This is a genomic window from Streptomyces sp. NPDC050439 (assembly GCF_040655335.1).
Taxonomy (GTDB): domain Bacteria; phylum Actinomycetota; class Actinomycetes; order Streptomycetales; family Streptomycetaceae; genus Streptomyces.
Genome location: NZ_JBFAJT010000001.1, coordinates 55325 through 112193, shown reverse-complemented (window position 1 = coordinate 112193; position 56869 = coordinate 55325). Strand labels below are relative to the sequence as shown.

At 67.9% G+C, this 56869-nt stretch carries 48 protein-coding genes and 3 pseudogenes (2 of these 51 cut by a window edge); 20 read left to right on the top strand and 31 right to left on the bottom strand.

Going from position 1 to position 56869, the window contains the following annotated elements; genetic code table 11:
- A protein-coding gene (locus AB0I66_RS00555) for a hypothetical protein (protein ID WP_363205459.1) crosses the window boundary here: on the bottom strand, window positions 1-86 show its 5' end (the start). Its footprint begins 178 nt before the window's first position; only the first 86 of its 264 coding nucleotides appear in the window; its start codon is at window positions 84-86; its stop codon lies off the left edge, out of view.
- A gap of 237 nt (window positions 87-323) precedes the next feature.
- Window positions 324-939, bottom strand: a pseudogene (locus AB0I66_RS00550) (LLM class F420-dependent oxidoreductase); the annotation flags it as partial.
- A gap of 130 nt (window positions 940-1069) precedes the next feature.
- On the opposite strand from AB0I66_RS00550, the gene AB0I66_RS00545 reads away from it, so the two are divergent.
- Together AB0I66_RS00545 and AB0I66_RS00540 are read left to right on the top strand one after the other, a co-directional pair.
- Window positions 1070-1519 (top strand): hypothetical protein, encoded by a 450-nt coding sequence (locus AB0I66_RS00545; protein WP_363205458.1) that lies wholly within the window; start codon window positions 1070-1072, stop codon window positions 1517-1519.
- Between the two features lie 143 nt (window positions 1520-1662).
- The gene (locus tag AB0I66_RS00540) at window positions 1663-2277 is read left to right on the top strand and encodes an SH3 domain-containing protein (RefSeq protein ID WP_363205457.1); all 615 of its coding nucleotides are present in this window, start codon (window positions 1663-1665) and stop codon (window positions 2275-2277) included.
- 186 nt (window positions 2278-2463) lie between these two features.
- On the opposite strand, the pseudogene AB0I66_RS00535 reads toward AB0I66_RS00540, so the two are convergent.
- Window positions 2464-2591: pseudogene (locus AB0I66_RS00535) on the bottom strand (LuxR C-terminal-related transcriptional regulator); the annotation flags it as partial.
- A 33-nt stretch (window positions 2592-2624) separates the two neighbouring features.
- Between AB0I66_RS00535 and AB0I66_RS00530 the strand changes: the two are divergent.
- Window positions 2625-2783 (top strand): alpha/beta hydrolase, encoded by a 159-nt coding sequence (locus tag AB0I66_RS00530; protein ID WP_363205456.1) that lies wholly within the window; start codon window positions 2625-2627, stop codon window positions 2781-2783.
- Window positions 2784-2925: 142 nt separating this feature from the next.
- Here the strand turns inward: AB0I66_RS00530 and AB0I66_RS00525 are convergent, their stop codons facing one another.
- Together AB0I66_RS00525 and AB0I66_RS00520 are read right to left on the bottom strand one after the other, a co-directional pair.
- Entirely contained in the window at window positions 2926-3825 is a 900-nt protein-coding gene (locus tag AB0I66_RS00525; protein WP_363205455.1) for a GNAT family N-acetyltransferase, read from the bottom strand.
- 906 nt (window positions 3826-4731) lie between these two features.
- Window positions 4732-5607, bottom strand: a complete 876-nt coding sequence (locus AB0I66_RS00520) for an NAD(P)-binding domain-containing protein (protein ID WP_363205454.1) — start codon at window positions 5605-5607, stop codon at window positions 4732-4734.
- A gap of 104 nt (window positions 5608-5711) precedes the next feature.
- On the opposite strand from AB0I66_RS00520, the gene AB0I66_RS00515 reads away from it, so the two are divergent.
- Window positions 5712-6038, top strand: coding sequence for a helix-turn-helix domain-containing protein (locus AB0I66_RS00515; RefSeq protein ID WP_363205453.1), 327 nt, complete (start codon window positions 5712-5714; stop codon window positions 6036-6038).
- A gap of 217 nt (window positions 6039-6255) precedes the next feature.
- Here AB0I66_RS00515 and AB0I66_RS00510 read toward each other — a convergent pair whose 3' ends face one another.
- On the bottom strand, window positions 6256-7281 hold the full coding sequence (locus tag AB0I66_RS00510; RefSeq protein ID WP_363205452.1) for a LacI family DNA-binding transcriptional regulator: 1026 nt from the start codon (window positions 7279-7281) through the stop codon (window positions 6256-6258).
- 114 nt (window positions 7282-7395) lie between these two features.
- On the opposite strand from AB0I66_RS00510, the gene AB0I66_RS00505 reads away from it, so the two are divergent.
- From AB0I66_RS00505 to AB0I66_RS00495, 3 genes are read left to right on the top strand one after another with little or no spacing between them, the layout of a single operon-like run.
- On the top strand, window positions 7396-8247 hold the full coding sequence (locus tag AB0I66_RS00505; protein ID WP_363205451.1) for a phytanoyl-CoA dioxygenase family protein: 852 nt from the start codon (window positions 7396-7398) through the stop codon (window positions 8245-8247).
- The gene (locus tag AB0I66_RS00500; RefSeq protein WP_363205450.1) at window positions 8240-9229 is read left to right on the top strand and encodes a sugar porter family MFS transporter; all 990 of its coding nucleotides are present in this window, start codon (window positions 8240-8242) and stop codon (window positions 9227-9229) included. Before AB0I66_RS00505 ends, AB0I66_RS00500 begins: the two co-directional genes overlap by 8 nt.
- Window positions 9199-9621 carry an MFS transporter gene (locus AB0I66_RS00495; protein WP_363205449.1) on the top strand — a complete coding sequence of 141 codons (423 nt, stop codon included), beginning with the start codon at window positions 9199-9201 and terminating at the stop codon, window positions 9619-9621. Before AB0I66_RS00500 ends, AB0I66_RS00495 begins: the two co-directional genes overlap by 31 nt.
- A 274-nt stretch (window positions 9622-9895) precedes the next feature.
- Here the strand turns inward: AB0I66_RS00495 and AB0I66_RS00490 are convergent, their stop codons facing one another.
- The 3 genes from AB0I66_RS00490 to AB0I66_RS00480 all read right to left on the bottom strand — a co-directional run bounded on the left by AB0I66_RS00490 (window position 9896) and on the right by AB0I66_RS00480 (window position 11867).
- On the bottom strand, window positions 9896-10402 hold the full coding sequence (locus AB0I66_RS00490; RefSeq protein WP_363205448.1) for a hypothetical protein: 507 nt from the start codon (window positions 10400-10402) through the stop codon (window positions 9896-9898).
- A gap of 319 nt (window positions 10403-10721) precedes the next feature.
- The gene (locus tag AB0I66_RS00485) at window positions 10722-11075 is read right to left on the bottom strand and encodes a hypothetical protein (protein WP_363205447.1); all 354 of its coding nucleotides are present in this window, start codon (window positions 11073-11075) and stop codon (window positions 10722-10724) included.
- 174 nt (window positions 11076-11249) lie between these two features.
- Window positions 11250-11867 carry a TetR/AcrR family transcriptional regulator C-terminal domain-containing protein gene (locus AB0I66_RS00480; protein WP_363205446.1) on the bottom strand — a complete coding sequence of 206 codons (618 nt, stop codon included), beginning with the start codon at window positions 11865-11867 and terminating at the stop codon, window positions 11250-11252.
- 63 nt (window positions 11868-11930) lie between these two features.
- Between AB0I66_RS00480 and AB0I66_RS00475 the strand changes: the two genes are divergently transcribed.
- On the top strand, window positions 11931-13412 hold the full coding sequence (locus AB0I66_RS00475) for an FAD-dependent monooxygenase (protein ID WP_363205445.1): 1482 nt from the start codon (window positions 11931-11933) through the stop codon (window positions 13410-13412).
- Window positions 13413-14275: 863 nt separating this feature from the next.
- On the opposite strand, the gene AB0I66_RS00470 is transcribed toward AB0I66_RS00475, so the two are convergent.
- Window positions 14276-15166, bottom strand: a complete 891-nt coding sequence (locus AB0I66_RS00470) for a glycoside hydrolase family 19 protein (RefSeq protein ID WP_363205444.1) — start codon at window positions 15164-15166, stop codon at window positions 14276-14278.
- Between the two features lie 563 nt (window positions 15167-15729).
- Between AB0I66_RS00470 and AB0I66_RS00465 the strand changes: the two genes are divergently transcribed.
- Window positions 15730-16890: an alkaline phosphatase PhoX gene (locus AB0I66_RS00465; RefSeq protein WP_363205443.1), complete on the top strand. Its 1161-nt coding sequence runs from the start codon at window positions 15730-15732 to the stop codon at window positions 16888-16890.
- A gap of 521 nt (window positions 16891-17411) precedes the next feature.
- On the opposite strand, the gene AB0I66_RS00460 is transcribed toward AB0I66_RS00465, so the two are convergent.
- The gene (locus tag AB0I66_RS00460) at window positions 17412-18527 is read right to left on the bottom strand and encodes a PP2C family protein-serine/threonine phosphatase (RefSeq protein ID WP_363205442.1); all 1116 of its coding nucleotides are present in this window, start codon (window positions 18525-18527) and stop codon (window positions 17412-17414) included.
- Between the two features lie 148 nt (window positions 18528-18675).
- Here AB0I66_RS00460 and AB0I66_RS00455 point away from each other — a divergent pair, with 148 nt between their 5' ends.
- Entirely contained in the window at window positions 18676-18930 is a 255-nt protein-coding gene (locus tag AB0I66_RS00455) for a hypothetical protein (RefSeq protein ID WP_363205441.1), read from the top strand.
- Entirely contained in the window at window positions 18927-19301 is a 375-nt protein-coding gene (locus tag AB0I66_RS00450; RefSeq protein ID WP_363205440.1) for a fic family toxin-antitoxin system, toxin component, read from the top strand. The genes AB0I66_RS00455 and AB0I66_RS00450 overlap by 4 nt, the downstream gene beginning before the upstream one ends.
- Window positions 19302-19671: 370 nt before the next feature.
- Here AB0I66_RS00450 and AB0I66_RS00445 read toward each other — a convergent pair whose 3' ends face one another.
- Both AB0I66_RS00445 and AB0I66_RS00440 read right to left on the bottom strand, forming a co-directional pair.
- Complete coding sequence (locus AB0I66_RS00445; RefSeq protein WP_363205439.1) at window positions 19672-20235, bottom strand: hypothetical protein; 564 nt, start codon at window positions 20233-20235, stop codon at window positions 19672-19674.
- A gap of 259 nt (window positions 20236-20494) precedes the next feature.
- Complete coding sequence (locus tag AB0I66_RS00440; protein ID WP_363205438.1) at window positions 20495-20833, bottom strand: transposase; 339 nt, start codon at window positions 20831-20833, stop codon at window positions 20495-20497.
- A 1774-nt stretch (window positions 20834-22607) separates the two neighbouring features.
- On the opposite strand from AB0I66_RS00440, the gene AB0I66_RS00435 reads away from it, so the two are divergent.
- Both AB0I66_RS00435 and AB0I66_RS00430 read left to right on the top strand, forming a co-directional pair.
- The gene (locus AB0I66_RS00435) at window positions 22608-23753 is read left to right on the top strand and encodes a globin domain-containing protein (RefSeq protein WP_363205437.1); all 1146 of its coding nucleotides are present in this window, start codon (window positions 22608-22610) and stop codon (window positions 23751-23753) included.
- Window positions 23750-24364 carry a pyridoxamine 5'-phosphate oxidase family protein gene (locus AB0I66_RS00430; protein WP_363205436.1) on the top strand — a complete coding sequence of 205 codons (615 nt, stop codon included), beginning with the start codon at window positions 23750-23752 and terminating at the stop codon, window positions 24362-24364. The genes AB0I66_RS00435 and AB0I66_RS00430 overlap by 4 nt, the downstream gene beginning before the upstream one ends.
- Before the next feature lie 284 nt (window positions 24365-24648).
- Here AB0I66_RS00430 and AB0I66_RS00425 read toward each other — a convergent pair whose 3' ends face one another.
- Window positions 24649-25275 carry a hypothetical protein gene (locus AB0I66_RS00425; RefSeq protein ID WP_363205435.1) on the bottom strand — a complete coding sequence of 209 codons (627 nt, stop codon included), beginning with the start codon at window positions 25273-25275 and terminating at the stop codon, window positions 24649-24651.
- A 728-nt stretch (window positions 25276-26003) separates the two neighbouring features.
- Window positions 26004-26555 (bottom strand): DUF6585 family protein, encoded by a 552-nt coding sequence (locus AB0I66_RS00420; RefSeq protein WP_363205434.1) that lies wholly within the window; start codon window positions 26553-26555, stop codon window positions 26004-26006.
- Window positions 26556-27490: 935 nt separating this feature from the next.
- Here AB0I66_RS00420 and AB0I66_RS00415 point away from each other — a divergent pair.
- Window positions 27491-27967: a lamin tail domain-containing protein gene (locus AB0I66_RS00415; protein ID WP_363205433.1), complete on the top strand. Its 477-nt coding sequence runs from the start codon at window positions 27491-27493 to the stop codon at window positions 27965-27967.
- A gap of 931 nt (window positions 27968-28898) precedes the next feature.
- Here AB0I66_RS00415 and AB0I66_RS00410 read toward each other — a convergent pair.
- On the bottom strand, window positions 28899-29777 hold the full coding sequence (locus tag AB0I66_RS00410) for an MBL fold metallo-hydrolase (protein ID WP_363205432.1): 879 nt from the start codon (window positions 29775-29777) through the stop codon (window positions 28899-28901).
- 130 nt (window positions 29778-29907) lie between these two features.
- On the opposite strand from AB0I66_RS00410, the gene AB0I66_RS00405 reads away from it, so the two are divergent.
- Window positions 29908-30336, top strand: a complete 429-nt coding sequence (locus AB0I66_RS00405; RefSeq protein WP_363205431.1) for a MarR family transcriptional regulator — start codon at window positions 29908-29910, stop codon at window positions 30334-30336.
- Between the two features lie 207 nt (window positions 30337-30543).
- On the opposite strand, the gene AB0I66_RS00400 is transcribed toward AB0I66_RS00405, so the two are convergent.
- The 5 genes from AB0I66_RS00400 to AB0I66_RS00380 form a co-directional block, all read right to left on the bottom strand.
- On the bottom strand, window positions 30544-30870 hold the full coding sequence (locus AB0I66_RS00400; RefSeq protein WP_363205430.1) for a plasmid stabilization protein: 327 nt from the start codon (window positions 30868-30870) through the stop codon (window positions 30544-30546).
- Between the two features lie 172 nt (window positions 30871-31042).
- Window positions 31043-31540: a hypothetical protein gene (locus tag AB0I66_RS00395; RefSeq protein WP_363205429.1), complete on the bottom strand. Its 498-nt coding sequence runs from the start codon at window positions 31538-31540 to the stop codon at window positions 31043-31045.
- Window positions 31537-34059, bottom strand: a complete 2523-nt coding sequence (locus AB0I66_RS00390; protein ID WP_363205428.1) for a nitrate reductase — start codon at window positions 34057-34059, stop codon at window positions 31537-31539. Before AB0I66_RS00390 ends, AB0I66_RS00395 begins: the two co-directional genes overlap by 4 nt.
- A 1412-nt stretch (window positions 34060-35471) precedes the next feature.
- Window positions 35472-35639, bottom strand: coding sequence for an ATP-binding protein (locus AB0I66_RS00385; protein ID WP_363205427.1), 168 nt, complete (start codon window positions 35637-35639; stop codon window positions 35472-35474).
- Window positions 35640-36603: 964 nt separating this feature from the next.
- On the bottom strand, window positions 36604-36972 hold the full coding sequence (locus tag AB0I66_RS00380; protein ID WP_363205426.1) for a hypothetical protein: 369 nt from the start codon (window positions 36970-36972) through the stop codon (window positions 36604-36606).
- Window positions 36973-37810: 838 nt separating this feature from the next.
- Here AB0I66_RS00380 and AB0I66_RS00375 point away from each other — a divergent pair.
- A complete protein-coding gene (locus AB0I66_RS00375; RefSeq protein ID WP_363205425.1) occupies window positions 37811-38188 on the top strand; it encodes a hypothetical protein in 378 nt (125 codons plus the stop codon).
- A 710-nt stretch (window positions 38189-38898) separates the two neighbouring features.
- On the opposite strand, the gene AB0I66_RS00370 is transcribed toward AB0I66_RS00375, so the two are convergent.
- The 3 genes from AB0I66_RS00370 to AB0I66_RS00360 all read right to left on the bottom strand — a co-directional run bounded on the left by AB0I66_RS00370 (window position 38899) and on the right by AB0I66_RS00360 (window position 40909).
- Complete coding sequence (locus AB0I66_RS00370; protein WP_363205424.1) at window positions 38899-39714, bottom strand: SAM-dependent methyltransferase; 816 nt, start codon at window positions 39712-39714, stop codon at window positions 38899-38901.
- Between the two features lie 80 nt (window positions 39715-39794).
- Window positions 39795-40013, bottom strand: a complete 219-nt coding sequence (locus AB0I66_RS00365) for a DUF397 domain-containing protein (protein WP_363206632.1) — start codon at window positions 40011-40013, stop codon at window positions 39795-39797.
- Between the two features lie 29 nt (window positions 40014-40042).
- Entirely contained in the window at window positions 40043-40909 is an 867-nt protein-coding gene (locus AB0I66_RS00360) for a helix-turn-helix transcriptional regulator (protein WP_363205423.1), read from the bottom strand.
- A gap of 316 nt (window positions 40910-41225) precedes the next feature.
- On the opposite strand from AB0I66_RS00360, the gene AB0I66_RS00355 reads away from it, so the two are divergent.
- Entirely contained in the window at window positions 41226-41684 is a 459-nt protein-coding gene (locus AB0I66_RS00355; RefSeq protein ID WP_363205422.1) for an ATP-binding protein, read from the top strand.
- 830 nt (window positions 41685-42514) lie between these two features.
- On the opposite strand, the gene AB0I66_RS00350 is transcribed toward AB0I66_RS00355, so the two are convergent.
- The 4 genes from AB0I66_RS00350 to AB0I66_RS00335 form a co-directional block, all read right to left on the bottom strand.
- The gene (locus AB0I66_RS00350; RefSeq protein ID WP_363205421.1) at window positions 42515-43513 is read right to left on the bottom strand and encodes a GNAT family N-acetyltransferase; all 999 of its coding nucleotides are present in this window, start codon (window positions 43511-43513) and stop codon (window positions 42515-42517) included.
- A 214-nt stretch (window positions 43514-43727) separates the two neighbouring features.
- Window positions 43728-44234 carry a DinB family protein gene (locus tag AB0I66_RS00345; protein ID WP_363205420.1) on the bottom strand — a complete coding sequence of 169 codons (507 nt, stop codon included), beginning with the start codon at window positions 44232-44234 and terminating at the stop codon, window positions 43728-43730.
- Between the two features lie 93 nt (window positions 44235-44327).
- The gene (locus AB0I66_RS00340) at window positions 44328-45053 is read right to left on the bottom strand and encodes an SDR family oxidoreductase (RefSeq protein ID WP_363205419.1); all 726 of its coding nucleotides are present in this window, start codon (window positions 45051-45053) and stop codon (window positions 44328-44330) included.
- A gap of 1703 nt (window positions 45054-46756) precedes the next feature.
- Window positions 46757-47191, bottom strand: a complete 435-nt coding sequence (locus AB0I66_RS00335) for a hypothetical protein (RefSeq protein WP_363205418.1) — start codon at window positions 47189-47191, stop codon at window positions 46757-46759.
- A 499-nt stretch (window positions 47192-47690) separates the two neighbouring features.
- On the opposite strand from AB0I66_RS00335, the gene AB0I66_RS00330 reads away from it, so the two are divergent.
- Window positions 47691-48413, top strand: a complete 723-nt coding sequence (locus tag AB0I66_RS00330) for an SMI1/KNR4 family protein (protein WP_363205417.1) — start codon at window positions 47691-47693, stop codon at window positions 48411-48413.
- Window positions 48414-48603: 190 nt separating this feature from the next.
- On the opposite strand, the gene AB0I66_RS00325 is transcribed toward AB0I66_RS00330, so the two are convergent.
- Window positions 48604-49824 (bottom strand): hypothetical protein, encoded by a 1221-nt coding sequence (locus AB0I66_RS00325; RefSeq protein ID WP_363205416.1) that lies wholly within the window; start codon window positions 49822-49824, stop codon window positions 48604-48606.
- Between the two features lie 450 nt (window positions 49825-50274).
- Here AB0I66_RS00325 and AB0I66_RS00320 point away from each other — a divergent pair, with 450 nt between their 5' ends.
- Both AB0I66_RS00320 and AB0I66_RS00315 read left to right on the top strand, forming a co-directional pair.
- Window positions 50275-50481 (top strand): cold shock domain-containing protein, encoded by a 207-nt coding sequence (locus AB0I66_RS00320; protein ID WP_363205415.1) that lies wholly within the window; start codon window positions 50275-50277, stop codon window positions 50479-50481.
- A gap of 789 nt (window positions 50482-51270) precedes the next feature.
- A pseudogene (locus AB0I66_RS00315) lies at window positions 51271-52100 on the top strand (IS5 family transposase).
- Window positions 52101-52116: 16 nt separating this feature from the next.
- Here AB0I66_RS00315 and AB0I66_RS00310 read toward each other — a convergent pair.
- Together AB0I66_RS00310 and AB0I66_RS00305 are read right to left on the bottom strand one after the other, a co-directional pair.
- A complete protein-coding gene (locus AB0I66_RS00310) occupies window positions 52117-53568 on the bottom strand; it encodes an FG-GAP and VCBS repeat-containing protein (RefSeq protein ID WP_363205414.1) in 1452 nt (483 codons plus the stop codon).
- A gap of 823 nt (window positions 53569-54391) precedes the next feature.
- A protein-coding gene (locus tag AB0I66_RS00305) for a hypothetical protein (RefSeq protein WP_363205413.1) crosses the window boundary here: on the bottom strand, window positions 54392-56869 show its 3' portion. 903 nt of this gene lie beyond the right edge of the window; only the last 2478 of its 3381 coding nucleotides appear in the window; its start codon lies off the right edge, out of view — the gene reads right to left on this strand; its stop codon occupies window positions 54392-54394.

Below are 56869 nucleotides of genomic sequence, written 5' to 3'. Positions count from 1 at the left end.
GGGGTGGCGTGGACTGCCTGGGCGGGAACAGCGAGGATGCCGACGAATACGGCGGCTCCCAACAGAGCGGTGCTGAGACGGCGCATGACGTCTCCCTTCCTTGACGGGGGTACCGGCGTGATGCGCCGGGATGCTGCCAATCGTTCCGGCCGTGCAGGCGGCGCCGCCCGAGCTGGTGGGCCATACCGGTGACAGAAGGCCTGATGTCGGACGCGACGCTGATCTGGCCTCCCGTCTCCTGCCTCCCGCCTCCAGCGTCCGGTTGTTCAGTGTGAGGTGGCCGGCCCAGTTGAGCAGGGCGCGAGAATGGGGGCGAGCTCGCGTCATTCTCGCTGCGGCAGCTTGGCCGGATCGGCGGTCAGTACTTGCAGGCAGACATGATCGGCTCCAGCTTGGAAGTGCTGCTGAACGCGTCGGCGGATCGCCTCTGTGTCTCCGTAGGCGACGATCGCGTCCACCAGTCTGTGGCTTGGGCCGCCGACGATGTCTTCGTCCCCGAAGCCGAGTCGGCGCACGCTCGCCTCCTGGTGCGGCGCCGTGAGATAGGGGGGCGACACGCGCTGTAGCCACCTCCCGGGCCCGGCCGAGGTCACGGTCGAGTACGACGGCCTGCTCGACGCCGAGAAACGCATCCGGTTTCATGATGTGACGTGCCCGTGCGGTGTGCTCGACGGGCACGAAATACGTGTGCGCGCCCCAGGTGTGCTCGGCGGCCAGCTTGAGCATCCTCGGACCCAGGGCGGCCAGGACGCGGCGCGGAACCAGGTCTGGTTGTGGACCGTGGGCGGGTGACGCGTCCATGGCCTCCAGGTAGGAGCGCATCGTGGCCACCGCCCTGCCACGGGCCCGTACGGGGTAGCCGTCCACTTCGTGAACGGTGTCGTCGACGCGGTGCCCGCCCAGGCCGAGTACGTAACGTCAGGGGAAAGCCTCACCCAGGGTGCGCGCGCCGGGCCGGCGTGGGGCCGGGGACCTCGTACCGTCACTTCCCGAACCGCCAGACCCTGCTGACCGCCGTACTCAAGAGCCGGATTCAGATGCTGTGCGACAAGCAGAAAGCCTGTGCGCCGTGGACTCCGCCGATGACGCCCTGTCGCGGTGGCTGGGGGCCTTCCTGGACCATGCACGTGCCGACCACGGCATGGGCAGCGCCCTGATGGTCAACGGGCCCGGCGCGCCGCACTTCGACTGTCATCAGCTGATCCTGAACGCGGCAACCAGTCTCCTCACCCGGGCGCAACGGCGTGGGACCGCTCGTGCCGACGTGACCGCCGGTGACCTGGTCCAACTCGTCACCGGGATCGCGCTGTCCACGGTCCGTGACGAGGACACCGACCAGGCGAATCGGCTGCTGGCTCTCGTCCTTGACGCCGCGTGCGCGTCGTCTCAGTCGCCCCGTTCTCGGCGGCCCACCCGCACTCGTCGTGTGCCGCTCGGAGGAGTGCCGCGGCGACTGCCGGCAGCTCCCGGAGTATCCGGATCCATGGGCCGCCTGGCGGACGGGGCCGACTGCCGCTGACGCGTTCCTGCATTCTGGTGATGGGACGCGTGTCGGGCGAGGGGTCGCTTCGTATTCCTGGTGTCAGTTCTATGTTTCCCGCACAGCGCAGGAGTTCGGACTCCTTCAGCGAGCCCGACGCGTCACCAAGGAGAAGCGAAGTCATGGTTCGTAGTGCTATGAGCGGGTGTGCGGTGGTGGCTCTCGCCTCCGTGGCGTTCACTGGTGTCGCGCCGGCATCGGCGTCTGATGCTTCGCGGGCGGAGCCGAGGGTCACGGTCACCCCGGCCTCGGTGCAGCAGCGGGCGGCGGTCACGGTGAAGGTCGTGGGCGTTCCCAAGACGTGCCGTTCGGTGCAGGCAAGGTCCGACGCCTTCGCCAAACCGGTCGTGCTGGCGAAGAAGGCCAAGCCGCTGATGTACACGGGCCGGGCCGCGGTGAAGGCGAATGCCGCGCCGGGCGCCCACCAGGTCGTGGTGGGGGGAGTCGGCTGCGGCAAGTGGGTGGCGAAGGGCAAGTTCACTGTTCCTGCCGCGCCCAACTCGAAGGTCGTCAAGGGAACCGTCACCTCGAAGGCCGGGCTGTTCGTGCGTCGCCAGCCCACGTCCAACTCGGCTGCAGTGGGGGCCTACCGCTACCGGCAGACCTTCAATGTGATCTGCAAGAAGGCAGGTCAGTCGGTCGGCGGTAACCGAGCCTGGTACCGGGTCAACGTGCCCAAGGGATGGGTTACCGCTCGCTACGTCAAGGTGCAGGGCGCCGTACCCAACTGCAAGTGATCTCCGCCCTTGGCCCTTTCGGGAGGCTTGCGGTGTCCGGCCGCCGCACGGGTGCGGCGGCCGGAGCCGTGGAGGGCGTCGCCAGTTCCGGGCCCGCCCTCGGGGATGGTTTCTACGCAACTTTGCCAGCTGCCTCGCAGTGGTCCTCGCTCACTTCGGTGGCTCTCACGCGAGCCATGTTGCGTCTCAGCCCGTGAACCCCGGCACCACCAGACGGGACTCGTAGGCGATCACCACCGCGTGGGTGCGGTTCTGCGCGCCGAGCTTGGTCAGCACTTTCCCACGTGCGTCTTGACCGTCTCCAGGCTCACCGAGAATCGCAGACGCCGCTGACCACGGCGCGGGCCATGCACCGAGCCATGCACCGGGCCCTGCGCGGCTCCCGTATGGTCACCGTCGCCGGGGGAGAGGGACACATCGTCCACGGCACCAACTCCTGCGCAGACAAGAGCGCCACGGTCTACCTGCTCACGGGCAGGCTCCCGGCCAGAGACCTGACCTGCTGAGCCGCAGCCGGGCATTGAGCCCTACGACGACGCACCACCGTGGCCAGCCGTGCCTTCGCCGACCCCGATGATTTGATCATGTCGTCGACAAGGGGTCCGGCCCCGCCCTCGGACCGGACCCCTCAGTGCGTGCTACTCCTCGCTAGGCCGCTTGGCCCGCCGGGTGGAAGTTGATGCGTTCCCTTACGACGGGGAAGCCAGCCTTGGCGAAGTTCGAGGCCATGGGGAAGTTGCCCTGGTCCGTCGCTCCGCCGACGAACTCCGCGCCCTGTTCGACGAGGAGGTGGGTGCACTCCGCGAGGAGGTCATAGGCGTAGCCCCGACCGCGCTGTTCCGGGACGACTCCGATGAAGCCGATGGTCGGGCCGGAGGGGTTGTGGGCCGGAATGTGGATGCCGGCCAGGTCGCCCTCCGGGGTGTACGCGGTCTGCCACCACTCCCGCGGGGAGGGGCACCAGTGGAAGAAGTCGAGTTCTTCCTGGGCGGCCCGGTCGAGGCCACCCTCCTCGATGGCCCTGAGCGCGTGGGCGTCCAGGGTGACGGAGTGGATGCGACGCAACGCGTCGAAGAACACGCTGTCGTCGGGTTCGGCGCTGAAGCGCAGGCGTCCGGGCCGCTCGGGCAGACCTCGCTCAGGGGTCCAGCGGTACGTGAAGCGTTCCACCAGGAGTTCATACCCTGCGGCTCGTGCGGCGGCGAAGCGCGACTCGGCGCCGGCACGCAAGCCGGTCTCTTCCCGCCAGCCGCCTGGCAGGTTGATCTCGAGTTCGACCTGCCAGGGAGCGGAGCGCAGGAGCTCGGCCCCCGCCTCCTCCTCGCCCTCGGCCACGTCGAACCAGTTGATGTTGAGCGGCTCCGAGTCGTTGGGGCCGCCCCACCACGCGCCGCGCGCGACTACTACTCCGTCGCGCAGGGCGACGCGCTTCCAGTCGGGGCGGAACTGGGTAAGCCGATGGCTTTCACGGGCGCCCAGGGGGTCGGGGAGTGCGTCGAAGAGATGGGCGTCGCTCGCGGAGAGCGCGCGGATGACCGCATCGGTCATGGATTCCTCCGGGATACAGGCTGCTTGAAGCGCTCCCGGTCAGAACTCACGAACCACGCCGGGACAGCGAAATGAGGGAGCGCTGGAAAGGTGTGAACCGCACGGCACTCGCCTCCTTCCATCCGTCTCAGGGCGTGGAGCCATACACTAGGTGGTCTGTTGAGGGCCCGTCCACGGAGTTTTTTTGCCTTGGCCCACAGTCGATGTGATCAAGCACGCCCGTGACGGGTCCAGTTGGAGCCTCAGGCTGCCCTGAATCGAATTCCCGGACCATGTAATTCCAGCGGCCCTCTGCTCCTGGAGGCGCTCATCGGCCCTGGGGGACACCGACCTCGTCGGCCGCAGGTGCGGTTGCTCGGCGGGCGCCCCCAGGCCCACCCGTATCCTTACGAAGGGGTGGCGTCAGTCCCCGGAGGGCAAGTTGCGGGAGGGCGGATGCTGTCGAACCTCGCCGTCAGGCTCTTTGCGATAGCTGTGGCTGGACTGCTCTAGCAGCCTTGCTGGTATGGGGGATTACGGCGTTGGACGAGGCGGACGAGGGGCCCGTCCGCACCTACACCGATCCCCACGGGTGCCGCTTGAGCGATGCAATGACATGCCGGTCGTTTCTGCTGGACACCGCGGCGAGGCTCCGTACGTCACCGCGATTGTGGCCGCCCTCGAAGCGCCCCGCCTCGGTGCTGGCCGCCCACGCTCCCAACCCGCCCAAGTCAGCGCAGGTCGCGCGTATGCCACCCGCGCGGACCGCGCTGACCTGCGGCTCCGCCACACCCCCGCAGCGCCCCCGGAACCGGACGGTCGGGGCGCTCACCGCACGCGCCGCGGTCGACACTGCGACAGACGGCCCCCAGCGTTCGATCCCATCGCCTACCGTCAACGCAACACCGGCAGACGCTGCGTGTTCCACTAGGGCTTTTCCTTCAGCAGCTCAGTCAGTGACGCGATGCTCTCCTCGCCCCGACCGGTCTCCATCGCTTGGTTCAGCAAGTCGTGGAAAGGCTTGTGCCACCTCACGTCCAGGTTCGCCTCCCTCCCCAGCTCCACATCATGGTCCGCGCCCGCCGCGAAGATGTTCACCGTCGACAGGGGCTTGCTGTAGTCGCCGCTGTCGATTTCCTGGGCCATGACGGGAAGCACCGAGCTGATCATCTCGAACCACTTCACGGCGAAGCGGACCATCGACGCCGCCTCCAGCCCGCGTGACTGCAGCGCCGCCGCTCCCTGGAAGAAGCCGACGAGAGCCGGCAGCAGCGTGCCGCCCACCGCCATCTCGTAGAGCGCGGCCAGGTCCGGGTCCGCGGCCAGGTACACCGTGTCGCCGCCCAGGACGCGGAGGGTCTGCTCGTACTCCGCGAAGACCGATTCCTCGCCGCCGTAATACAGCAGAGTGTCCGCCGCGCCCACCGCCGGTGGGACGTTCTTGATCGCCCCGCCGAGGTAGCGGGCCCCGTAACTCTGTGCCCATGCGGACAGGCGGCGGGCGCCTGCCGGGGAGCCGCTGTTCAAGGTGATCAGGGCGCGCCCCTTGAGCTCGTCCGCGGCTGGAGCCAACGCTTCCTCCGTGGCCTCGTGCGTCGTCAGCACCGTGACGATCAGCGGGCTCGCCGCTATCGCCGCTGCCAACGAGTCGGCCCGCGTCGCACCCTTCTCGATCAAGGGCACCGCACGAGAGGCGGTTCTGTTCCACACTGTTGTGGGGTGTCCGGCTTCGATGAAGGCCGTCGCGAGGGCGCTGCCCATGGCGCCGATGCCGATGACCGTTACGGGAGTCTGTGCAGGCATGTCGCCCACCTCTTTGGGGAGTTGGAGATCACCATGCTCGGCGGGCACGATACTTTCTACAAGTACCGACATTTTTGTTAGTGCTCGCAGCCTGGGGAGTTGTCGTGGCGAAGTACACCTGCGGGTTCGATGCCGCCATCGCCGTCATGGGCGGGAAGTGGAAGGGACTGATTCTCTTCTGGCTCGGAGAGGAAGAGTCGCTGCGTTTTGGGCAGTTGCGGCGGACGGTGGAGGGGATCAGCGAGCGCATGCTCACCCTGCAGTTGCGCGAACTGGAGGCGGCCGGGCTCGTGCACCGCGAGGTGTACGAGCAGGTGCCGCCCAAGGTCGAGTACTCGCTGACAGACTTCGGTCGATCTCTTGTCACCGCCCTCATGCCCCTGGGGGAGTGGGGCGAGGAGCACCAGGAGCGGATCGAAGCTCTGTCATGACCCGGCTCGAACCATGACGATTGGCTGTCAACTCACAGTGGCCAGCCCTCTGATCGCCGGCTGCCCGGAATCGCGGCCATGGTGGCGTTCGCACGCAAGGGCTCTGGGAGTCTTCCTCCGGCGTGCCTAGCCACCCGGCGTGTCGGAAGCGAACTTGCACCCCGAGCGTTCGCCGGTCGCGGGGCGTTGATCGCGAGGCGTCTCGCGGGAAGCCGTCCTACCTGGCGCTGCGCGGTGGGCCGCTGGTCGCGCGTTTCTCGAGGCGGTGCGGGATCACTATGTCCAGCGGTGGGACGGTAGATGCAGGGCTGTAGATGCGATCTGCCAGGCACTGCAGGGCTCGTTCCGCGATTTGACGCTTGTCAGGGACCACGGTGGTCAGGGGCGGGTTGGCGTACTGCCCGTCCTCGATGCCGTCGAACCCCACCACGGCAATGTCCTGGGGGATACGGACGCCCTGCTGGTGGGCGACGTGGAGGGCGCCGAGGGCGAGTTCGTCACTGAACGCGAAGATGGCGTCGGGACGTGTGGGCTCCTGGAGAAGAGCCGTCATGGCCGCGGCGCCGTCTGCGCGGTGCAGGGTGGTCACCGCTTTTTCCAGGCCGGAGTCCTGTGGCAGGCCGGCACGCCGCAATGCTTGGTGATAGCCGGCCAGGCGCTGCCTTGCCGTCTCGTTGTGCAGGTGGGGCTGCAGGCCGATCGCGGCGATGCGTCTGCGTCCGGACTCGATCAGGTGACTCGTGGCTTCGTCGGCGGCAAGGACGTTGTCGACGGCGACGCGGTCGGCCAACCCGTGGGGCGGCTGCTCGCCAAGGAGGATGACCGGTACGTCGCGGGAGCGGTCTTTGAGCTCTCCTGGGCCCAGCGACCACGGACTGATGATGAGTCCGTCGACCAGGCGGTCGCCGGCGCCTTCCAGGAGGCGCTTTTCTGCCTCGGGGTCGCCGAAGGTCTGGTCGATGACGACGGTCCACGAACGCTGTTGGGCGGCATCGACGATGAGGCTGGCGAGTTCGCCGAAGTAGGGCGAGTGGAGTTCGGGAATGGCCAGGCCGATGAGCCCGGTGCGGCCGGCCCGCAGATTGCGCGCGGCGATGTTGGGACGGTAGCCCAACTGGTCCAGAGCGGCCTGCACCCGGGCGCGCGTCTCCTCGGCGACGGGGACAGACCCGCTGACCACATTGGAAACGGTTCGGGGCGAGACGCCTGCGAGGGCGGCGACGTCCTTCAGGCGACTGCTCACGGCTCACATCCTCGCATGCGGCGACGGCCGAAACAAAGATCCGATTCTGGCTATTGCCACGTTGCAATCACCGTTGCAAGATGAGCGGCGTCATCCAGCGCAAGGAGGCGCAGCATGAGCGTGCACACTTTCCCCGGCGTCACCGCCGGCGACCTGGACATCGATGTGTCGGCGGACGTGCAGAGCCTGTACACGGAGGGCATCACGGCACGGAAGGGGGCGTTCACGAAGGAGTGGGCGGACCGGCTCGGCGACGACGTGAACCGGGCGTTCGCGGAGGCTCTGCAGCGCCCGGACGGTGCCGTGGGCCGTGGACCGAACCGCTTTTACGTGGAAATCCACCCCGAGCAGATCAGGGGCTTCGTGGACCTGGTGGACCACCCGTGGGTGCGTTCGCTGTGCACCGCGACGCTGGGCCCCGACTACCGCATCGTGGAGCTTGGCTTCGACGTGCCCCTGGAAGGCGCCGTGAACCAGCCCTGGCACCGCGATTTCCCCATCCCGCAGGAGACGCAACGCGAGCGGCGCCTGACCTCCCTGGCCATCAATGTGACCACGGTCGACACGGCCGAGGACATGGGCCCTTTCGAGATCGCACCAGGCACCCAGTGGGACGACGGCCCGGACTTCGAGCACGGCATGTTCCCGCCCAAGTCTCTCTACGGCCGCTACGAGGAACGGGCCGTGCGCAAGTATCCGCAGCGCGGTGACATCTCGGCCCGGACCGCGCTGACGATCCACCGGGGCACCACCAACCATTCCGCCAAGCCCCGCCCCGTGCTCATCCTGGGCGTGGACGGCCCCGCGGCGAACAACGGTGACCGTCACGACACCGCCGTGACCTCCGGCTACTGGAAGTCGCTGCCCGAGCGGGTACGCCGGCACTTGCACTGCCCCATCGTGGACGAGCTGACGCCGATGACGCAGAAGCACACCATCGAGGGCTTGGTCATGGGCGATGCCTGAGGTCCTCACCCCGGCACCGAAATCCCCGCACGCCACAGCCCGTCAGCCGGCTCTGGTCTACGCGGTGGCCGCCGTCTCCGCCGTCGGTGGCCTGCTCTTCGGTTACGACACCGGCATCATCTCCGGCGCCCTGCTGTATCTGCGGGAGGACCTCGAGCTGTCCTCACGCGGGCAGGAGATCGTGGTCAGCGTCATCCTGGTCGGTGCCATGGTCGGCGCCCTGGGTTCGGGACGTCTCGCGGGGCGCTTCGGACGGCGACGGGTGGTCCTGTGGGTGGCCGCCGTGTTCGCGCTGGGCGCTGTGGGGGCCGCCGTGGCCCCGGGAGCCGAAGCGCTCGTCGCCGCGCGCTTCGTCCTGGGCCTGGCCGTGGGCGGAGCATCGAACATGGTTCCCGTCTACATCGCCGAGGTGGCGCCGGCCGCCATCCGGGGTCGGCTCATGGTCCTGTTCCAACTCATGGTCGCCATCGGCCAGTTGCTCGCCTACCTGTGCGGCTGGCTGTTCGCCGGCAGCGGGGGATGGCGCATCATGTTCGCCCTGGCTGTCATCCCTGCGATCGTGCTGGCCGTCGGCATGGTCAAGCTGCCGGAGAGCCCGCGCTGGCTCGTGGACAACAAACGCGAAGGTGAAGCGGAGGCGGTCCTGCGACGGCTGCGTCCGCAGGGTGCAGACGTCGCAGCAGAGATCGCCGGCATCCGAGACATCGCCACCGCCGCACCACCGGTGCATCGGCGCGCCATGACGCAGCCCTGGGTGCGCCCCGCCTTGGTCGTCGCTCTGGGAGTTGCCGCCTTCTCCCAGCTCACCGGCATCAACGCGATCGTCTACTACGCCCCGACCATGCTGTCGGATGCCGGGTTCGGCGATTCCGTTGCTCTGCTGACCGGAATCGGAATCGGAGTGATGCTCGTCGTGGCGGGCATCAGCGGCGCGATCGCCGTGGACGCGAGGTGTTCATCCCGCTGTCCGGGCTCTCCATGACCGTCCTGGGCGTCGCCTTCCTCGTGGGCGACTCCACCGCCCAGCACTGGGTCGTCATCGTCTCGCTGTTCGCCTACATCCTCTGCAACGGGATCGGAATGCAGTCGGTCGTGTGGCTGATCGCCCCGGAAATCCTTCCCCTGAGCGTGCGCGGACCCGCGACGAGCCTGGCCACGCTCACGGTCTGGGGGTTCGACCTGCTGATCGCGGTCACCGCGCTCAGCGCGATCAACGCCATCGGCCGATCGGGCACCTTCTTCGTCTACGCGGCCATGAACGTCCTGTGCGTGGTGTTCGTCCTGCTCAAGGTCCCAGAGACACGCAACAAGTCCCTGGAAGACATCGAAAAGGCTCTCCGGGCCCCGGGCCCCTTGCGCCAGAACCTGCTCTGACGGAGCCATACGCTGAGGTCTGACTCGCAGAGGTGTGTACCCGCTGCAGGTGGTGGCGAAGGTCGGAGTGTTCGGAGTGTTCAGTGTCTGCGTGGCTGTCTCTGCTGTTGCGCCCCGAAGATGAGGTCTCTAAACGCGTCTCAGCGATAGGTGCGTCCGGCCAAGGCAGTGTTGTTTGGTTCGCTAAGGAGCTGCTTGCGCCGTGGATAAAGAAGCCTTGGCAGAGGCGATAGCGGAATTCTCGTACCTCTGGAACGGCGAGGAGCCGCCGTGGTTAACCCGCGACAGATGAGCGCTGCAGGAGTGCTGCGTGGACCCGAGGCGGGTTTGGTGTGGCGTGAGGGAGTGGGGCCACGAAGAACTCGAATTGGTACTCCTGCTCGCTGACCGCTGCCACCGCGCCGAGGTCACTTCTCAGGAAAACCCATGAGGCTTCTCTGGCCCGGCGGATCGTGGCGAACCAGCCGGGCGGCATGCAAAACTCGATCCACGGTGCGACGTCGAGGTCGGTGAGCAGGAAGGCCGACGTGTGAAATCCGTGCCGGGCAAGGAGCTCCTGCACCCAGGCGTCCAGATGCTCTTGGGGGACCGAGTCGTTCAACGTCGCGGCGGGCTCATGGGACATGCTCCAAAACCCTCGTACGGCATCCAGCACCCCGGCGGGTACCTCGGGGGTTGCCAGGGTGGGCGCCGTGACGATCTCGGAGGCATCGTGCAGCAGGCGCTCCAACTCCTGCCTCTCGCGCCGCTCTTTGAGGCGTTGCCGTACTTCGCTGGTCACGTCTGCCCTTGCTTGTCAGGGGGATGGTGTGGGGGCCGAAGTGCCTGGTGCGTGTTGGTCCCTCGCGTTCGTAATCGAGGTTGCATTCGTCTGGCGCGCTGTCAACACACCCGGGCCACCGCCAAGTTCTCCTGACAGGCGCGCATCGGCGGTCGGCCAGGCCCAACTTCTCCAACCACGCCCCGCACCCGTCGGTCATCTGCCAGACCCAGACGCTCGCCGCAGCTGCGCCACGCAGGAACAGTATCGGCCCACCCGAGCTGCTTCATGGCGGTGCGATCGTCTGCCCCGGTACGGATCCGGTATGGGATGAGCTGTCTCACTTCGTCATCGCCTCGTGTGCCGCACGTGCCGCAGCGATCACTGTCCTCCAGCCGTCGGAGCGGACCATTTCGGCGTCGCTTGGCGACGTGGGCGAGAGGGTGGCGTCGAGGGCAGCCCTCTGCCTATTCATGGCTGCGACTTCTCGGCTGTCGGCCAGGATGTACCCGACTCGCCCCTCCGGCTGCTCCAGGAGCCTGGTGTCATCGAAGGAATCCAAGACCTCGTCGATGGCTGAGTCGTTGGCATCGGCGCTGGACCAGTTCGCTTCCTGCCAATCCCGATCGGCCATCGTAGAAAGCCAGTCGATGAGCTGGGTGCGAAGCCATGGAGTCCGCAGGTGCTGCTCCACACCGGACATCCCAGGACCTCCAATCGTTCCACCGGCATGCCAGGTTGCGTCCCTTCGTGTATTCGCTGTGGGACCCAGCTCTACGGTGGTCCCACCGCCCGGCGGGCAGGTCCAGATCCAGGCCCAGGACGTTGCCGCCCGGCAGCACCGCAAGGCGTAGGGCGCCACCCCGTCTCACACCCCCAGGATGCGGGAGAGCCCGTAGTCGAAGCGCTCGTCGAAGGAGGTGTCCTCGAAGTACGCGGCGGCTCGGGACAGCGAGGGGTATTCGCCGGTGTCCAGCTGTCGTGCGAACGCCGGGCCCTTCGCGTCAGGAAGCGCCTGTTCCTCCTGGGCCAGCCCCAAGGCGAAGTAGACAAGGCTCCAGCCGGTCCAGACCGCCTCGCGTTCCGTCAGCCCGCCGGCCAGCAGCGCCTCGGTCATCAGGTCGGCGAAGCGGAGGGTGGCGGGTTCCGCGGCGTAGGTTCCGGCAACGATTCTGGCCCCGTCCCGGTGGGCCAGCAAGGCGCGGCGGTAGCGGTGGAGCAGTTCGCGCACCCGGGGTTCCCAGGGCTCGGGCAGTCCGTCCACCGGCGCCTTGGCCACGATCGCGTCCGCCATCAGCTCCGACAGCCGCGCCTTGGTCTTCGCATGCCAGAGCACGGTGTTCATCCGGACGCCGAGCCGGTCCGCGATGCCGCGGATCGAGAGCCCGTCCGCGCCTTTCTCGTCCAACAGTTCCAGGGCCGCTCGCACCACCGTCTCGGGGTCGAGCCGAGTGCGGGCGAGGTTCGCCGCTTGCTTCTTGGTCACCGACCTAGTCTACTGGGCGCACGCCTTCTTGGTCACTGACCAAGAAATTCTTGAGGAGCTGCCATGGAGCACGAGCACGTCGTCATCGCAGGAGGTGGCCCCACCGGGCTGTGGCTGGCCGCCGAACTGCGGCTGGGCGGGATACCCGTCACCGTCCTGGAAGCGCGCCGCGAGCGGGACCCCCACTCCAAGGCACTCACCATTCATCCGCGCACACTGGAGGTACTGGCCACCCGGGGCGTGCTGGAGCCCTTCCTCGCGGAGGGCCGACGCATCCCCAGCGGCCACTTCGGCGGGCTCGACGACCGATTGGACTTCGGGGTCCTCGACACCCCCTACCCCTTCACACTCGCCCTGCCGCAGGCCCGCACCGAGGAACTCCTGGAAGCACACGCGCTTGCGGCCGGAGCCAAGATCCGGCGCGGGCACCAAGTGACCGGACTTACCCAGGACGAAGACGGGGTGGACGAAGACGGGGTGAGCGTGCAGGCAGCCGGCCCAGACGGCCTCTACGCACTGCGCGCCGACTACATCGTCGGCTGCGACGGCACCCGCAGCACCGTGCGCGAAGCAGCGGGCATCGACTTCCCCGGTAACGACGCCACCACCTGGGGCTTCCTGGGCGACGTCGTCCTGGACAACCCGCCGAAGGAAGCGGTGCTGGCCGTGTCAGGGGCCACCGGCGGCGTCATGGTTGTCCCGTTGCCGGGCGGCATCCACCGGATCGTCGGCGGTGACCCGGACAGTAACGACACCGGCCACCCCGGCGAGCTCACCCTCGACGGGCTGCGCGCCAAGGTGACCCGGATCGTCGGCACCGACTTCGGCATGCGTGACCCGAGCTGGCTCTCCCGGTTCGGCAACGCCACCCGTCAGGCTGCCGAGTACCGCAGGGGCCGCGTCCTTCTCGCGGGCGACGCGGCGCACATGCACTACCCGGCCGGAGGTGTGGGCCTCAACGTCGGCATCCAGGACGCCATGAACCTCGGCTGGAAGCTTGCCGCCACCGTGGCAGGCATCGCCCCCGCCGGTCTTCTCGACAGTTACCACACTGAACGCCACCCGGTCGGCGCCGATCTATTGCTCAACACCCGCGCCCAGACGGCTCTGATGAACGGCTATTCGGCGGAGGGTCAGGACCTGCGCACGCTCCTGAGTCAACTCATCGCCACCGTTCCCGAGTTCTCCCGAAACCTGGCCGAACGACTCTCCGCCCTGGCCGTCGCCTACCCGGGCCCCGCACACCACCACCCCCTGACCGGTCACCGCGCACCCAACCTCGAACTCGGCGACAACACAGACCTCTTCACACTGCTCCGGACCGGCCGCCATGTCCTGCTGCATTTCACCGGCACCCCGGCACAGCCCTCCACCGCCCACGTCGTCACGCACACTGCACACCGGCCCGACCCGCGCCCCGCCTGGTCCACCGTGCGGGCCGCGCTCATCCGCCCCGACGGCCACGTCGCCTGGGCAAGCGAACAGCCCGACACCGAAGTTCTGCGCGCCGAGGCACATGCGGCGATATCCGCGACTCACAGCTGACCAGGACGCTGCCGATAGCGATGGCCACGGAGTCCACTGATGCTGCTGCGGCACTCCACTCGCAGAGGCGCGAACTACGGGCACCGCGGGTTCGCCGCCGGCACTCTCGGCCCCAGTCGGCTCCGAAGCTCCACGTCGAGCGGGCCGCCCGTCGTAAGGGCAGTTACTCCGTCGGGGGTACCCATGCATTCGTCGCAGGCGGCTCTGCGGCGGGAGTTGCCTCACCCATGTCGGCCACATCGATGTCGGCCTCGCAGCCTTCGGGGATTTTGTCGCTGGAAGTCGCGCAGGCTGAGGGGTCGACATCGGGTGCGCCCCCGTCCGCCGCCTGGCGCTGGCTCTTGCCCTGTTCGTCCGAGGTCGAGGTGCCGGAGGGCGGGTTGCCGTCCGAGGGTGACGAGCACGCTGCCGAGCCCATCACCGTGCAGAGGATCAAAGCGGCCGAAGCTGCAGCAGTACGAGTACGCATGTAGTAAGTCCCCCCAACACGGACGCGGAGTGTCCGGCCCGTCAGTCGATCAACCATGCCACCTTGAGTGCTGCTGTTGGCGTGGCAGGTGTGAAGAAATGCAGGCTGCCTGACGCGTGAACCGCGGGTACCCCTACCGCCTGGGCCGCCCGCAAGCTCGAAGGTCACCGAGGCGGCCACCACGACGAAGCTCCTCGCTCTCCTCACGGGCACCTTCGCCCTGCTTTGGTGCTGACCCATGCTGCCGTCAGCCGGGCGGTTGCCCAGCCGTTTCCGCGCCATGCATCCGGTGCTCCGTTCGGCTGCTGCCACCGGAGCGGGCAGTGACGCAGCAAGCCGGGCGGACCTGATACGGGATCAGGACCGCCCGGCCGACGTGCGCGGGGAAGGAAGGTCAGCAGCTCAGGTTGGAGCCCGGCGTGGTGCCGAGGATCTGGGTGAACTGCTTGTAGCGGTCGACGCGGCTCTGGACCTGGCCGGGGTTGCCGCCGTTGCACTCCAGGCTGCCGTTGATGGCGCGGATGGTCTCACCGAAACCGCGGCTGTTGACCATGGCGTTGTGCGGCGTCATGGTGCCCGGACCCGACTGCGTGTTCCAGTACCAAAGGCCGGTCTTCCAGGCGACCGCCGGGTCGCGCTCCACCAGGTAGGGGTTTCGCAGGAGATCGATGCCGAGCGCGTCGCCCGCCGCCTTGTAGTTGAAGTTCCAGCTCAGCTGAATCGGGCCGCGGCCGTAGTACGCGGCCTGCCCAGCGGGGCAGCCGTAGGGCTGGTTGGCGTCGCAGTAGTGCGGGTAATTGGCCTGGTTCTGCTCGACGATGTGCACCAGACCGCCGGTCTCGTGGTGGACGTTGGCGAGGAACGCCGCTGCTTCCTGGCGCTTGATGGTGTCGCTGCCGGTGTTGGCGAAGGCCGGGTACGCCTTGAGTGCGTCGGTCAGGCCCTTGTATGTGTAGAACGAGTTCCGGCTCGGGAACATCTGGTTGAACTGCGCCTGGCTGACCACGAATCCTGATGGGTCGGGGTTGCCCGGGTCGGTGCCGCCGCCGCAGGTGCCCGCGTCCGTCCAGACGTCGCTGCGGCCCGGCGTTTCGTTCTGAGTCCACCACTTGGCGGTCCAGTTGTGCCCGTTGTACGAGGCGGTGTTGCCGCCGGTGTAGACGGAAGAGGAGTTCCAGGGGGTGGCGCACGCGGCGGCGGCCGCCGTGGCGGCCGCCGGGCCAATGACGATCATCGCGCAGAGCGCAGCCAGTGCTGCTGCGAAACTGATGAGACGTTTGATCACGCGGCATCTCCGATCGGGCGAACTGGCGGCGGACTCCACGCCGCTATGGGGGTGTCGGTGACTCAAGCGAAATGGTCTGGACCTGTCAAGGTCTGGACCAATTTTGGTGCACGGCTGACCGGAATTCGCCGCGCGCCGCCGCCTGCACAGAACAGATCACGACAAACGAGGAAGCCGACAATCGAGGAAGCCGCTCCCGCGTCCTGTCCCGGCGCGTGGTGCGCGGGTGCTGAGGCGGCCGGGATGCGTCGTCCGTGATTCCTCGACGTGGCCGCGCGTATCCCTACGGGGGGGGCGGCGGGAACGCCGCCAGCAGGGACGACACGCATGGGGCACAGAAAGCAGCCACGCCGCCGTTAAGGTCGATCAATCCGGTCGCCGCACACCGGCGAGGTGGCAGGTTCTGCCAAAGGGTGCGGTGCAACAGGCCGACAGCAGACGCCCCCACTTCACCGGCTGTTGATGCTCCGTCAATCCGGGACTTCTAGGTTCCGCAAGCACCCTCGCGACCCCGCCGCCCGACCGGTGCGGCAGGGACGGTCACGAACCCCTGGAGTGATCAAGTGGAACGTCGTAGTTTCCTGCGCGGAGCAGTCGTCGGCGGCACAGCAGCGACATTCGGCTACACGCTCATGCAGGGCGCGGCCTACGCGGCGCCGGCACAGAAGGGCCCCGGCCCGTACGGCGCGCTCGGCACGGCAGACTCCAACGGCATCCAGCTGCCCAGCGGCTTCACCAGCCGGGTGATCGCCCGGTCCGGCCAGAAGGTCGGCTCCACCACCTACACCTGGCACCACGCCCCCGACGGCGGGGCCTGTTTCGCCGACGGCACAGGCTGGATCTACGTCTCCAACTCGGAGATTTCCGACACCGGCGGCGCGGGCGCGATCAGGTTCAACTCGACGGGCTCCATCACCGGCTCGTACCGGATCCTGTCCAACACCAACCGCAACTGCGCCGGCGGGGCGACCCCGTGGAACACCTGGCTGTCCTGCGAGGAGGTCAGCAACGGCTATGTCTACGAGACCGACCCGTGGGGCGTGAAGGCCGCCGTGCGCCGCGCTGCCATGGGCCGCTTCAACCACGAGGCGGCGGCCGCCGACCCGGTCCGCAAGGTGATCTACCTGACGGAGGACGCGTCGGACGGCTGCTTCTACCGGTTCGTTCCGTCCGCATGGGGCGACCTGTCGGCGGGCACGCTCCAGGTCCTCAAGGCCGGAACGTCTACCTCCGGCAGCTTCACCTGGGCGACCGTGCCCGACCCGGACGGCTCGCCCACCCCCACCCGCGACCAGGTCTCCGGCGCCAAGCTGTTCAACGGCGGAGAGGGCTGTCACTACGCCAACGGCACCGTCTGGTTCACCACCAAGGGCGATGGCCGCGTCTGGCAGCTCGACGTGGCCGCCGGCACCTATGAGCTGGCCTACGACGACTCCCTGGTCGTCGGTGGCGCGGCCCCGCTGACCGGTGTCGACAACGTCACCGGTTCATCCTCCGGCGACCTGTACATCGCGGAGGACGGCGGGAACATGGAGATCTGCATCATCACGCCGGACGACGTGGTCGCGTCGTTCCTGCGGATCACCGGCCAGTCCTCCTCGGAGATCTGCGGCCCGGCCTTCTCACCGGACGGCAAGCGCCTGTACTTCTCCAGCCAGCGTGGTACGAGCGGCAGCTCATCCGGCGGCATCACCTACGAAGTCACAGGCCCCTTCCGCAGCTGACCGATCCGCAGTCCTGAGCCGCATGTGCGCGCCGCAACAGCACAGTGCGCCTGAAGCGGGGCACTCGGGCCGTCGACACTACCCTGACGAATGCCGTCTGGAGTGCCCAACTCCGCCATGCACTGGCCGCGTTGAGGCCGCTTGCGCATGAGTTGCTGTGAGTAGTGGATGCACACCGGGGAACGTCGTTCGCCCGAGCCGTATGGGGGCGGCCCGGGCGACGGCACACCGCTCAGGCGCGAGTGGTGGCCGGCAGCCGCCGCGAGGTGCGCCAGCCTGTGGAGGGTCGTTCCGCAAGCTGGCTCACGCGCGCCGTCCAGGCCGCCGACCACTCGACGACGAAGCGCTGCGTCTACCGACCTCGGCAGCGCCTCCACGGCGTGGATGGCCACATGCGCCGACGACCCCGCGGGGTTGGTTCTGGAGCGAGGCGGTGACGACCTGATTCCTGTCATGTAGGTGGCCCGTGCGGACGGATGACCTTGAACAATGCGTCGAACCTGGGGGCTGCAGCCGCCTAGTCAGGCCAGGGGCGTGGCCAGGCGCTCCATGGCGATCATGGCGGCGTCGTCGTTCAGATGCCCGCCCACGTGGTGCAGCAGATCGCGGCGGAAGCGGTGCAGGAAGGCGTCGGGGCCGTTCTCGGTCCAGCCTGTGATGCGCTCGGCGAGCGGGTAGAAGGTGCCGTTGGAGTCGCGGGCCTCGGTGACGCCGTCCGTGTAGAGCAGCAGAAGGTCTCCAGGCTCGAACTGGAAGCTTTCGACATGGTGGCGCGGGTGGGCCAGTTCGCCCAGGCCCAGCGGCGGCGCGGGATGAAGGGCATCCATCGTCTGCGGCCGGCCGTCGCGGAGGACGACCGGCGGCGGGTGCCCGCAGGAAATCATCTGGACCCGGGTGTCGCCGTCGGGGATGTCCAGGATGGTGGCGGTGATGAACGTTTCTCCGTAGCGGTCTGCCTCGCCCGGTTCCATCAGGTCCCAGCACACGCTTCGATCGAGGTAGGTCACCAGCTCGTCCAGGCTCGCCTGGCGGTGAGCCGCGACGCGGAACGCTCCGAGCAGCAGGGCGGCGTCGTTGACCGCCGTCATCCCCTTGCCCCGCACGTCGCCGACGATCAGCCGGGTGCCGGAGGTGGTGCGCGCCGCCGCGTACAGATCCCCGCCGATCTGGGCCTCGGCCTCCGCGGCGAGGTAGAAAGAGACGATGCGCAGCGGCCCGAGCCGCGTGGGCAGCGGAGGCAGGACCACACGCTGGGCTGCCTCGGACACGTACCGTACCTGGGTCAGCTCGTTGGCGCGGCGCTCCCGCAGTACGCAGAAGATCACGAGGCTCGTGCCGACCAGCACCAGGGCGATGATCTGAGCCTCGTGATTGGCCGACAACAACTCCTTGGGGTCGCGCAACACCCCGATCGTCGTCTGAGCGACCACCGCCAGCGCGGCGACCAGTCCCACCGCCCGGGGTCCGCCGAACGATGGTGTGATCGCCGGCGCCGCGACGAGCAGCGGCCCCAAATGAATGTCGGGTGGCGCCAGGACGTCGATCACGGACACCGCAACGATCCACGCGATCGGGATGGCGACAAGCGCCCGGCCCGCTCGCAGAGGTCGGCGCATTCCTTCGGGACGCTGCGGCATGGTTCCTCTCTACACCGCCCTTGTCCCGCCTGCACCGGCAGAAGTGAGCGGCCCGGGCGGCGGTGCCTCTATGCCGGTCGGTCCGGTGATGGCGGAAGGTCCCGCAGAGTGTTGTGTAGCGCCCTGTACTCATCGCTACGATGGGGGTATGGCGAAGAAGCAGATCAACGTGAGAGTCGACGAAGCCGTGTACTCCGGCATCGAGGAACGCGCGGCGGCCGCCGGAATGGAAGTCAACGAGTACGCCCGCCAGCTGCTCGTCGATGAGGCCAACGATCTGCGCCACCGTTTCCTCGTCGCGGGCGATCACTTCGCCGGCGAATGGGCCGACCACTTCGAGGTGCGTTTCGGCGCCGACAGTCAGGGCGCTGCCGCCACCCGCAAGGCCGGCCGCGCGGCGTGATCGTGCACATCGACCGGGCCTGGCTCCTGGACCTGGCCCACCACAGCCTGCCTGCAGACCCGCAAGTGACTGACTTCGGCAGCCTGCAGGCCGCCGTCGCCCGCCACACCGACAAGGTGATGGACGTCTACGTTTACGGCGAACCGCACCACCGGGCGGCGGCCCTCATGCACCAGCTGGTGCGTGTCCCCGCGCTGGAGGCACGCAACAAGCTGTTCGCCGCCGTCGTCGCCGCCTCCTATCTGAGCGCATCGGGACTGTTTGTCACCGTCGGAGCCAAGACGGCCGCCGACCTGGCCGAACGTATCGACCGTGACGCCCTGGACGTACGCAGCGCGGCCGCCGAGATCCGCTCCTGGACGCAGACCTGAGCGGCAGCGGTCCCTCAAGGCGCGCCGTCCGGGTAGGCGGAGCACACTGCCTGCCTGGATGCTGAGCCGGGGGAGAACAGGTCCGCTCTACAGCTTCGGGCACCTGTTGCCGAACACAGCGAGCCCTCCGCGCGGGACGGTGTACCGGAGCCCAGTCTCGCCCTTTGACTCCTGGGCGCAGAAGTGACGACTCTCGTTGCTCACACCGTGCATCTCGATTGGGTCTGGCGGCGCGGGCCAGCTCGGCTGCGGTCGCGGTCATTGAGTCCACCGCCCGGGTCCGCCGCTGCGCCAGGTGATGTGTGTGGAGGGGATGATGTCTATGTCCAGCCAGGCTTGGAGGTCGGCCTCCTGCATCGGCGGTGGCAGGTCATGCCCACAGGAGCACAGTCACGTCATCGGAGGCCTGGTAGACGCTCCCCGTGGCGATTCTCGTGTAGGCGCTGTGGCCGTGGTGGAGAGAGGTGTAGGAATGCGTCACGAGGCGGAGTGCTGCGGCGTGCTGGCGGGGAAGCAGTGCGTCGGCGTCGGCGAACCGCACGTAGAGGAAGTTCGTGTCGTTCCTGATTGTCTTGCCGAGATCCGGCCCGTACCAGTACTGGTGACGGCTGCGGTCGCCCACGCGCGGGGCCAACGCTTGGACAGCCTCATCAGTGTCCAGCGCATCCGCCCACGGCTGGAACAGGGAATGCAACGGCGCTTCCGTATCTCCCCGGTCGCGGCGGTCGGCGGACCGGGCCGCCGTGTGGTGCTTGTCTTCGTAGCGCTGGACCTCTTCCTCCAGCAGGTGGGCAGAGTACGGCGGCGCATCCTTCAGCCAATCCCGTACCTCGTGGGCTCGCAGTTCCCTCTGCCTACGCTCTTCCTTCCTCTGCGCTTCGAACCGTTTTCCAAGACACGAGGAGCAGGTGATACGTGGCTGGTTGAAGCCCACCCTCCAGCTCACCGGGTGGCGTTGACCGCAGACATCGCAACGTCGTCTCACGGGCACAGGCTAGTCAGAACAGCCGAAAAGGGAGTCCGGTACTACGCAAATGAGATGCCCAGGAAGCGTCTCGACAGCGCATCAGCCGGGCATCACACAAAGGATGTTGGTGAACTTCAGATGGTCACGTTCTGGCAGAGGCACTGGAATTGACTGGTGCGACGAGGGGCCTGGGCGGGAAAGTTCCAGGTGGGAAATGCCCGCCGAGTCAGACGATGTTGGTTCCGGCTGCGGTGAGGACGTGCTGGATGTGGGTCTTCGCGATGCCGGCCGTAGTAGCGGCAGTGCCGGAGACCGTGGGCGTGCACGTCTCCGAGACAGTTGCCTCGCTGCCGGCGCGGATCACGTAGTGCGGCTGCCACTGCGAGGTGTCCTGCTCGTGCCGGACCCGAGTCTGAATCTTTTGCAGATGTTGCGGCAGCAGGGTGCGGTGGCGGCTCTGTCCGTCGGCAATGCCGGTGCACTCCAGCCGGCCGACGTACGCCCGGCAGGCGGGCGTGGGAACAGGACGAGGACGGACAGCCGCTCGGAACAGCTCGCCCAGCATGGGTCGCCGAGATGGCGGACGGCTAGCGGACGGCTAGGGGAGACCCATGCCTGGTGGCTGGGCGCCGAGGACGAGGACAGGTGGGCATGGTCCGCCGTTCGAGGCCCCGACTACCCGCTCCGGGCCGTCACGGCGAGGCGCCGGGGGCGCGGTGTGGCGCTGACGGCACATCACTGTGTGGCACACCGATGCCTCCTTTCATTGGCGGTGCAGCCATCTGCAGCCCCAATGGCGCCATCAGCATGAGGCCGTTGGCGGGCTGCGGCTGCGGTTGCGCGCCGGTGACTGCGAGCCGCAGGTGGCCCTTGGAGCGCTGGGGGCGGGCCAGGCGGCCGTCGGACGGTGTCGGCTGCGCAGTGCTGTGACGTGCAGTGGTCAAGTCTGGCTGGGAGTGGTCGGGGGTGGTGCGGAGGCCGGTGGTCGACATCTACCACCGCTAATTCCGGAGGCTGATGGACCATCAACCGACACGGTGCAGCATCTCTGCTTGGAGCACCTGGTTTCGCGGAGCGGCCGGGCGGACCGGCTAACGATGGGTGTATTGCGCTGTTCAGAGCGGTGCGCGATGACATCCGTCGAAGCTTGTGAAGGGTGCGCCTCGCTGCGGTGATGGGCGTGCAGTCGGCGATGGCGCCGCCTGGGTGAGGACTGCGCGGCGAGTGACGGTGCGCGGCCGGCTGACTCCACGCGCTGGGGGCGACGAGCGGGGCGGCTTCGGTGGCGAGAGACACCACGTATCTGCTGGTTCGGCCCGGCGTCGAGCGTGAGATTCAGCGTCCCGCCGACTACCGCGGGAACGCTGTTCTCGAAAAGCAATGCTTCGGTTTCCGGGCGCTCGTGAGGTCGTGGCCTGGGGCTTCCCTCGCTCGGGTCGGCATGCTTATATTTGCCGCGTGGAAACAGTTGGATGATCAGGTTTTCCCTGAACATCCACCACGCGTGGTCACCGAGGCGTGTGCCACAAAGCAGCTTCGGCAAGGAGATTTACGAGTGAGTAGCAGTGAGGTCGTCCTGAGCCTGGCACAGGCGGCCGAAGGCGCAGGCACGGAACGATCCTTCGCGGCTGCCGAGCCTGAGGCAACGGTCTCCGGCCAGTCATCCCTGGCATCGCCCGCTCACACATCGTTGCTCTCATCGGAGAACTAAGACTCCGATTCGGGGCGATCACTAGCCTGCGGAAGCGCCCCACCCGCCGACCGGGCAGAGGACACTGTCGAGAACCTCGCGTACGCGGCCAGGACGCGGCAAGGTATCGACTTCCCTCTACTGGGCAGTGAGGAACTGCTGAACGCCGAAGCCCAACCAGACGTATCGGGCCCTCTGCGCGGACGGTTTCACCGAACGACGTCGTGCCCCATACGAAGGCGTTTCCGTTCACGGAAGGGGTACGCGGGCGCCCGTGCGCCCGCACACTGACCTTCCGAGCCTCCCGACACAGACCCACGCCGTGGTGCCACAACAATGAAAACGCTGGCTCGTGCCCTCCGCCGCAGCCCACCCCTTGACGTAGAGAGATTTGCTCCCAACCGGCTCCTGCGCCCCACCGCTGGGGCCGGTCATCCCGCCGCTCCCCACGGAGTGCGGCCTTCTGTGATTGCGACGTGTCCTGCATGCCCAGCCGGTGCACCCCATGACGTTTCCCCCCACCGCCAGTCACCACCCGGCCGGTCAACTCCGGGAGCAACTGTTTCCTCCGGCGGCTGATCCGGCTCTCCCTCAAGCTGCGGCGTCCGCTCGCGCACCACAACCGCTGACCGACCGTGAGATCTCCCTCGTGCGGTCAGGGCTGTCGCTGGTCGAACCGCAAGCGGCCGAACTGACGGTCTACTTCTACGCCATACTCTTCACCCGCTACCCCCAGGTCAGGGCGCTCTTCCCCGACAATATGGACGTACAGCGCGACCGGCTGTTGCGGGGACTGCTGAGGATCGTCGACCTGGCCGACGACCCCGACAACCTCATGCGCTTCTGCAGTCGACTCGGACGCGACCACCGGAAGTTCGGCGCAATCGAGGCCCATTATCCCGCGGTCGGTGAATGCCTTCTGGCCGCCTTGGCCCAGTACGCCGGCAGCGCCTGGACCGCAGAGATGGCCGACGCATGGACACGCGCGTACACCACCGCATCGCGTGTCATGATCCTGGCAGCCGATGACGACGCCCGCGTACGTCCCGCCACCTGGGCAGCCCGGATCGTGCACCGTGTCGACCGCGGCCACGGCATCGCCGAGATCACTGTGCAACCGGACCTTCCCTACCCCTACGCGGCCGGTCAGTACGTGACCATGGAGACGCCATGGCACCCCCTCGCATGGCGCCACTACTCGCCGGCCAACGCCCCCCGCCAGGACAACACCCTCACCTTCCACATCCGCGCCGTGTCCCGTGGGACTGTCAGCAATGCTCTGGTGCACCAGGCGACCGTGGGCCACGTCGTACGCCTCGGGCCACCGCAGGGCGACATGACCCTGAACGTCGCAGGCGATCGCGACCTGGTATGCGTGGCGGGCGGGACAGGACTTGCTCCCATCCGGGCCTTGCTGGAGGAAGCGGGCCACGGCGACATGCGACGTTACGTCGACTTGTTCATCGGAGCCCGAACAGCGGACGAGCTCTATGGCCTGGACGACATGCTCAGGATGGCCCAGCGCCACCACTGGCTCTCCGTGCGGGCGGCGGTTTCCCATCAGCGCATACCCGGGCGGGAAGGCAGCCTGCCACAGGTTCTGCGGGAGTTCGGCCCGTGGGGCCAGCACGCGGCGTTCATCTCCGGTCCTCCGGCCATGGTGACAGCCGCAGTGCGCGTGCTACGTGAGTACGGGGTGCCCCAGGCCCGCATCCACCATGACGCTGTGGACGTACCCGTCCTCACCGCTCCCCTCGTTCCTGCCCGACAAAGCCAGGAGAACGACCAACTGTGACTACACCCAACCCTGTCCCCTCGCAGGGTGAACGCACGCTGCAGAACTACCTCGGCACGAGCGGCCGCGCCGGTGACTTCTACGACCGGCAGGTACACCCCCACCTCACGCCGTCCATGCGGGAGTTCATCAGCAAGCAGTCCATGGTGTTCTCGTCGACGGCGGACTCACGCGGCCACTGCGACGCGAGCTTCCGCGCCGGACCACCCGGATTCGTCGTAGCTCTCGATGAACTGACCTTGGTCTACCCGGAGTACCGAGGGAACGGAGTCATGGCCAGTGCGGGCAACATCACCGAGAACCCGCACATGGGTCTGCTCTTCGTCGACTTCACCCAGCACCGCATAGGTCTGCACGTCAACGGGTCGGCCCGCCTGGTCAGAGACCAGGACCTGCGAGCCGCCCACCCCTTGATACCGGTGGATTCCGCACCTGGACGCCAGCCCGAGTTCTGGATCCACCTCACCGTCCACGAGGCGTACGTCCACTGCTCCAAGCACATACCCCACCTCGAACCGGCGCACCGCCCGCACCGCCGATCGCCGGAGCGGCCCAAGGACAGTGACTACTTCACCGAACTGGAGCCGCACCGCCGCCTCGCGCAAAGCTAATACTTCAGCAGGGCTTCGGCGTTGTACCTGAGCATCGCCGTTTTCGGTCTGTAGCAGCATCATGCCGAGGGTGGGACGGGGTTCTTGCGGCCCGTCCCGCGAACGTGTGACCACGCACATGCGCGCCCTCGACAAACAGGGGATGCGGCCACCCCCTGTGTCCCCCAGCGCTGTTGGACGCAAGGGATGCGACCCCACGATGCCGGGGCCACGAGACGCCAGACGGGAACACGGAGGCGGGGGCGGACTGAAGTCCGCCCCCGCCACTGCGCTTCGCAGGCCGCTCAACCGAAACTGCGCCTTCGATCGGCGGTGCGCTGCTCCGGGATGTGCTGCACCCGTTGCACCTGCGCCCTACTCTCATCCTCCTCCAGAGGCTGCGTGTCCAGCAGCTCCTCGAAGAGGAGACGACCGGCCACCATGGCCTGACGCATCCTCTCCGGTTCTGCGTTTCCGGTAGCTGCCTGTTGTGCCGCCGCGTGCAGTTGGCGAGCGCCGTGCACACGTCGGGGGTAATGAACGGACAACGCTTCGACCTGCCGGGAATACGAGTACGCCGGGTAGCCGCGGGCCACGGCCAGTTGCCACAGCAGACGATTGGCCTTGGCGACGGTGGCGCCAGGGAACTCGACGAACTGGCTTTGCAAATCCACCCACTGGGCGGCGTACTGTTCTCGAGCCTGAGCTGTCAGCCTCAGGGGACGCAGCTTGCCGAACCGGCGTACACGGGACCTCAGTTCACGCCTCGCTGCTTTGGTGTCACCTTGGTGCAGGGCGGTGATGTGGTCGAGTTCCGGCCCGAATCGGTCTCTCAGGCTGCCGAGGCGTTCTTGTGTCACTGGTGGAGCGAGCACGAGTGCAGTAATGATCACTACCACCACGCCGAAGATGATTCCGAGACCCACGGACATTTGTCCCGCCTTTCTCCGAGGTCCTTCAGGCGCTTCCGTCACTCAACGTTTCCGCAATAGCGCTCCGGAAACACCGTCCGTGATCGACGGAAGTGCCGCTGCACCTCAACCACCGCCCCGAGCAAGGGTTTCACAGCTATCCTCTCCGAACAACGAGCTGCCCGAGAGCTCCAAATCAGTGGAGGGAGGGCGAGCCCCCTCACGACACAGGCGCGTGCTCAGTAGGCCGGGCGTGTATGGCGCGCGCTATGGCCGGGCTTGGTGGCTTTTTGGCTGTGGCAAGGCACTCGCGGCGCCCCAGGTTGCAGCGTTCGTGCTCGCCTCGCTGCCCATCGTGGGCGGGTTCGTATTGATCTTTCTTCTGGTGGTGTCTGAGTCGTCCCGGTCGTTGGGTACTCCTGACGAGCTGGACGAGAATGAGTTCGGCGAGGACGAGGGGGATGAGGTGGCGGTCAGGCCGAGTTCCTGAACATGACCCTGCAAACCATCTCCCGGCCGCGCGAGGCGAATCCGCGCGATGTCGACCGGCTTCACGTGAGGTTCCCGCAGAGGTGATCGCGGTTCTGGGCCTGCTGAAGGCGGCCAACGGTGCCTGCGACAGGGAGGGCGCCCAGCGAAGCCCGCGTCGTGCTCGTCGGAGCGGGACAGCGTCGTCCTGCTGGCGACGTTGGTCGCGTGGTCGATGCCCCTCGGCGCCGAGTCAACTGGCGCTCGTTTCGGGTGACCTCTTACAACTGGTCCAGGTTGGTGAGGCCGGTGATGAGGACTCCTGAACGTTGGGAGATCAGTGCGGCGAGGTCTCCTACGCCTCTGTAGGTGGTGTTGAGTCGCCACACGGCTTCGCGGCCGGTCACCCGCGCTGTGAACGCCACTTCGTAGACGTAGGCGCGGCCCGCTGGGAGCGAGCCAACGGCGAACTGCGTCGCCTGTCCTTCGATCGACCGGATTTCCTGCCAGGCCACGGCGATCACGCGCCTGCCAGCCGTGTCGACGAAACCTTCAGAGAACAGATACAGGCCGCCGCGTATGCGCTGAAACCAGATATAACACCACGTAATGATGATCAGAAGGCCGAGCACCACAACACCGCGGCCCCAGATGTTCTCTGGACCGTTGACCACGAAGTTCATGACGATGACGAGGATCACCAAGCACGCCAGCGCACCGCCGAGGCCGGGGCGGCGGCGCACCCGCTGCTCGAACTCGCCTAGGCGCGCGCGGGCGGCACAGGCCAATACGCGGGCTGCTGGCGTGTCGCGTGGGTTGCTCATCCCGGCCATCGGGTCAGAGTAGCGAGCCCGGCTGAGGCAGGGAATGGGGCGGCTTTCCACGTGGCGTGCGCGGTGGTGATGCTTGCCCTGCGAGTGGGAGTGATGCCCGCACCTCCCTGCTCGGTCTCGTCGTCTGTCTGATCACTCACCGCCGCCTCTGACGGATTTTGTCAGCGCCTTCAATTAACGTGCTCCCTGGCCTGAAGTCCAGGGATTCCGGCCTGGGTCGTCTGCCCCTTCCGGGGGCTTCCTGCTTCACCGCGGCGCGCGGGCACGTGTGCCCTTCTTACCGGCGCTCTACGGGCGTTTAGCGTCTCCGCCCGTCCGGCGGCGACGATACGGCGTCCCTCGATGAGGACATTGCGGGCTGCGTCGTGGTCGCGGTCGTGCACCGTGCCGCATACCAACAGCTGATCCCGACGCGAAGCTGCGAGAGTGCCCGTCAGCTTCGACTCCGGCCGATGCCGCTGTTGGCACCGAGTGGGTTCTCGGGCGGCGGCGTGAATCCCGGGCGCCTGAGGTGAGGGTGAGCTCTGTTGGTGACGCCTTGTTCTTGTCTGCCGTCTACGTGTGCGATGTGGATCTGCCTGTGCGAGGAAATGGGCGGGTTGGCCGTTACAAAGGCCCCTCGCCCGTTCGGGTGGTGCGTCGGAGCCATGCGGCCAGGGGGACACCGGCGCCGGCAACCGCTTGCCGTAGGCCAGTCAGAGGCAGGTACGGCACGCACTGAATGTCCTGTACATGTTCTTAAGTCGCCCATGGGGTGTACAGGCGACTGTTACGGAAATGTCCGCGATTGGTAACTGGTCGCGGTCGGCCTGGCGTAGGCGTCACGGGAGCTTCACAGTTTGGGCTCCCAGTCCACACCGGACCGGGAGTCCGCACCGCGCATTCACCAGCAGGTATCGGCTGGTGAGGCACCGCTTTTTGAGGGGACATCACTCATGTCTGCTTCTGTGACCGCTCGCCGTATCGCCGCCACGGCCTTGGCCGCCGGCGCTGTCGTCTCTGCTGTCGCTCTTCCGGCCACCGCAGCCGACCCGGACCACCACCGGCATCCGCGGGTCGAGATCAGCGCCGTGCAGGCCGACAGCCCCGGGCGCGACAACCACACCCTCCGGTCGTTGAACGCCGAATGGGTCGAGATCACCAACAACACCCGCCGCGCGGTCAATTTGCATGGCTGGACGCTGCGCGACAACGACGGCAACCGCTACCGCTTCCATGACGTACGTCTCGCCGGCCGGGCGACCGTCAGGGTCCACACCGGTATGGGCCGCGACACCCGCACCGACCTCTACCAGGACCGGCGCGACTACATGTGGGACAACCACGCAGACCAGGCCACCTTGCGCAACGACCACCACCGCACCGTGGACGTCGAGTCCTGGGGCCGCGGCGGGCACCACCACCACCGCTGACCGTGCTCTGGGGTGAGCTTGCCACCTGTCTCCAACGGCTTGCTCACCCCAAATTGCACTGGGGTCCATCGGCAATCTCGACGAAAGCAGCGACGAAACGCGCCAGGGTCCACCCGAGCGGGACGAAGATGACCAGTCGGCCCGGCCGTGCTCCCGCTGCGGCGCCGACTGCATCGGCACGGCCCGCTGTTAACCGGCGTCTGGGCCGAGCTCTGCCTCGCTCCCGACGCCCGGTAGGCCGCGTGTTCCAGTGGTAGAAAGTCCCGGCTCTCAAACGATCGATGAGAAGTGTGCACGGCGCTTGCCGTGCCGCGTTGCGGTAGCTCGCTGCCCGGCGGTGGGTTGACGTGGGCGCCCGCTTTTTCCGGTCATGCTGGTTACCACCGCATCCGTGAGGGGGCGGGGAGAGAAGAAATGGTTAGAGTCCTCGCCCCCAGACCCAGGGCGGGGGTTCGCCGAGCCCCCCCGGGGGCCGGCCTTGCGTTGCTGCCCCACATCAGGTCGGCGTCGGTGCACGTCGTGTCGGTGAACAGCCCGCATGGGGTTCGCACCATCCGCCGGGGGCCGAGATGCAGCCCAAGCGCGCGAACCCGTCGATGGCAGACGCAACTCGGCGTTCTGGAGTGACGGCGTTCTCCTGTTTGTGCAGTTCTCGTCGAGCCGCCTTCTCCGGGTGTCTCACGCGCGGGCGTGGTGGCGTGGCTGTTGTCGAGCATCGCGGGGGAGAGCCCTGCGCAGCACGACCGGTGCCGTCGTCGAGATCCTTGCGGGTAGGGGGTATTCACTCACGACGGCAGCCGCCGCCGGTCAGAGGGACTGGCCTCAGCCGCAAGGCCCGTTCGGCCGAGTGTTGCCGCTGTCGGCCTGCCTACGTTCAGGCTGCGGCTCCCTGACCGGCGGTTTTTCTTCGGGCTGCGTGATCAGCCGCCGATCAGACGTCTAGGGGGCGCCAGGCGGGGCCGTCGCCGTCCCGCTTGACCTGTCCGAAGACCACATCGGCGAAGTGGATGCCGAAGCCGATGGTGTGGGGTTCTGCCAGCTCGTCGAGGAGTTGTCGGCGGTGCACGGCGGCCTGGACAGGATCGTGATCGAAGGTGGTGGACCATTCGGGGTGGTCGACTTGGATCGGGGAGTGCAGGGCGTCCCCGAAGGCGATCAGCCGCTGCTCGCCTGCGGTGATGACGTACGCGGCGTGTCCCGGCGAGTGTCCGGCGGTCATCCGCATCCGTACGCCCGGGAAGATCTCCTGCCCGTCCGTCACCGTGCGGATGTGCGGTGCCAGGCCGGCGACCTCCTTCGTCTCCAGCAGATCACGCCCGGCCCACTCCGGTTCGGACACCAGATAGTCGGCGTGGGCGAATGCAGGTTGGTCGGCACCAGTTGCGGGTTGCCAGGCCCAGCCGGTGTGGTCGGGGTGCAGGTGGGTGATGGCCACTGCATTGATCTGTCCGGGCTCGCGGCCGAGTTCGGCCAGGCTGTCCAGGAGCGCGCCCCCGTGGATTGCGCCGCGCGGGCCGCTTGGTGCGGGCGGCAAGGACTGCGGCCCAAACCCCGCGTCGATCAGCAGTGCACGGTCGCCGTTCTCCACCAGCAGGCCGCCGATGCTTGCCACAAGGCTGCCGGACTCGTCCAAATACTCCGGGTGGTCGGCCCACACCGTGCCGTCGGCCGTATCGGGAAGCAGATCGCGTGGTCGCAGCCGCACCGCCCCGTCCGGCACGTAGGACACCTTGGTGCTGCCGAGTTGCAGTGAACGGATCCTGGCTGGCTGCTGCAGCCGTTCGGCCTGCTCGATCGCTGAGTAGGTCATAGTCCAACTCTCCTTCTTGGGCGGGCCGTTGCCGTGGGTCTCGGAGGTGACGGGAACGACCATAAGCATCAAGTTAGAACTATGCAAGCTCATAATATTCTTGCTTGATGGACTTGCTACGATGGGGTTCATGACGACGCCCTCGGAGCCACCCGCCATCGCCGAGCGCGAGCTGTGCGGGCTGGTGAACGGACTGGCCCAGCGCATCGCCGACCACGTGCGCCAATGCGCGGTCACCCTCGGCCTGACCGCCGCTCAGGCAACCGCGCTTCGGGAAATGACGGGACCGATGACCATGCGTGAGCTCGCCGAACGCATGAGCTGTGAGCCTTCCAACGCCACCTTCGTCATCGACAAGCTCGAAAAGCAGGGCCTGGTCGAGCGGCGCGCTCACCCCACCGATCGCCGCGCGAAGCACCTGGTCCTCACTCCGGAAGGCAGCTCCGCCCGCGACCGACTCCTCGACCTCCTCGTCCAGGACTCGCCACTGGCTGGCCTCAACTCCCTGCAGCAGCGCACCCTTCAGGGCCTCCTGGAGCAAGCGACCGCCCGTCCGTGATTACCGTCAGCCAAGAACCAGGCCCGGCCACCGTGCTTCCAGCTGATGGCTGGTCGAGCAGGCCAAACCACATGCCGATCCGGCCGTGATGGGTTCTCAGGGAACACTCACGCCCCAGGGCACGTTCACCCTGACGCTCCAGAGGCCGAGGGGGCCGGCGGCACAGGCCCGCGGCGAGCACCCGCTGCGGGCGTCAGCTCTCGCCGCTCAGCGTCCGAGCGCCTTCTTGAGCTGCTGCTTGTTCATCGACGAACGGCCGTCGATGTTCTTCTTCTTCGCCTCGGCGTAGAGCTGGTCCTTGGTGGGGCCCTGCGCTCCGCTGTGCGAACGTTCCCCGCCGCGCTGTGGCGCCGACTTCGGGTCCTTCGTCGACGTCTTGCCGGCGGTCTTCGACTCGCCGGAGCGGGCCCGCTCCTTGTTGACGGTGCGGGCCGCGATCTCCTTGGCCCTGCCCTTGGAGGCGCCGCGGTCCTCGGCGCTCTCCTTGATGTGTTCGTACTGGCGCTCACGCTTGTTGCTGGATCCAGCCGGCATGCTGACCTCACTTCCTCACCGCCACCGCGTAGTGCGTTTGCGGGTGATCACGGTGGCTCCTTTGCGGGCATTGCACCCAGTTTCACACCGGTACCCCGACGCCGCTTGGCTCATGGGTCTGGACTGCACGTCTGGCCGCACGCACGGTCTGAGCCTGCCCCTGAGCAGGGGTTCATGGTGGGTCGGTGGGGACGGTGAGGATCTGCGGCGACAGGATTTTGATCATCGTGTTGGTCCAGCGCATCTGGCGCAGACTGCGTGGGTGGCCTGCGGATGCCACCTCGAGAAGCTGTGCGTCGCGGGCGGCTTGGGCAGCCTGGGCGAGCATCTCCCAGTGGAGCGCATTCTCCGATGCCCGCAGGTGTAGGTGGCACAGGTCGTGCAGGAGGAGCGCGCCCTCATCCTGCTCGGCGGGGACGCCCGGTTCGGCCAGCGACGGAAGGCAGGTGGAGACGCTGCCGGGGGCGAGCGCCGCCCCCTCGCCCGTGTCCTGTCGCTTGATCTCGGCGGCGAGCCTTTCTGCGCTCAGTCTCGACCAGCGGGCCACGTCCCGGGCCACGTGGAAGATCTCCTGCTCGTCGCGGTGGCGCTCGGCGACGAGATGCAATTCCTCCGCCAAGGTCCGCTCGCCCTCGCGCAGCGCCCACAGGGTCGTCACGATGCCGCTCATGCGCTGCCTCCTGGCCGGTCGGCGGGAGCCGCGTCCGTCGCGTCCTCACCTGCCGCGTTCGCCTGCATCGATTGCGTGGCGTGAGCTTGTGGGCCGCCGGCGGTGGCGGGTACCGCCTCCGCTCCGGGTCCGGCAGGCGCGGACGCGCCGGTGGTGGGGGCGGGCGCCGGTCGGCCTGTGCCACGCTCGACGAGGTGCAGTGCGGCGGCTGCGGTCTTGAACAGGGGCTGTTTGGAGACCGGGTCCCAGTCGGTGATCGTCGCCTCGTTGGCCGCCCGTCCCGGTGTGCCCTTCTCGGGGGAGTGCCCGCAGGTGTCCCAGTAGCCGTAATGAAAGGGGATGAAGAGCAAGCCGGTGCGAATCCCGGTGATGCGCAGGCGACCGCGCACCGTGCCGCGTGGAGTAGTGACGTCCACCAGATCCCCCTCGGCGAGCCCACGTGCGGCGGCGTCCTCGGTGGCGGCTTCAACCCATACGTCGGGCGCGCCCGCGTTCAGTTGGGGGGTGCGTCCCGTCTTCGTACGGGTGTGGAAGTGGTAGATCGTCCGCCCCGTAGTCAGCCGAAAGGGATACTCCGGCCCCGGTTGCTCGTGCGGCGGAAGGTACTCGGCCGCGCGCATCATCGCCTTGCCCTCGGGGTTGGACGCGCGGTAGTCCGTCTCGGCGTACGAGGCTCCGGTCGCCAAATCCTTCCCGTACGACTCGCAAACCTCGGGGGCCGCCCACGGGACACCGTCGGAATAGAGCCGCTGAGTGCCGTTGGGGGCCTCCTCGGTGCACGGCCACTGGATGCCGCTCGCGCCGCGCAGCTTGTCGTAGCTGAGACCGGTGTAGTCGCACGGTCGGCCGGCGCTGCACCGTTTCCACGCCTCGAAGGCCGACTCGGGCCCGTCCCAGCTGACGAGAGGGCCGCCGTCCTTGTCACGGAAGTCCATGGCTGCCGCGTAGGAGAGGAAGATGTCCAAGTCGGGGCGGGCCTGGCCCGGCGGCTCGACTGCCTTGTCGGACAGATGCACCGTGCGGTCCGCGTTGGTGAAGGTTCCGGTCTTCTCGCCCCAGGTCGCCGCCGGCAGGACCACGTCCGCGAGCTGCGCGGTCTCCGTCAGGAACAGATCCTGCGCCACGACGAAGAGCGTGTCCTGCTCCAGGATCGAGCGAACGCGGGAGAGTTCGGGCAGGGAGACGGCGGGGTTGGTGCCGCTGATCCAGAGCATGCCCAGTGAGCCCTGTTCTGCGTAGCGGAACATCTGCATCGCGTGGGTCGGCGGCGCGTAGTGTGCAATGGCATCCGGCTCGACGTTCCAGATGGCCGCAAGGTCGGCCACGTGCTCGTCGTTCTGCCAGTTGCGGAATCCCGGAAGGTCGCCGTTGGCGCCGCACTCCCGGGTGTTCTGCGCGGTCGGCTGACCGTTCATCTGCAGGACGCCGGCGCCGGGTTTGCCCAGCATGCCGCGCAGCAGGTGAAGGTTGTTGACCTGCACGGCCGAGGCGGTCGCCTGGTGTGATTGGTAGACGCCCTGGAGGACCGTCGACAGCAGCCGGTCCGCGCCGCCGAGCAGCTCGGCGGCCGCGGTGATCCGGGTGGCCGGTACGCCGCAGATCTCGGCGGCCCACCGCGGTGTGCACTGCGAGACGTTCTGGGTCAGCTCCTTAAAGCCCACGGTGTGCGTGGCGATGAAGTCTTGGTCGATCTGTCCCAGGCGGATGACCTCGTGCAGGAGCGCGTTGAGCAGCGCCAGATTGGTGCCGGGATGCGGGGCCAGATGTACGGCGGCGCGGCGAGCCGCCGGGGTGGGGCGGGGGTCCACGCAGACGAGCCGGGGCGGGTCGGCCCCCTCGAGCCGGTCCAGGATGCGCATCCATTGGACCGGCTGGGTCTCGGCGATGTTGTGGCCGAACAGCGCGATGACGTCGGCGTGATCGATGTCGTCGTAGGTGCCCGGCTGTCCGTCGCTGCCGAATGACTCCTTCAGCGCCTCGCCTGCCGTCGCCGTGCAGAGCCGGGTGTTGCCGTCGAGGTGGTTGGTGCCGATGCCGGCCCGGGCCAGGACCGCGAGGGTGTAGTACTCCTCGAGGAAGAGCTGTCCGCTGGTGTAGAAGCCGATGGCGCCCGGGCCGCGTCGCTCCAGGAGATCCTTCGAGCGCGCGACGATGCGGTCCATCGCGGTCGGCCAGTCCGTCTCGACCAGTTCGGTGCCTTCGCGCACCAGCGGCCGTGTCAGGCGGTCGGGTGAGGAGTTGGCCTGCCAGCCGAAGAGGTCCTTGGGTCCGAGTCGGCCCCTGTTGACACGATCGCCTGCTCGGCCCCGTACGCCGACGATGGCACCGTCTCGGACGGCGATGTCCATGGCGTCGCCGTCCGAGTGCAGGATCGAGGCGCTGCGGATCCAGCGCTGAACCTCTGTTTCCGCGACGCCATCGGCGAGATGCGTGTCCACTTTGACGGGCCATGCGCCGTGCCGGGCGTAGGGCGTACGGGACCCCCACGGATGTGCGATGCGGTCCTCGGAAGCCTCCACCGGTCACCTCTCTCGTGCGGCCCACCTGACTCCTCGCGGCGGGGCGCCCGCGTCAAGTACCCGGGCCACCAGGTCTCACTCGATTCACTGTGGCAGCCGTCTGGGGGAGGCGCCGCCTGTGAAAGCCGATATCCGGGCATTTGGAGGTCAGCTGGAATGATCGACAGCAGCGGTCCAGGCAAATTCCGGTGAGGGGGACCACGACGTGAGCACCCGCCTGCTCTGGCAGCGCGAGCTCAGCCCGGTGATCGCGGAACGAGGCGAACCTCCCAGCATCGGCCCTGGGTGCGGATACAGGCTCCCGATCAGAGCGGCGGCTGTCCCTGGCAGACGAAGGGCACGATCAACCGATGCTGGCAGTCAAGATGGGGCCGTCCCGCCGGGCGAATCCGCTGCTCTTGCCCGCCGGGCCAGCGGATCCAGCCCTCGCCGTTCTGGCGCATCGCAGCTGCCAGACGTGCGGGCACTCCCAGCAGGAAACCTCCCCATTTGGGGTCTCCCCCTGGGATAAGGGTTCCCAGGTCAGCTTCCACCGCGACCGCTTCCGCACCTACCAGAAGCACCACGGGAGTCGAGGGGGTCCGACGACCACACACTCCCATTCTGCCTCGCCGCCCATCCTCGCGCGACGGGATCACCGCGTGGGCCTGAGCGTGGAACGAGGCCATGACGGTTAGCGGACAAGGAAGGGCAGATCCGGGGGGAGACAGGACGAGACCGGGTGGCGTAGAGAAAGTGCGCTGTGCCAAACCAATGCGGCAGACTCCAATCCCTCGTTCCAAGAGCAGACTTAGAGCGGGCGGTTCCGGGCGCGCAGCTCCCCTCCGCGGCCGCAACCGCCTCAGCCGCGAGGCCGGGGCAGCCGGATCCCCGGCGCTCGGGGCAGTTCAGGGCCGATGGCATCGCGGCGAGAGTTCTGATGGTTGCGATGCCACCGGCTAACCGATGGTCTTGCCGGATCGGTGCTGTACGCAAGGGCCAGGTGCCTGCCACCTGAAGAAGTTCTTGCTGTACCGGGCAGAGGGCACGACGACCGAACGCAAGTTCCCAGCCCGGCTGCTCTTCCGTCGGTTCGGGGCGCGAAAGATGGGGTCCGTACCGGTCCTGCGGGGTTCCAGGAGTTCTCGTGCCTGGCCTCAGCTGATGCACCCGGGATCGGTGGCGCAGATGAGCCGTCAAGACGATAACGACCCTTGATGATGATGTGAGCGGCAGGTTCCTCTGACCCAACAGGGCCCGTGACGCGACTAGGCGCTGCTCGAGCAGGCCTGTGGGGGCGCAGCGCGGCGGCGCTGCGGCATGCAGACGCGTCCACAGTGCTGAAACAGCTCGCCGTAGCGCGGGCGACAGCGTGAGAGGCGAAATGAAGCAGGTCCATGCGCGTCTCCCGCAGGCCACGTCCAGGGGCGCGGTCACCAGGGCATGAAGGCGTTGATTTCCTTGCCGTACTTTCCCGTGATGACGCTGACCTGCTGGGCCAGTGTGTTGATGAGGGCCCAGCCCAGTCCGCCGGAGCCGTCGGGGCCGGGGGCACGTGGGCGTGGCGATATGGGGCTGGTGTCGCACACCATCACGTGCACCCCTTCGATCGTGGGGCGCAGCGACAGGATGACCGGCCCCGAGCGAACTGCATCGCATTTGCGGCAAGTTCGTTGACGAGCAACACGATGGCCCCTCGCGCTTCGGGGGTGGTTGCCGGACGAACCGCGGCCAGGTCGTCCAGGAACCCTTCGGTGGCAAGGCGTAGATGGCGGGCAGTCTGTTCGTCTCCATCGAACACTGCTCGGAACTCGCCGGTTGCCTCCCGTCCAAGCAGCCGCCGGAATTCTTCGTCGTTTCCGCCTGGTCCCACCATCCCCCGTCCTCGGCGGCCGACCGGCCGCCACGCGTCGAGCCCTCCCGTGGCCAGCTACCCGAGCCTCCTGTGCTCAAGCAGGGCGACCGAGTCAGGGGCCGCACACCACACCGGCTAACAGGTCGACATGGGCACGTTCGAGCGGAGCGACGGTCTGAGGACCAGCTGCGGATGGCTCCTGCCATCGAGAACGGGAGGCCGCGGCCGCTGGCTGCGCTGGTGAGCACGCCATGTGCGCCGTGTCCTGGCATGGGCGACCGCGAACCATCGCCGATCTCCAGCGGTGCTGCTGCCCGAGGCTGGTAGCGCGACGTCTCGTCGGAGGGCTCGTCCCGGCCGTGTCAAGGAGGCTGACCGCGAGTCATCGCAGTGTAACGGCGGGAGATCGAAGCGGGCAGTTCCGGCCGCACTTGCTCCCCTACGGCCGGTCCAGCCTCGAGCGCAGCGGCCAGCGTGGCGGGACACACGGGCGTGCTGCGGGAGTTGAGGGCCGGTGGCATCGCCGTCTCACTGATTCGTGGTTTCGGTGCCGTGGGCCAGCAAACGGGAGGAAGCCGTCGCGGAGGTCGAGGCGCCCTTCGGCAACAACGGCTCCACAACACCGCGCTGACCATGGGAACGTTCCACCGGCTCCGCACCGAGGCGGTCACGCCCGTGGACGAGGCGCAGGCGGCGTTCCAAAGCACTGCCTAGCCGTCGAGTGTGGCCTCCGTCGGAGTGGCGATGTTTGCAAGCCTGCGGGCCTCCTTGCCGTCCGATCCGCCCCGCAGCATGGTGACCTGGTGCGGCCCGTTACGCCTCCGAGGGTCGCTGGTCACACCACTTTCGAGCACCGCGCCCAGCACGCCGACCACCAAGAAGCCCAACGCCAAAACGGCGCCCAGGACGGAGCCCAGGACACAGGCCGCGGATTGGTCGGGGCGAGAGTCGAGGAACACGGGCGTGCATAGGGCAAGGACAACGGCTGCCACCACGGCAAGAGTGATCCACCAGCGGCGTCGGCTCACGACCTGGGCGGCACTGTGGACCCGGAACCCGACCCATGCGTCGCACTCCACACAGCGTATTGTCCCCGACCGTATCCCGTCCGCCGGACGGTCCAGGCACGCCGTGCTCACCCGGTAATAGGTGGTGATCTTGTTGCCCGTGCGGCGGCTGCCAACGGGGTGGCGCAGGAGGAGGTTCGGCCTCGGTCCTATCGGCATGACGCCAGCCTGGCACGTGAACATCGACCGCGTAACTTCTCACCTCCTGCTGCGCGGTGCACAGTGAGATGCGGTGCCACCGCAAGCAGGCTCCGCCGCAGGCTAGTTGGGTGGAGCGGGGTGGAAAGGCGGCGCGTTTCTCGTAGGGCCGGCAATTGCGCTCTTGCAGGCGACCTCCGGGGGGCCACGGGTTCAGCCTCGGCATGGTGCTGGTGCCCGTCACGCTGCGTGCTCCGGTGTAGCGGTGAGACTTGAGGCGGCACGGTCGAGGGGAGCGGCGGCCGTGCCGCCTCAAGCCATAAAGCGGCCCCTCGCGCGAGGTCTTGGCGCCAGGATTCGTCCGCACAGCTCTGCGTGCAGGGTCTTACGGGTATCCCTGATCAGCAGGCGCAACACCAGGAATCAGCCGTTATGGCATCGGCACGGGCGAGATGGTCGCGGCGGACCCGGGAAAGGGGGCCTACCCAGCGAAAGCCTTTGGCGATAGACTGGTTACTGTCCGTGGTCGAGTGTTGCGGTTAGCGCAACAACACCCCACCAGTGATCTCTCGGGCCCGGAGTGGGCCCCTTCGCCAGCGGCGACCTTAGCGGGACACTGCACCCGCCTCATAGCGCCGCGTTGGAGACCCTCGATCAGCATCCCACTTTGCTGGCGCTCCACCGGTGCGCCCACATCATCTGGGACTCTGACATGCGTGACTATTACGCCGATGACCTCCTGCTGATCCTGCCGTCGAGTGGCGGTGCCGGTGTGCGCTTGTGCGGCGAGGTGTACGCCGCGCACCGCACGCCTCTGGCCTTGGCGGTGTCCACCGCCCGGCAGAGCGCACCCACGCACGAGATCACTGTCGACCTGACCGGAGTGGCCTACCTGGCCAACAGTGCCTTGGAAACCCTTGTCGCCCTTGCTTGTCAACTGGCGCTGCCGCAACGGCTGGTGGTGAGGGCGGACCCCGAACTCCGGTTGGGTGAGCGGATTGCCGCTGGTGGTTGGAGCCAGACCGTAACGCTGCGTGTGATCGATGTCAGCAAGAGTGGCCCCGGCGGAGATGCGCCGGTGGAGTCCTAACGGATCTCGCGCAAGGCCCCGGCTGCCAGCGCGATGACCACTGTCACCGCCCACAGAATCGGTACCACAGTCCGCCTGGACCGGCGAAGCCACACCCAGACGCTACGTTCGGTCTCGGCCGCGTCCCGAAGTGGTCGAAGCTCTGCGGCGGAGACGATCCTTCGTATCTCGACACACCACACGCACGCAGCAGCCCCGTGCAGTGGAGAGTCCAACCAATAGGCCCCCAATAGCTGAGCTGTGGACCCCTGTTCCTCGTCAACGCTGTCCATGCTCAGGACAACGACGCACGGCATAGTTTGAAGTGGCCCCGTCAACACTGGAACGACGCTCATGCCTGCGACTCAAGCCGCTCGCCTCCTTGACGGACGAGTTCCAGGGGGTGCCACCGCTTGGTGCGATGCCGTAACGGCCCTACGGCCCGCCCTCGACAAAGTCGCCGCCGTTTCGCAGGCCTCGGGCCGTGTGGAGATTTGGTGGTTCGGTTCTCAGTGTGAGGTGAGCGGCGCGCACTGGTGCGAGGGTGGCGACACGTAGATGGCGTGGCCGCTTCTCAAAACCCTTGCTTGAGCGGGCAGTTCACCTGCCTCGCCAGCACGGGAGCGGCCCGCTGACGGCATCGGATGGACCTGGGGGAGTGCCGTATGCCGGGGGGACTTGTCTGCTGCCCACACGGTGGGCCGGTCGGCCCGGTTGCGGCATGTCCCCGGTCAGCGCTTGATGCCTACTCCCGCCAAGAGGCTGATCTGAGCGTCCGTGGGCTCCGTCCCGTCGGCGGGTTGGGTGGGGCGCCAGCGGTGGCAGCAGCAGATCCCGGGTTCGATCAGGTCGAGCCCGTCGAAGAAGGCGCGGATGTCGCTGTGTGAACGGAACTGGACCGGAGTCCCGGAGTTGGTATAGGCCTCCGCGACGTTGTTCCAGGTGACGGGGTCGAAGTCGGGCGTGCAGTGGTTCATGGCCAGGGCACTGCCGGTCGGCAGCGGGTCGAGCAGCCGGCGCACGATGGCGTAGGGATCGTGCGGGTCGGTCACAAAGTGCATGAGCGCGTTGAGGGAGAGGGCAATGGGCTGGCTGAAGTCCAGGACCTCGGCGTCTTCGACGGCGCTCATCAGCGCATCGGGGTTGGTGACATCGGCCTCGATGTAGGCCGTGCGGCCCTGTGTCGTGCTGCGCATGAGGCGTTCGGCGCACTTGAGGACGAGGGGGTCGTTGTCGGCGTACACGACGCGGGCGTCGAGCACGGTGGACTGGGCGACCTGGTGCAGGTTGGGTTCAGTGGGAATCCCTGTGCCGATGTCCAGCCACTGTCGGATGCCGTGCTCCTGGGCCAGTACACGGGTGGCCCGGTGCATGAACGCTCGGTTTTCGCGGGCGGTCAGGGGAAGGCCGGGATGTGCCTTGGCGGCGATCAGAGCCGCCTCTTTGTCGACCTCGAAGTGGTCCTTGCCTCCGAGGAAGTAGTCGTACATGCGGGCCGAGTGCGCCCTGCTCGTGTCGAGTTGCCGGCCGGCCTGGCTGGGGGTCATGGTGTTCCTTTCGTGCGTGTATAGGGTGGCCCGCAGGCCAGGAACGGCACCGGTGTCTCTCCCGTATGCCCGTCGTGGGTCTACCCGGAGGTCAGATGATCGGCCAGGCCTTGTTTGACCCCGCGCAGGAACGCGGCGATCTCCTCCGGCGTGCAGATCAGGGCCGGTCCGCCGGGATCGGTCGACTGGCGCAGGGCCACGCGGCCGTCGGCGAGCTTTTTCGTCTCGACACACTGGCCGCCGTTCGGCCCGCTCCAGGGGCGCTCCCAGCCCTGCTCCCCGAGGTCGTGGGCCGGCATCCCGTTGTAGACACCCTCGTCGATCACCGTCACGAGTACTCCTTGCGCATGTGGTTCAAAAGGGCCCTGCTGTCCTCGGACGACGTCAGGAGAGCCATGCGGGTATGCGCTTCGAGGTGGGCGACCACGTCCACGCGCTGGTCCAAGTAGAGGGCAGCCGACAGGAGTTCGCTGTACACGATGTCGGGCAGCTCGGGTTCCTCAAACCGGAAGTACGTGAACGGGGCACACGCCCCGACGTGCGCACCTGACGTGAAGGGCACGATGTCGAGACTGATGTGCGGGAGTTCGGACACGTCCAGAAGCCGCTCGATCTGCTCCCGCATCACCTCGGAGCTGCCCACTTGGCGGTGCAGGACGGCTTCCTCCATGACCACCCACAGGGTGGGAGCGTCCTCCCGCTCCAGCAGGCTCTGGCGCCGCAGCCGCAATTCCACGCGGCGGGCCAACTCCTCGTCGCTGCCGTTGGGCAGTCCGCCGCGCAGCACCGCGCGGGCGTAGTCGGGAGTCTGCAAAAGGCCAGATACGTACTGGGGTTCGTAGGTGCGCAAGGTCTTGGCGCCGGTCTCCAGGCTGACGTAGGCAGTGAACCAGCCGGGGACCGCGTCGCGGTAGGAGTGCCACCAGCCGGGCTCGTTGGCCTGCTCGGCCAGATCGACGAACTCGTCGATCTCCCGGCGGTCCGCGCCGTAGGTCTCCAGGAGCTTTTCCACGTAGAGAGGCTTCAGGGCGACCTCGGCCTTTTCCAGCCGACGGATCGTCAGGGTCTTGACACGAAGCGCTTTGGCCGCGTCCTCCAGTGAAGCACCGACGCTGAGCCGCATGTCCTGCAGCCGACGGGCGAGGATCATGCGCAGCACGGTCGGCGCGCTGGTGCTGGAACGACCTTCACTCACGCCCGACCTCCTGAGGGCTCTTCAACAACACCATTCTGACAGTGACTTGATGACGACGCCAGAGCGATATCTGCTGGGTGAAATTATCAGGGAGGAGGTTGCAGCGCGAGGTGATCACGCGCATAGTCGGCATATGCACGGTCGCGTCACCGCCCTGCCGCAGCACCCGGTCCCCGCCGGATGCGGGATGGTGATGCCCTCGTCGCCACGCCACCGGCGCAGGGCACCTGGCCGGGCACCGCCTCGCACCGCTCGAGCTGCCGTCCGCACCCCCACACCGCGCCTGCCCCGCGACAGGCCTTGGAAGGCGACTTTCGTGACCCTGCCCCCGCACCCCACCCCTGCTTCGTCTGCCGGCTTAACCACGGCCGCGCCGCGACGCGAGTACTGGTTCGGCCTTCCCGCCCTACGCACCAGTGCACGAGCCGCCCGCGACGCAGTTCGCCACCGGCTGAGCGCTTGGCAGGTAACCGGCACCACCTGCTCCGACGCGGTACTGCTGGTCTCGGAACTGACCACGAACGCTGTCCTGCACACCGACAGCGAACGGGTCCTGTGCGGCCTCATGTTGAGCGGCGGAGAGCAGCGCCTGCGGATCGAACTCCACGACGCGGGCCGCACCCCGATCCGCCCACCTGAGCACCAAGCCGATGCGTGCGCGGAGAGCGGGCGAGGCCTGTTCCTCGTCCAAGAACTCGCCGACCGCTGGGGCTCCGCGCACTCCACTCGGGCCGAAGGCACCGTCGTCTGGGCAGAGTTGACGGCCTGCCCCTGACCGCTGGTACGGCAAGGTCTCCGGCGGCACCGCACCGCCTAGTCGTGCCTCTTGACGTGGCGAACCCTCTCCTTGACCCATCCAAAGAAGGCATCCATGAGTTCCCCCGGCGACACTTCGCCTCCCGTCGTGCTGTACGTATGCGCCGACCGGGCCCCGGATACGCACGGGACGGCCACGCAGTGCGCACGGACAGAAGGCCACGCGTTCGCCGAGGAACGGGGGCTGACCATCGCCGAGGTCGTCACGGACACCTACGGAGAGCCCGACCCGGTCCAGCGCAGCGGGTGGCGACGTGTGCGTCAGCTCGTACAGAAAGGCCAGGTCACCGCGGTACTCGTCCGCTGGCCCAGTACCATCGCCCCGGAGTCTGCGGATGGCCTTCGGCGCCACGAGACAGCCTGGCTCCACCGCCGCGGGGTATGCGTCCGGTACACGTGGGCCCCACTGTCATCGACGGGCGACGAAGCCCGGTGAACCCACTCGGTGACGACCCGCCAAGCCCCTAAAGACGTCTCCCGGCGACTGTCGTGCGGTCTGCGGTTACGACCCCGGGGATCTGCGGTAAGCGAACCGCATCGGCCTGGCCGTGCAAGAACTCTGACGGCCACAGCAGGGCGTCGCAGGACGTTATTGGGGGATGGCTTCGAGGGACACGGTAGGTTCGACAAGCACGCCTGCACCATCCACGGCGCCGTCACGGCCGCCCGGTCCGACTGTGGCTCCGCCCGTGATCTTTGCTGGATCTAGGGACCTGTCCGGGCGATCAAGCTGGGCTCGTTCCTCGGGAATTCGTACCGCCAAGGTGCTCCGGATCCGCCTCCGTGGGATCAGACGTCGATCGGCTTGCGGTAGCGGACGTATTCGTTCTGGCGCCGGAACCCTACGCTCTCGTAGAGGTCGTAGGAGCGGTGCAGATTCGCGGTCCCGGTGTACAACCGGGCAGTCTCCGCGCCGTGCTCACGAAGTGATCGCAATCCGTCCAACAGCAGGGCCCGCCCCAGACCCAGACGCCTCGACTCTGCCCGAACGCTCAATTCTTCGACTTCGCCCACGGTGTGGTCATGCCGGCGGATGGCGCACAGCGCGACGCCCGCCATCCGATCCTCATCCCAAGCGGCTCGCCAGCAGGTCGGGGCGGCCGTGGCAAGGAAGCTCTCGAACGTCCACTTCTCGGTGAAGGCAACATCGGCATACGAATCAACGACCGTCTTCCAGGCCGCGTGGTAACTGCTCGACTCGACGGCACCCAATCTGATGCCGGACGGCAACTGGCCGTTGTTCTCGGCTAGCCGTCGGAGATCGGCCAGTTCCATCTCTATCAGGCTGAAGACACGCCGGTACCCGGTTTCGAGCAGCAGCTCCGTTGAATCCTCCTCGGAAGCCATAGCGTTCGCGCCGAACACAGCCGTCCGTGCAGTTCCATGTTGCTGCACGAGCCGGCGGACACGGTTCTCGGCCCAGTTGACCATGTCCGAGCCGATGCCCGCGCCGCGGTGCTCGGGCAGCAGGTAGCCACGGTGCAGGTACAGCCATGTCCCATCCCGCTCCTGCCACCACCTGATCGTCACGTAGCCGACGATGTCACCGTTGTGCTCCACCAAGACCTGGTTCTCGGACGGGGCGTCCAACTTGGCGGAGGCTGCGGCGATCTCGGCTGCCGTCGGAACTCCCTCCACAATCGAGCGAGTGTCGATCCCGTCCCGCGCTGCACAGCCCAGCCGCACAGCGGCCATCGCGCCGTGGTCTTGGTTGCCGCGATACGGCTGGAAGAGATAGCCGGGCGATCGTCCCAGCGATCCATGGCCGCTGCCGCTGTGCACGCCCATGCCAATGCCTCCCGTTGAGTTGGACATGCGGTCGCGAGCGTAGGCCGTGCCGATCGGACAACAGAACTCGTTTTTCCGCGGGATGACCAATCGCGGGGACCTGACTGACGCGCAGTGGGAACGGCTGCGGCCGTTCCACGGCTATGTCTACCTCAGCACGGCCACCGCGGCAGCCCTCACCGTGTGGCTCCGAACGTGATCGCCCGGACAAGTCTCAGTTGCCGGTCGTGCCGTCGAGCATCTCGCGCAGAATGTCCAAATGGCCGTTGTGGCGGGCTGTCTCCTCGGTGAGGTGGAGGAGGATCCAGCGCAGGTCGACGTGAAGGCCGTTGCGGATGGTTCTCGTGGCCTGCTGGTCCAGGCCGTGCTTGGTGACCAGTTCGCGATAGCGGGCGCTTTGTTCGGCGTATTCGTCGAGCAGCTGTGGGAGCGGGAAGTCGACAGCGATGCGCATTTCGCGGTCGGGGTCCTCATCCGTCATGGGGGCCCGGTCTTCTTCGCCGAGGAAGACCACTTGGAACCAGTAGTACTCGACCCAGCGCAGGTGGTTGATGAGACCGCTCATGGTCATCAGCGGTGAACCCGGCAGGAGCGCCTTGCGTGCGTTGTCCGGGGAGACGCCGTCGCATTTGGCGCGGGCGCTCTCGCGTGTGTAGTCAAGGAACGTGGTGAGCTGAGTGCGCTCGTCCCACGCGGGCGGTGTGTCGTTGATTTTGGTCATCGCGCGAAGCGTCCCCGATCACCGCACCGGCTGTCGAGGCATTTAACGGCGGGCGTCCGGCCGTAGGGCCGGCACCGGGGCGATGAGCCGAACTCAGGCCAGTCCGCCGGTTGCCCGCAGGTTCTGGCCGGTGATCCACCTGCCATCTGGGCCCGTGAGGAACGCGACGACAGCGGCCACGTCGGACGCCTCCCCGAGGCGGCTCAGAGGTGTCATGCCGGCGACCGCCTGGAGCGCCTCTGGGGGATTGGTGCTACGGAGCATTTCCGTGTCGGTCGCGCCGGGCGAGACAGCATTGACCGTGATGCCCCGGGGTCCGAGCTCCCGGGCGGTGACCGCGGTCAGTTGCTCGATCGCGCCCTTGCTGGCGGCATACGGTCCGATGCCCGGCACGGGACGCACGGTGTTCATGGTGGAGATGTTCACGATCCGCCCGCCGTCGCGCATCTGCCTGGCGGCGTAACGCATCGTCAGGAAGACAGAGCGGGTGTTGACCGCCATCACGCTGTCGAAAACCTCCACCTCGGTCTGGGCGAGCGGAGCCGGGCTGAACGCCATCGCCGCGTTGTTGACCAAGATGTCCAGGCCGCCGAGATGCATCTCCGCGGCTTCCATCAGCCGCTCCGGCGCGTCGGGCTCCTTCAGATCAAGGCACACCGCCCGGACCTTGCCACCGTCCGCCTGAACGACGCGGACGACGTCGGCCGCGGCTTCACCGCTGGTGGCGTAGTTGAAGACCACGTCGGCTCCGTCACGACACAAGCGTTCAACAATCGCCCGGCCGATCCCCCGGGATCCGCCCGTGACGACGGCCGTCATGCCTTTGAGCACTGTTCCTCCACACTGGCGAGAGATGATGTGGGACCTTCGAACGTACTGGTGTCACCGCTCCCGCTCAATGGCCTTTGCCGGCGTGGTCCGCGGGCAAGCCCTCCCGATGCAGACAGCTACTCCCCGGTGGCCCGGAGAACGGCTGGTTGCTCGCGCCACGCTGTGCCGTCCGCGATGCGCCGGGTAGGTCAGTTCCTATGTGCAGCGGAAAACGGGCGCCGGCGGGCAGCGCTAAGCACCTCGCGTACGCGAGGCCATACGCGGCACATGCGCTGGGCGGGCAGTGTGTTCATGCCGGGCCCGAAGACCCGCAGCGTCCTGGCGCGAGGAGCGGCTGTGCACAGCGTTCCCGCGGTGCGTCTGGTGTTTGCTCTCCAGTAGCAACCGGCCTTAACCCGTTGCACAACAGGGGAGTGAGGGAAGGGTCGGTGACTGTGCCGGGGCGGGGGACAGGGTGGGTTGGTGGTGGGAGGCTGGAGGGGTCCGGCCGCCGCCGCGCGGGTGCGGCCGCGGCCGGGGGCGCGAAGGACCGAGGCTCCCCCTCGATGGGCCCCGCGCGGTGCCCTCCTGACGTTGGGGTAGGACTGCGTACAACTCTTGCCCTGCTTGCTGTGACGCCGGGAGGGCGGAGGCCGGAGCTGTGTTGTCGGTGAGGCAGCTCCGGCCGGCCTGGTCCGCGGCTCGGGGGCTGGGAGCCTGCGGCGCAGGACGTGAGCCCTGCTGTCTGTCCGAGGGTAGGAGAGCAGGGGGGGTATCGGAAGCGAGGAGTCTCCTGCTCTGGCCCTGGTTCGTGGTTCGGGACTTGAGGCGTGCGGCGGTCGCGGTCCGGGAGGGAGCGGGGTGATGGGCGGTTCTGAGTCGGCGAGTTGTCGGGAGCGTGCGGTTGATATGCGTGTGTGGGCTGCGGCAGCCCGGGCACGGGCGCGTGGGATGCGGATTGACGCGTGCCGGAGCAGGCAGGCGGCGTTGCGGATGCAGCGTGATGCGCGGAGGCAGCTCGGGAATGGCCGCACGTAGGGGTGATCACCAGGCCGGGGCCCTGTCGGGGTGCTGGCCGCGCGAGTGATGCAGCACGCGAAAGAAGTTGATCTCTCCCTGAAGAGATCCGTGTACTCTCCCCGCTGCGGGTGGGGCCTGAGTCGTCGAAGGGTTTAGGTCGCGCGGTGGCGGGTGGGCCGGAGCGTCATACTGGCTGTGGCCGCAGGTTGCGTCGTCGCCGCGATGGGGCTGCGGCTCTGTGGTTGGAGGCTGAGCTTCCCGGCCGCCTCGGGTGCCTTGCGGGAACGCTTGCCTCTCAGCGCCTCCCGCAAGGCACCGGCCCCGGTGTGGGGTTCCGACCTTGGACTTGGCCCCCGGCGTGAAGCGCGGCCAGGAACTGCGCTGCGCCAGAGCGGAGCACAGACGACGCGACGCCCGCACGAGAAACGCGGGCCACACGTCCCGCCGCAGCCGGTTGTATGAACCGTCTGCGTTCTCTTGCGGGATGGGGATGAGGGTCTCGTACCTCTCGCCGGACATGAAATGACAACCGAGTCCCGGCTGACAGTGTGCACGCGGTGCTGCTGCAAGAGCGGTTGGGTGCAGCAGGGAATTAGCAGCCGTGGGATCTGCAGGCGTGTGCCGGTGGTGCGTGGCCTCCCTGGCGGGCCCGAGGGCCCGCCAGGGAGGCGGGCAACGAAGCGTGCCCGGGCTCAGTCGGTGTCGATGCCGGACGCGGCGAAGACCTTGTCCGCATCCTGCACCGCCAGGACGCCGTCCTCCACGAAGGTGACCTCCCGCAGGTTGGGCAGCAGAGCGAGGTCGTCGAGCGAGCGGACATCGAACAGGTCGTCCTCGCCGTCCCAGGCCGGGGCGCAGTGCCGGAAAACATCCGCCCCGGCGTCGAAGCACAGCTCCTCGACGCGGGCGAGCAGCTCGGCAGGGATCTCCAGGGCCTCGAAATGGGCCCGGGGCTCCGGCAGCACCTCCGCGTGCAAGCCGTTCTCCAGGACGTAAGACGCGGGGTCGGCGATCCCCCGCTCTGCCAGCTGCGTGGGCAGGTCGTAGACCGGCAGAAGCGGCTCGGGGCCGTACATGAGCTTCTCGATGACGAGCAGCTTGAGGTTGAAGTCGCGGAACTGGCTCATGGGACATGGGTACCACGGAGGTATGACAGAGGTCCTCCGCCCGGCTCTCGCCCTGGCGCAGGCAGGCGGAGCCACCGGCCCGTCTTCTGCCGGGCCCGGCCTCGCTCAGGCACTGGGGAGCTCGATGTCGTGCAAGGTGCGTTTCCCAGCACTCGTGTGTGGGTCAGTGTGCGCAAGTCGGTTGCAGGGCATGGGGAGTCGACATCCTCGTGGTGGTGGGGGAGGGGGCGATCGGAGAGATGGCATGTGAACGCAACCCTTGTGCGCCATCTGTGACTTCGACCATCTTGTTCATCAAGAGTTTCGTTTCACTACTTGCAGGCGGGTCCGTTCGGTCGCTGCTCGGGTTATTCGGGGTGAACGGGTCCTCACATCGCCCGAGCACGTGTCCGGCTTGGCTCCCTACGCGGTGGTGAGCCTGTTCCACTATGGCCAACGCTGTTGGTGTGGTGGTCACGCTGTGAAGTGGGCTGGTGAGCGGGACGGATATCGTCCTGGCATGACACAAGAGTTCGATCTGGCGGCGTCGCTCGCCCGAGGCGTCGAAGGCCGCAGTGGTGCATGGGTCTTCATCCAAGGCTTCGCCGCCCACTGGGTCGGCGCGTCCCTGGGAAGCGAGGACGGCTGGACTGAAGCCGATGTCGAGGCTGCTGAGCAGAGGTTGAGTGTCCGGCTGCCGATGGCGTTGAGCGAGGCGTATCTGCTGTTCGGACGTCGACGGGATCTGACCAGCAACCATGACGTGCTGCTCAGCCCGGCAGAGCTGTATGTCGATGACGCCACGGAGGCGCTGGTCTTCCGCCACGAGAACCAGGGAGCGGCTTCCTGGGGCATCCTCCTCGACAGCCTCCCAGATGACGACCCTGCGGTGCTCATGCGACTTGACCTTGCCGACAAGAACGCCGAGCGGTGGGAGGTCTGGTTGGAGCGTCTTTCTCTGTGCTTCGTTGAGATCATCTTGTCGGAGTCCCTGCAGGGCGATGAGGAGCTCTGCGACTTCCTCGACCCGGACGGTGACAGTTTCGAGCTGCTGGAGACGAACTTCGTCCGACTGCCGTTCCCGGCATACCCTGTTGGTGAGGAGACACGGTGGTTTTTGGGGCACGACGTCCTTGTGCGCGATGACGACGGCGCGGCCGTTCTGGCCCGCGGCCGGACGGCGGAAGACCTCGACCGTGTTCGTGACCTGATCCCGGGCGACTGGCTCAACGACTATCGCTGACCGGGCCTGACGGCTGCTGTCGGCTCCGTTGACCACGCGGGCATCAACCCCCAGGGCCCGGCCGTAGCCCCGGGCATGACGCTCAACAGGCGCAAAGCGCGCTCGATGCAGCGTTGCCACTGTCCGATGTCGTGACCGCACGGCCCGCCCCGGTGCGAGCCACTGGGCACGCACCGGGGTGGGCGTTTGCTCAGCGCAGGGTGCGCACGAAGACGTCCCCGATCAGGTTGTTGTCGGCGGGCACCAGGCCGGGGTAGTAGGAGTCGAAGACGGCCGTCGACTCGTCCGCGCTCAGTGCGGCGCGGCCCACGGTGACGGGCTTGCCGTCCTGGCCGGGCGAGAGCAGCTCCTCGTGGCCGGTGCGTACCTCGCGCAGGATCAGCCCCTGGGAGACGCGGTTGGCGTCGGCGGTGTTGAGGAGCAGCTTCGAGCCGTCCGCCGAGAGGTCCGACACCAAGGTGACATCGGTGGGGGAGTGGCCGTCGTGGCGCTGGAGTGTGCCGGTGCGCAGATCGCGGACGAAGGCGTTCCAGGACGTGCTGGTGTCTCCGTTGGGGTCGGTGCCCGGGACCAGGTTTGTGGACGCCGAGTTGAAGCCGACCTTGGAGCCGTCGGCGCTGAGCACCGGCGCCTGCGCCGACCTGTCGGCCGGTGCCCCGTCATGGGTGACATCGGCCTGCACGGTCTTCCCGCTCACGCGGTCGTAGACCAGGATGTCCGCCTGGTCGTCGTCGGACGGCCCCGCATAGCCGACCTGATAGGCCACCTTGCGGCCGTCGGCACTCAGGGAGATGTCCTGGCAGCCACGGGTCGTGGAGGGTCCCGCCCGCCACAGCCGCTGACTTTGGCGGTCCAGGAGCATGATCCGGCAGCGGGTCACCCCGTCCTCGTCGGCGGCCGTCTTGGCCACGAAGGCGAGGTAGCGTCCGTTCGCGCTGAGCGGGGCCGGGCCGTAGTACGCGCGATAGCCTCCCGGGAGTGCGGGCGCGACGGGTTGGGTGCGCCCGGTGCGCAGATCCATCACGTGCACGGAGTACTTCTGGTTCGTGGCGGACCACGAGGTGAACGTCAGATGGCGCCCCGAATCGGACACCCTGGGCGCCATCGTCGACTCACCGGGCATCTCCACACGCTGGAGGGGCGCACCGGGAGCCGTCCGGTAAAAGACGTTGTTGGGCATCTCCGTCCCGGGCAGCAGGTTGTTCGCCGAAGACACGAAGGCGACGACGCGCCCGTCCGCGCTGACACTCGGATCCACCGAGTGCCCGTTCCCACCGGTGCCATCGGGTGCGACGCTGATCCGTTCGGTACGCGCAGCCGGATCGTCGCCTGCCGCCCCTGCGGGAGAGGCGAGACAGGTGAGGACGGCCGCGAGGCCGACGGACATGCAGATCCCTAACGCGGGTCTCATCAGATGGTTCCCCCTTTGGCTTGAGCACGGCCCTTGCCGCTCTCCAGCCCTCGTGCCCGATCACGGGTGACGCCCGGCACTGTTGTGCGCGGGGCTCACGCGATGAAAGCGCCAAGTTCGCAGCGGGTCAATGCATCCGCAGGCGACTTTCGATGTACGGGCGGCATTGCGAAGCGGCAGATGCTGTCGGTGGGCGTCGGACCGGCCGGGCAGGGCCGCGCCGGGGTGCTGGGCCCCACGCCTGCCTCTGTCGCACGGGCTCGTTGACCAGCGGCGTGCCGGAGCCGAAGACCTGCAGTGCGTCCTGCAGCGCGGGAGCGGCGGTGCGCACCATTGCGGGGATTTGGCGGAATGCCCCCTCCACGGCACCGGCCTTCCGACGGTGCGTCTGCCGGTGCTCTCCAGCAACAACCGGTTGTCCCCGGTGGCCACGACTTCGCCCATCTCCGTGTGGCGGGTTTGGATGTCCCGGCTTCGGCCGTTGTGGGCGGCCAGCAGCGCGATGAAGTAGCAGTCAAGGACTCGGCCGCGCAGCAGCACTTCAAGGCGATCCAGGCGGAGGGTTTTAAGACCTTGGAGGAGGTGCAGCAGGTTTCTTTCGTGACGGAGCGGGGGCAGAAGAAAGCGCAGGCCGACCAGGTCCAGATCGAGGGGTAGGTGCGCAGGCGGTGCCCGCGTATCCGAGTACCCGTGCGGTGATGGGTGCCGGCGGGCGGGGGAGGGGCGCCGCAGCCTGGTAGATGCTGTGCGGCTCGTCTGCACTGCCCAAGGAGAGACGAGCCGCAGGGCACAGCGTCAGTGCCCGGATGGGTGGCCTGACGCCGACAGATGCCAGTCGATCAGGCCGACACGCGACGTGCATGCGGGGCTGGGCCGATGGGGTCTGCTCCGGTGGCACAGCCCCGCCCGCGGGGCGTCGATGTGGCGGCTGCCGGCCACCAGCAGGAGGCCGCCGAGCGGCCCCGCAAGGGGCGCAGGCTCGTGGCTAGGCATCGTGCGCGGTGGTGTTCCGCCGAGTGGTGTAATCGTGCGCCTTACACATGGCGCTCACCTGCGAGAACGTGGCGAACTGGCTGCGGCGGTACACCACTTCGCAGGATGCGACCCTGCGCGATGTAGGCGGCGTTGAACCGAGGGAACGACGCGGACGTGCCGCGACTGCGTCAGGTGCGGGCCGGTCTGCTGCTGCCGGGGGCAGCCGATGGCGCCCGTTTCCTGGCGGTCGACGTCAACAAGTCGCAGGATTGGCTGCCCCCGATCAGACGTCGGGGCGGGTCCGGTAGCGCGGCTAGCTCCATGATCACCGGAGCAGCAGTCTCCGCTGGTGGGGCGACGACATCGCCCCACATCGCCCCCGTTTCGGTGCGCACGAGCGCGGGGGCCAGACCGCTTCCGGCGCTAGGCAGTTTCTTCAAATGATCACCGCTGGCGGATCATGGTGTTGTGATACGTCGTCATGAACTGTTCGATGCTGAGTGGGAGTTCGTCCGGCCGCTGCTGCCCGAGTCGTTGCGGGGGCGTAAGCGGCTGGATGACCGCAGGGTCCTGAACGGGATCGTGTGGAAGTTCCGGACCGGGACGGCCTGGCGGGACGTGCCCGAGCGTTACGGGCCGTGGGCCACGCTGCATACGCGTTTTCGCAGGTGGGCGGCGGACGGGACGTTCGACCGGATGCTGCGGGCTGCGCAGGCGAAGGCGGACGCGGCGGGCGACATCGAGTGGCTGGTGTCGGTCGATTCCACGGTCGTCCGGGCCCACCAGCATGCGGCCGGAGCTCGAAAAGGGGGCTCTGCGACCCGGCCCTTGGCCGTTCCCGAGGCGGGCTGACCAGCAAGATTCACCTGGTCTGTGACAGCAGGGGCCGTCCGCTCGGCTTCGTCGTCACCGGTGGCAACATCAACGACTGCACCCGGTTCACCGCCGTGATGGAAGCGGTCCGGGTGCCCCGGATCGGACCGGGGCGGCCCCGCACCCGGCCCGATCACGTCCTGGGCGACAAGGGCTACAGCTCGAAGGTGATCCGCACCTGGCTCCGCCGCAAGGGCATACCGCACACGATTCCCGAGCGGGCCGACCAGGTCGGCAACCGGGCCCGGCGAGGCAGCCGTGGAGGCCGCCCGCCGGGCTTCGACCGTGAGGTCTACAAGCACCGCAACGTCGTGGAACGGTGCTTCAACCGCCTCAAGCAGTGGCGCGGTATCGCCACCCGCTACGACAAGACCGCCCGGTCCTACGAAGCAGCCGTCACCTTGGCATCGCTCCTGATGTGGGCGTGACATTTGACGACAGAACCTAGCGCGCCAGGCGCGAGCCCAGGCGGGCGTCCTTCTCCGGGGCGCCGAGCGCGGCCGGGCCGAAGGAGCTGATCCCGGCCGTCGTCAGGCCGGTGGCCGCGCCCTTGAACACCCAGGCGGCACCGGAGTCCCGGTACGTGCCGTCCTCCCCGGGGGCGGTAACGGTCAGGTCGGCCTTCTTGTCGCCGTTGACGTCGGCGAGCGAGACCTCGGCGCCGAACTTGTCGCCCTTCTCGGAGGCGCCGGGGACGCCGGGCGTGGTCTGGGTGAAGGACTGGGCGCCCTTGCCGCTCAGGCCGCTCCTGGCGCCCTTGAGCAGGACGACGTTGCCGCTGTCCCGGACGTTCTTGCCGCTCGCGGTGACGTCCTCGCCGGGGACGCCGACGGCGATGTCGGCGCAGCCGTCGCCGCTGACGTCGCCCGCGCTGATCGAGGCGCCGAACTGGTCGCCGCTGTAGTAGTCGTCACCGATGTAACCGCCCTCCTCACCCACGCCCGGGACGCCCGGGCTGTCCTGGGTGATCTTCACGGTGCGGGTGGCGGCGGGCCCGTTCTTGCTGCCGTAGTCGACGCGGACGGTGCCCTTGTCACCCTCGTTGTCGTCGTTGAAGGGGCCGTTGTCGCGAGTGACGAAGTCGCCGTAGCCGTCACCGTCCACGTCCGCGACGGCGCCGCCCACGGAGGCCTTGAGCCCCTTGTACGTGTGGCCGAGGCCGGACGCGCCGCCCTTCCAGAAGCGGCTGCCGAACGCCCGGTCCTCGAAGCCGTGGCTGGTGACGAGATCGTCGACGCCGTCGCCGTCCATGTCGCCCGCGACGAACCCGTCCAGCTCGGCAAACGATTCGAACCCGATCGCGTCCTTCCTGGCCGCCTCGCCGCCGCGCGTGAACGGCCCGTACGAGACGGTCATGCCGGTGGCGCCGCTCTCGGGCGTGGCCTTGTACTCATGCGTCACCAGGTCGCGGTGCCCGTCGCCGTCGAAGTCGCCGACGGCCAGGGAGCCGACCGCGCCCGGCAGTCGGGCGGAAGCGTCCGTGAGCCCGGCGGCGGAGCCCCACAGCACCACGGTGCCACCTGTACCGGCGCCGACGACCAGGTCGGTGTAGCCGTCCCCGTCGAGGTCGGCGGCGGTCAGCTCGCGGCCGAAGGCCCCGTACTTGCTGACGTCCCCGGGCACCCCCGCGCTGGACCGGTCGACGACCTTCCGGCGTGCCTGGTCGGCGCCGCCCTTCGACCCGTACACCACGGCCACGTACCCGGCTTCCTGCTTCCCGCCGACCGTCGCGTGCGCCGCTCCGAGCGCCAGGTCGGCGTACCCGTCCTTGTTGAAGTCGACGACCGGGGCCTTGGCCGCCTTCGCCCGGGGCGCTGCGGACGCGGTGGCGGTGCCTACCGCCAGCGGCGCGGCGATGGCGGCGGCCGCGATGGCGACGACGAGGGAGCGACGCACTGTTCCTCCTGAGACTGGTGGCCCTTCGGATCAGGTTGATCAGGGCCCGCAGAGAGGAGACAGCCGAGGTGACGCGAGGGTTGCACACCTGTGAACCCCCAGAAACGGAATCCTTGCCTCAACCTGGTGGGGCCGGTCTGCCGCCTTCGCCGCCGGTCTCATGAGCGGCCTCCTGACCGCCGCCGCCCCGGAGGGCAGGCCAGGTTCGGGGCGGCTCCGTTCGGGGTGCGGCACACCGAAACGCGGCGCGCGCCGGGACAGTTGACAGGAGAGCCAGCCGGCGTCGGGCGGCTCTGCGGTCATCCAGCCGCTTACGCCCCCGCAACGACTCGGGCAGCAGCGGCCGGACGAACTCCCACTCAGCATCGAACAGTTCATGACGACGTATCACAACACCATGATCCGCCAGCGGTGATCATTTGAAGACACTGCCTAGGAACACTCCTGGCCGTGCGGCCCAGCCGCCGCACCCCGGACAAGTCCCCTGTCGCTGGCACATGGGGAGTTGGGCCCACGTCAGAATCAGCACCCCTCAGACTCCTGCCCCGAGCCATGAACGCCTGAAGCGCACCGGAGCCCCAAACTCCCTCCGTGCGGCCCAAGCCGTCGCGGAGGTGGCGAGCGCGCGTGCGCTGGCCTCCGGGGTGTGCGCGGCGAGCCCCCGCCCGGGGTCCGGGAGCGAGGACTCTGTCCGATGCTTGTGCCCGTCGCCCCCTCGCAGATGCAGTGGCCGACAGCTTGGCCGGAATGCGGTCACCGGAGTCAGTAGCCGGTGCGGAAGTGATCGGCCGCGCCCCGGCGCAGTTGGTGGTCGGGAAGTGGGCTACTCCTGCACGGTTCTGGTGTGATCGAGGAGTCTGCGCATCAGCTGCTCGGTCTCGATCTCCATGGGGAGCCCCAGCGATAGGTTGACCTGTTCCAAACGCGAGACGGCGGCGTTGAGCCCACTGCGGTTCTCGGCAGCTGCCTCGATCTGGAACCAGTCGCGGTAGAGGAGCTCGGCGGTGTCGTCGACCTCGAGACCGGTGGCAACGGCCCGACGGGCCAGGGTGAGGTCATGGTGGGAACCGGGGGCCAGCCGGTAGGTGGCCACGGCGTGCGCAATGCTGACGATGCGCATCGCCATCTCCTGTCGCAATGGCTCGCTCCAGGGCAGCGGCTGCGCGCCGAAAGGCCGCCCGCGAACCTGGTCCAGTGCCTTTTCCAGCTGGGGCAGCCCGGCCGGCCCGTGCGGCAGGGCGGCTTCGACGGAGTCCTCAAAGCGGTGCCAGTCACAGCAGATCTTCTCGGACAGCAGGTAGGGGTCGGACTTGATGGCGCGGCGCGGCACGTAGGAGGCGCCGTCCTCGTCCTTGCCCAGGCTCCGGCGCAGCCCACCCATCCGTGCGTTGAGGGTGTCGGTTGACCACGGGCTGGCCGGGTCCATGTCCGCGCACAGAGTGTCCGCGTCGCGGCCCGGCTTGAGGTGCAGCAGTGCGGCCAGTTGAGCCTCGCGGGTGCCGTGCCGGGAGGCAGTGACACCAGAGATGATGACCGGCCCCAGAACGCGGATGAAGGGTACGCCGGGATCGGGGTGTAGGGCGGGGTCGCCCGGCGCTGCCGCATGGGGGTCGGGCTCTGGTGTGACGGCCCCGTCGGCGTCAGGCTCCACCTGGGGGCGGGGGCCGGGTTCGGCTGCTTTGTCACCACCGCCGGGGGCCGTCAGGGGGCCCGGCAGGCTGATGGCAGCCGGGGATTGGGAAGCCGCCAGCAGCGCCGGGAAGACACCTAGGCCCTCAGCGCCCTCCGTGCTCTGCCCGCCGGCGCGTCCAGCCGCCGGGACGCTGGCAGGGGCGCGGTGGGTGGGTTCGGGGACGTGAACGGCCTCGCCGGTCTCGTCCAACGGACGGGCGGCCGCCGTGTCCCGGGCCGCGTGCGAGGTCTGGGATTCGGAGGGCACATCCCGCCAGACGCCCTCAGCGGGATGAGCGTCCTGGCCGGAGACGGCCAGCGCAGCGGTGATTTCATCGACGGCCTGACGCTGAAGGCGCTGCAGCGTGACGGTGGTCCCCAGGATGTCGATGCGCTGCGGCTGATCGCTCGCCGCGTCGATCACCTCGGTCTGCTCAAAGAGCAGGTTGGCAGATGAGGCGGGGGCGAGCAGCGCCACCTTCAGCACGCCGGACGCCTTGTCGAGCGTCTCGGCAACCTGCCAGGCGCTGTCCGCCGTGAGGTGGGACGCGCACAGAATGAGATAGGGGGTCCGTGCTTCCTCCGGCTCCTGGTGGGCCTCCAAGAGTCGCTCGGCGAAGTCGCGTGCGGCATGGACGCTTTCGCGCATGTACGCGATCCGCGACGTCGGCAGGAGATGGTTGAGCCCCTCCCCGAAGCCGACCACCACAACCTCCACATCCGTGGCCCAGGGACTCATGCCCACCTCCAGGGTCAGGGAAATGAGGACCTCCTCGACCTGGTCCTGCTCGCCGTCCAACAGGATGACGCCGGCGTGCGGCAGATTCAGCAGCACCAGGTGACCCGACTCGTCCGCACCGATCGTCACCATGCCCGGGTAGGGCGCCACGACGGGCGCTGCTTCCTGCTCATCGAGGAGTTCGACGGTGTTCTCGCATACCCACCAGCCGCCGACACCCGCCGTGAAGGGGGTGAGCGGGGCGGCGTGCAGGTCCTCGGGCAGGACCTGTACGCCGGTGGTGGTCAGGCGCGCGCCGCGCAACGCGGGCAGCGGCTGCCCCGCACGGTCGGCGTGATGGGCCAGCGTGCGCAGGGCCCGGTCCAGGCGCAGCGGGCCTGCAGGATCGGCTGCTTGGGCCATCTGGGCCTCGGTCGGGGAGATTTCCTCGGGCATGGCGATGCGCTCGCCGGGCTTGGCCCGGCGGCGCTGCAGGATGCGGCGGATGGACAGGGCCAGCGTCACCGCGGCCGCCAGCGACACCAGGACCCCGGCCATGCGGGTGACCAGCACGCCCGGTGACCCCTCGGCCTCCGCTGGAGCTGGACCGTGGGTGGAGGGTGCAGGGCTCGACGGCGCGCTCGGGGCGGCCGACGGGCTATCGCCGTCCCGGCTGGAGGGCGGTGTCGACGGCTGGGACGTGCGGTCCGGAGGGGAGGGAGAGGGCTTGGCCGATTCGGTGGGCTTGTCGGCGCCACCCGCATCGTTGCCATCGTCCTTCCCGCCGTCCTTCTGCCCGTCTTGGTCCTGGCCGGTGTCCTCCTGCGGAACGTCCCTCTCGCCACCGGGGGTGTCCCCGGGGGTGTCGGACCGGTCCCCTGAGCGCGGGTCGGCCGCAGGGACGGTGATCTT

Coding starts and splice junctions, on each gene's coding strand:
- AB0I66_RS00540 (WP_363205457.1), top strand. CDS start 1,663: ATGGTTCGTAGTGCTATGAGCGGGTGTGCGGTGGTGGCTCTCGCCTCC.
- AB0I66_RS00530 (WP_363205456.1), top strand. CDS start 2,625: ATGCACCGAGCCATGCACCGGGCCCTGCGCGGCTCCCGTATGGTCACC.
- AB0I66_RS00525 (WP_363205455.1), bottom strand. CDS start 3,825: ATGACCGATGCGGTCATCCGCGCGCTCTCCGCGAGCGACGCCCATCTC.
- AB0I66_RS00520 (WP_363205454.1), bottom strand. CDS start 5,607: ATGCCTGCACAGACTCCCGTAACGGTCATCGGCATCGGCGCCATGGGC.
- AB0I66_RS00505 (WP_363205451.1), top strand. CDS start 7,396: ATGAGCGTGCACACTTTCCCCGGCGTCACCGCCGGCGACCTGGACATC.
- AB0I66_RS00500 (WP_363205450.1), top strand. CDS start 8,240: ATGCCTGAGGTCCTCACCCCGGCACCGAAATCCCCGCACGCCACAGCC.
- AB0I66_RS00475 (WP_363205445.1), top strand. CDS start 11,931: ATGGAGCACGAGCACGTCGTCATCGCAGGAGGTGGCCCCACCGGGCTG.
- AB0I66_RS00460 (WP_363205442.1), bottom strand. CDS start 18,527: ATGCCGCAGCGTCCCGAAGGAATGCGCCGACCTCTGCGAGCGGGCCGG.
- AB0I66_RS00455 (WP_363205441.1), top strand. CDS start 18,676: ATGGCGAAGAAGCAGATCAACGTGAGAGTCGACGAAGCCGTGTACTCC.
- AB0I66_RS00440 (WP_363205438.1), bottom strand. CDS start 20,833: ATGCTGGGCGAGCTGTTCCGAGCGGCTGTCCGTCCTCGTCCTGTTCCC.
- AB0I66_RS00425 (WP_363205435.1), bottom strand. CDS start 25,275: ATGTCCGTGGGTCTCGGAATCATCTTCGGCGTGGTGGTAGTGATCATT.
- AB0I66_RS00420 (WP_363205434.1), bottom strand. CDS start 26,555: ATGGCCGGGATGAGCAACCCACGCGACACGCCAGCAGCCCGCGTATTG.
- AB0I66_RS00415 (WP_363205433.1), top strand. CDS start 27,491: ATGTCTGCTTCTGTGACCGCTCGCCGTATCGCCGCCACGGCCTTGGCC.
- AB0I66_RS00410 (WP_363205432.1), bottom strand. CDS start 29,777: ATGACCTACTCAGCGATCGAGCAGGCCGAACGGCTGCAGCAGCCAGCC.
- AB0I66_RS00405 (WP_363205431.1), top strand. CDS start 29,908: ATGACGACGCCCTCGGAGCCACCCGCCATCGCCGAGCGCGAGCTGTGC.
- AB0I66_RS00400 (WP_363205430.1), bottom strand. CDS start 30,870: ATGCCGGCTGGATCCAGCAACAAGCGTGAGCGCCAGTACGAACACATC.
- AB0I66_RS00395 (WP_363205429.1), bottom strand. CDS start 31,540: ATGAGCGGCATCGTGACGACCCTGTGGGCGCTGCGCGAGGGCGAGCGG.
- AB0I66_RS00375 (WP_363205425.1), top strand. CDS start 37,811: ATGCGTGACTATTACGCCGATGACCTCCTGCTGATCCTGCCGTCGAGT.
- AB0I66_RS00370 (WP_363205424.1), bottom strand. CDS start 39,714: ATGACCCCCAGCCAGGCCGGCCGGCAACTCGACACGAGCAGGGCGCAC.
- AB0I66_RS00365 (WP_363206632.1), bottom strand. CDS start 40,013: ATGCCGGCCCACGACCTCGGGGAGCAGGGCTGGGAGCGCCCCTGGAGC.
- AB0I66_RS00350 (WP_363205421.1), bottom strand. CDS start 43,513: ATGGGCGTGCACAGCGGCAGCGGCCATGGATCGCTGGGACGATCGCCC.
- AB0I66_RS00345 (WP_363205420.1), bottom strand. CDS start 44,234: ATGACCAAAATCAACGACACACCGCCCGCGTGGGACGAGCGCACTCAG.
- AB0I66_RS00340 (WP_363205419.1), bottom strand. CDS start 45,053: ATGACGGCCGTCGTCACGGGCGGATCCCGGGGGATCGGCCGGGCGATT.
- AB0I66_RS00335 (WP_363205418.1), bottom strand. CDS start 47,191: ATGAGCCAGTTCCGCGACTTCAACCTCAAGCTGCTCGTCATCGAGAAG.
- AB0I66_RS00330 (WP_363205417.1), top strand. CDS start 47,691: ATGACACAAGAGTTCGATCTGGCGGCGTCGCTCGCCCGAGGCGTCGAA.
- AB0I66_RS00325 (WP_363205416.1), bottom strand. CDS start 49,824: ATGAGACCCGCGTTAGGGATCTGCATGTCCGTCGGCCTCGCGGCCGTC.